Source organism: Roseinatronobacter domitianus (genome assembly GCF_023336755.1).
Taxonomy (GTDB): domain Bacteria; phylum Pseudomonadota; class Alphaproteobacteria; order Rhodobacterales; family Rhodobacteraceae; genus Roseinatronobacter; species Roseinatronobacter domitianus.
In genome coordinates, this window is the sequence record NZ_JALZWP010000015.1 from 1 (window position 1) to 57,671 (window position 57,671).

At 61.3% G+C, this 57,671-nt stretch carries 50 protein-coding genes and 1 tRNA gene (1 of these 51 running past the window's edge); 14 read left to right on the forward strand and 37 right to left on the reverse strand.

Features of this window, described 5'->3' with window-relative positions; translation table 11 throughout:
* Positions 1-136: 136 nt before the first annotated feature.
* The gene (locus M3N55_RS13245; protein WP_249059866.1) at positions 137-1,642 is read left to right on the forward strand and encodes a hypothetical protein; all 1,506 of its coding nucleotides are present in this window, start codon (positions 137-139) and stop codon (positions 1,640-1,642) included.
* 71 nt (positions 1,643-1,713) lie between these two features.
* Here the strand turns inward: M3N55_RS13245 and M3N55_RS13250 are convergent, their stop codons facing one another.
* Together M3N55_RS13250 and M3N55_RS13255 are read right to left on the reverse strand one after the other, a co-directional pair.
* A complete protein-coding gene (locus M3N55_RS13250) occupies positions 1,714-3,585 on the reverse strand; it encodes an ATP-dependent nuclease (RefSeq protein ID WP_249059868.1) in 1,872 nt (623 codons plus the stop codon).
* 260 nt (positions 3,586-3,845) lie between these two features.
* Positions 3,846-6,086, reverse strand: coding sequence for an adenosylcobalamin-dependent ribonucleoside-diphosphate reductase (locus M3N55_RS13255; protein ID WP_249059870.1), 2,241 nt, complete (start codon positions 6,084-6,086; stop codon positions 3,846-3,848).
* A 107-nt stretch (positions 6,087-6,193) separates the two neighbouring features.
* Here M3N55_RS13255 and M3N55_RS13260 point away from each other — a divergent pair, with 107 nt between their 5' ends.
* On the forward strand, positions 6,194-7,390 hold the full coding sequence (locus M3N55_RS13260) for an MFS transporter (protein WP_249059873.1): 1,197 nt from the start codon (positions 6,194-6,196) through the stop codon (positions 7,388-7,390).
* A 40-nt stretch (positions 7,391-7,430) separates the two neighbouring features.
* The gene (locus M3N55_RS13265; RefSeq protein ID WP_249059874.1) at positions 7,431-7,859 is read left to right on the forward strand and encodes a DUF1489 family protein; all 429 of its coding nucleotides are present in this window, start codon (positions 7,431-7,433) and stop codon (positions 7,857-7,859) included.
* A gap of 60 nt (positions 7,860-7,919) precedes the next feature.
* Here the strand turns inward: M3N55_RS13265 and M3N55_RS13270 are convergent, their stop codons facing one another.
* The 7 genes from M3N55_RS13270 to purC form a co-directional block, all read right to left on the reverse strand.
* Complete coding sequence (locus M3N55_RS13270) at positions 7,920-8,669, reverse strand: cytochrome c biogenesis CcdA family protein (RefSeq protein ID WP_249059875.1); 750 nt, start codon at positions 8,667-8,669, stop codon at positions 7,920-7,922.
* Between the two features lie 113 nt (positions 8,670-8,782).
* The gene (locus tag M3N55_RS13275) at positions 8,783-11,611 is read right to left on the reverse strand and encodes an Rne/Rng family ribonuclease (protein ID WP_249059876.1); all 2,829 of its coding nucleotides are present in this window, start codon (positions 11,609-11,611) and stop codon (positions 8,783-8,785) included.
* A 435-nt stretch (positions 11,612-12,046) separates the two neighbouring features.
* Complete coding sequence (locus M3N55_RS13280; RefSeq protein ID WP_249059878.1) at positions 12,047-13,381, reverse strand: sigma-54-dependent transcriptional regulator; 1,335 nt, start codon at positions 13,379-13,381, stop codon at positions 12,047-12,049.
* Positions 13,382-13,457: 76 nt separating this feature from the next.
* On the reverse strand, positions 13,458-15,221 hold the full coding sequence (locus tag M3N55_RS13285) for a sensor histidine kinase (RefSeq protein ID WP_249059968.1): 1,764 nt from the start codon (positions 15,219-15,221) through the stop codon (positions 13,458-13,460).
* 47 nt (positions 15,222-15,268) lie between these two features.
* On the reverse strand, positions 15,269-15,937 hold the full coding sequence (gene purQ, locus M3N55_RS13290; protein WP_249059880.1) for a phosphoribosylformylglycinamidine synthase subunit PurQ: 669 nt from the start codon (positions 15,935-15,937) through the stop codon (positions 15,269-15,271).
* Positions 15,938-15,940: 3 nt separating this feature from the next.
* A complete protein-coding gene (purS, locus tag M3N55_RS13295) occupies positions 15,941-16,186 on the reverse strand; it encodes a phosphoribosylformylglycinamidine synthase subunit PurS (RefSeq protein WP_249059887.1) in 246 nt (81 codons plus the stop codon).
* 15 nt (positions 16,187-16,201) lie between these two features.
* Entirely contained in the window at positions 16,202-16,963 is a 762-nt protein-coding gene (gene purC / locus M3N55_RS13300) for a phosphoribosylaminoimidazolesuccinocarboxamide synthase (protein WP_249059888.1), read from the reverse strand.
* A 179-nt stretch (positions 16,964-17,142) separates the two neighbouring features.
* Here purC and M3N55_RS13305 point away from each other — a divergent pair, with 179 nt between their 5' ends.
* From M3N55_RS13305 to M3N55_RS13315, 3 genes are all read left to right on the forward strand, one after another.
* A complete protein-coding gene (locus M3N55_RS13305; protein WP_249059890.1) occupies positions 17,143-17,454 on the forward strand; it encodes a DUF1476 domain-containing protein in 312 nt (103 codons plus the stop codon).
* 99 nt (positions 17,455-17,553) lie between these two features.
* Positions 17,554-18,576 (forward strand): betaine--homocysteine S-methyltransferase, encoded by a 1,023-nt coding sequence (bmt, locus tag M3N55_RS13310; RefSeq protein WP_249059891.1) that lies wholly within the window; start codon positions 17,554-17,556, stop codon positions 18,574-18,576.
* A gap of 167 nt (positions 18,577-18,743) precedes the next feature.
* Entirely contained in the window at positions 18,744-19,445 is a 702-nt protein-coding gene (locus M3N55_RS13315; RefSeq protein WP_249059892.1) for a corrinoid protein, read from the forward strand.
* Positions 19,446-19,616: 171 nt separating this feature from the next.
* Here the strand turns inward: M3N55_RS13315 and M3N55_RS13320 are convergent, their stop codons facing one another.
* On the reverse strand, positions 19,617-20,267 hold the full coding sequence (locus tag M3N55_RS13320; protein WP_249059971.1) for a pseudouridine synthase: 651 nt from the start codon (positions 20,265-20,267) through the stop codon (positions 19,617-19,619).
* 103 nt (positions 20,268-20,370) lie between these two features.
* Here M3N55_RS13320 and M3N55_RS13325 point away from each other — a divergent pair, with 103 nt between their 5' ends.
* Positions 20,371-20,835, forward strand: a complete 465-nt coding sequence (locus M3N55_RS13325) for a YbjN domain-containing protein (RefSeq protein WP_249059893.1) — start codon at positions 20,371-20,373, stop codon at positions 20,833-20,835.
* A gap of 19 nt (positions 20,836-20,854) precedes the next feature.
* Here the strand turns inward: M3N55_RS13325 and M3N55_RS13330 are convergent, their stop codons facing one another.
* The 4 genes from M3N55_RS13330 to M3N55_RS13345 form a co-directional block, all read right to left on the reverse strand.
* Positions 20,855-21,490, reverse strand: a complete 636-nt coding sequence (locus tag M3N55_RS13330; protein WP_249059894.1) for a hypothetical protein — start codon at positions 21,488-21,490, stop codon at positions 20,855-20,857.
* Between the two features lie 28 nt (positions 21,491-21,518).
* Positions 21,519-21,653 carry an aa3-type cytochrome c oxidase subunit IV gene (locus M3N55_RS13335; RefSeq protein WP_249059895.1) on the reverse strand — a complete coding sequence of 45 codons (135 nt, stop codon included), beginning with the start codon at positions 21,651-21,653 and terminating at the stop codon, positions 21,519-21,521.
* 171 nt (positions 21,654-21,824) lie between these two features.
* Complete coding sequence (locus tag M3N55_RS13340; protein ID WP_249059896.1) at positions 21,825-22,853, reverse strand: MBL fold metallo-hydrolase; 1,029 nt, start codon at positions 22,851-22,853, stop codon at positions 21,825-21,827.
* A complete protein-coding gene (locus M3N55_RS13345; protein ID WP_249059898.1) occupies positions 22,850-24,538 on the reverse strand; it encodes an acyl-CoA dehydrogenase in 1,689 nt (562 codons plus the stop codon). The genes M3N55_RS13340 and M3N55_RS13345 overlap by 4 nt, the downstream gene beginning before the upstream one ends.
* An 85-nt stretch (positions 24,539-24,623) precedes the next feature.
* Between M3N55_RS13345 and M3N55_RS13350 the strand changes: the two genes are divergently transcribed.
* Positions 24,624-25,574, forward strand: a complete 951-nt coding sequence (locus M3N55_RS13350) for an L-threonylcarbamoyladenylate synthase (protein ID WP_249059900.1) — start codon at positions 24,624-24,626, stop codon at positions 25,572-25,574.
* Here the strand turns inward: M3N55_RS13350 and M3N55_RS13355 are convergent.
* Positions 25,571-26,395, reverse strand: coding sequence for an LOG family protein (locus tag M3N55_RS13355; protein ID WP_249059902.1), 825 nt, complete (start codon positions 26,393-26,395; stop codon positions 25,571-25,573). The two genes, M3N55_RS13350 and M3N55_RS13355, sit on opposite strands and share 4 nt — an antisense overlap.
* Positions 26,396-26,487: 92 nt before the next feature.
* On the opposite strand from M3N55_RS13355, the gene dapD reads away from it, so the two are divergent.
* Entirely contained in the window at positions 26,488-27,318 is an 831-nt protein-coding gene (dapD, locus tag M3N55_RS13360; RefSeq protein ID WP_249059904.1) for a 2,3,4,5-tetrahydropyridine-2,6-dicarboxylate N-succinyltransferase, read from the forward strand.
* A gap of 16 nt (positions 27,319-27,334) precedes the next feature.
* Here dapD and M3N55_RS13365 read toward each other — a convergent pair whose 3' ends face one another.
* The 11 genes from M3N55_RS13365 to M3N55_RS13415 form a co-directional block, all read right to left on the reverse strand.
* Positions 27,335-28,531 (reverse strand): glycosyltransferase family 4 protein, encoded by a 1,197-nt coding sequence (locus tag M3N55_RS13365; RefSeq protein WP_249059906.1) that lies wholly within the window; start codon positions 28,529-28,531, stop codon positions 27,335-27,337.
* Positions 28,532-28,554: 23 nt separating this feature from the next.
* Entirely contained in the window at positions 28,555-28,866 is a 312-nt protein-coding gene (locus tag M3N55_RS13370) for an ETC complex I subunit (RefSeq protein WP_249059907.1), read from the reverse strand.
* A gap of 205 nt (positions 28,867-29,071) precedes the next feature.
* The gene (locus tag M3N55_RS13375) at positions 29,072-30,067 is read right to left on the reverse strand and encodes an ABC transporter ATP-binding protein (RefSeq protein WP_249059973.1); all 996 of its coding nucleotides are present in this window, start codon (positions 30,065-30,067) and stop codon (positions 29,072-29,074) included.
* An 11-nt stretch (positions 30,068-30,078) separates the two neighbouring features.
* Positions 30,079-31,056 carry an ABC transporter ATP-binding protein gene (locus M3N55_RS13380; protein ID WP_249059908.1) on the reverse strand — a complete coding sequence of 326 codons (978 nt, stop codon included), beginning with the start codon at positions 31,054-31,056 and terminating at the stop codon, positions 30,079-30,081.
* Positions 31,057-31,070: 14 nt separating this feature from the next.
* Positions 31,071-32,003: an ABC transporter permease gene (locus M3N55_RS13385; RefSeq protein WP_428982660.1), complete on the reverse strand. Its 933-nt coding sequence runs from the start codon at positions 32,001-32,003 to the stop codon at positions 31,071-31,073.
* Positions 32,004-32,009: 6 nt separating this feature from the next.
* Complete coding sequence (locus M3N55_RS13390; RefSeq protein ID WP_249059910.1) at positions 32,010-32,996, reverse strand: ABC transporter permease; 987 nt, start codon at positions 32,994-32,996, stop codon at positions 32,010-32,012.
* Positions 32,997-33,072: 76 nt separating this feature from the next.
* Positions 33,073-34,629: an ABC transporter substrate-binding protein gene (locus M3N55_RS13395; RefSeq protein WP_249059975.1), complete on the reverse strand. Its 1,557-nt coding sequence runs from the start codon at positions 34,627-34,629 to the stop codon at positions 33,073-33,075.
* Positions 34,630-34,816: 187 nt separating this feature from the next.
* On the reverse strand, positions 34,817-35,656 hold the full coding sequence (locus M3N55_RS13400) for a 3-oxoadipate:acetyl-CoA acetyltransferase (protein ID WP_249059911.1): 840 nt from the start codon (positions 35,654-35,656) through the stop codon (positions 34,817-34,819).
* Between the two features lie 53 nt (positions 35,657-35,709).
* Positions 35,710-36,804: a glycosyl transferase family 90 gene (locus M3N55_RS13405; protein WP_249059912.1), complete on the reverse strand. Its 1,095-nt coding sequence runs from the start codon at positions 36,802-36,804 to the stop codon at positions 35,710-35,712.
* Positions 36,805-36,878: 74 nt separating this feature from the next.
* Positions 36,879-36,952 (reverse strand) — tRNA-Gly (locus M3N55_RS13410).
* A gap of 79 nt (positions 36,953-37,031) precedes the next feature.
* Positions 37,032-37,991 carry an acetyl-CoA carboxylase carboxyltransferase subunit alpha gene (locus tag M3N55_RS13415; RefSeq protein ID WP_249059913.1) on the reverse strand — a complete coding sequence of 320 codons (960 nt, stop codon included), beginning with the start codon at positions 37,989-37,991 and terminating at the stop codon, positions 37,032-37,034.
* A gap of 133 nt (positions 37,992-38,124) precedes the next feature.
* On the opposite strand from M3N55_RS13415, the gene M3N55_RS13420 reads away from it, so the two are divergent.
* Positions 38,125-39,603, forward strand: coding sequence for a Y-family DNA polymerase (locus tag M3N55_RS13420; RefSeq protein WP_249059914.1), 1,479 nt, complete (start codon positions 38,125-38,127; stop codon positions 39,601-39,603).
* Here M3N55_RS13420 and M3N55_RS13425 read toward each other — a convergent pair.
* From M3N55_RS13425 to M3N55_RS13450, 6 genes are all read right to left on the reverse strand, one after another.
* Positions 39,585-41,381: an ABC transporter ATP-binding protein gene (locus tag M3N55_RS13425; protein ID WP_249059916.1), complete on the reverse strand. Its 1,797-nt coding sequence runs from the start codon at positions 41,379-41,381 to the stop codon at positions 39,585-39,587. The two genes, M3N55_RS13420 and M3N55_RS13425, sit on opposite strands and share 19 nt — an antisense overlap.
* 70 nt (positions 41,382-41,451) lie before the next feature.
* Entirely contained in the window at positions 41,452-41,853 is a 402-nt protein-coding gene (locus M3N55_RS13430) for a hypothetical protein (RefSeq protein WP_249059918.1), read from the reverse strand.
* A 25-nt stretch (positions 41,854-41,878) separates the two neighbouring features.
* Entirely contained in the window at positions 41,879-42,259 is a 381-nt protein-coding gene (csgH, locus tag M3N55_RS13435) for a curli-like amyloid fiber formation chaperone CsgH (RefSeq protein ID WP_249059920.1), read from the reverse strand.
* 60 nt (positions 42,260-42,319) lie between these two features.
* Entirely contained in the window at positions 42,320-42,754 is a 435-nt protein-coding gene (locus tag M3N55_RS13440; protein ID WP_249059922.1) for a hypothetical protein, read from the reverse strand.
* Between the two features lie 188 nt (positions 42,755-42,942).
* Entirely contained in the window at positions 42,943-46,383 is a 3,441-nt protein-coding gene (gene mfd / locus M3N55_RS13445) for a transcription-repair coupling factor (RefSeq protein ID WP_249059924.1), read from the reverse strand.
* Between the two features lie 70 nt (positions 46,384-46,453).
* On the reverse strand, positions 46,454-47,080 hold the full coding sequence (locus tag M3N55_RS13450) for a component of SufBCD complex (protein ID WP_249059927.1): 627 nt from the start codon (positions 47,078-47,080) through the stop codon (positions 46,454-46,456).
* A 128-nt stretch (positions 47,081-47,208) separates the two neighbouring features.
* Between M3N55_RS13450 and gap the strand changes: the two genes are divergently transcribed.
* Complete coding sequence (gene gap, locus M3N55_RS13455; RefSeq protein WP_249059929.1) at positions 47,209-48,213, forward strand: type I glyceraldehyde-3-phosphate dehydrogenase; 1,005 nt, start codon at positions 47,209-47,211, stop codon at positions 48,211-48,213.
* Positions 48,214-48,391: 178 nt separating this feature from the next.
* Here the strand turns inward: gap and M3N55_RS13460 are convergent, their stop codons facing one another.
* Positions 48,392-50,044 carry a thiamine pyrophosphate-binding protein gene (locus M3N55_RS13460; protein ID WP_249059930.1) on the reverse strand — a complete coding sequence of 551 codons (1,653 nt, stop codon included), beginning with the start codon at positions 50,042-50,044 and terminating at the stop codon, positions 48,392-48,394.
* Between the two features lie 112 nt (positions 50,045-50,156).
* Between M3N55_RS13460 and M3N55_RS13465 the strand changes: the two genes are divergently transcribed.
* The gene (locus tag M3N55_RS13465; protein ID WP_249059938.1) at positions 50,157-50,699 is read left to right on the forward strand and encodes an NADPH-dependent FMN reductase; all 543 of its coding nucleotides are present in this window, start codon (positions 50,157-50,159) and stop codon (positions 50,697-50,699) included.
* Here the strand turns inward: M3N55_RS13465 and olsA are convergent.
* The 3 genes from olsA to M3N55_RS13480 all read right to left on the reverse strand — a co-directional run bounded on the left by olsA (position 50,696) and on the right by M3N55_RS13480 (position 52,600).
* The gene (gene olsA / locus M3N55_RS13470) at positions 50,696-51,514 is read right to left on the reverse strand and encodes a lyso-ornithine lipid O-acyltransferase (protein WP_249059940.1); all 819 of its coding nucleotides are present in this window, start codon (positions 51,512-51,514) and stop codon (positions 50,696-50,698) included. The two genes, M3N55_RS13465 and olsA, sit on opposite strands and share 4 nt — an antisense overlap.
* Positions 51,511-52,299 (reverse strand): GNAT family N-acetyltransferase, encoded by a 789-nt coding sequence (locus M3N55_RS13475; protein ID WP_249059943.1) that lies wholly within the window; start codon positions 52,297-52,299, stop codon positions 51,511-51,513. The genes olsA and M3N55_RS13475 overlap by 4 nt, the downstream gene beginning before the upstream one ends.
* Before the next feature lie 112 nt (positions 52,300-52,411).
* A complete protein-coding gene (locus M3N55_RS13480; protein ID WP_283163977.1) occupies positions 52,412-52,600 on the reverse strand; it encodes a DUF3553 domain-containing protein in 189 nt (62 codons plus the stop codon).
* On the opposite strand from M3N55_RS13480, the gene M3N55_RS13485 reads away from it, so the two are divergent.
* Together M3N55_RS13485 and M3N55_RS13490 are read left to right on the forward strand one after the other, a co-directional pair.
* Positions 52,589-53,245: a histidine phosphotransferase family protein gene (locus M3N55_RS13485; RefSeq protein ID WP_249059944.1), complete on the forward strand. Its 657-nt coding sequence runs from the start codon at positions 52,589-52,591 to the stop codon at positions 53,243-53,245. The genes M3N55_RS13480 and M3N55_RS13485 overlap by 12 nt on opposite strands.
* A gap of 103 nt (positions 53,246-53,348) precedes the next feature.
* On the forward strand, positions 53,349-53,621 hold the full coding sequence (locus M3N55_RS13490) for a YMGG-like glycine zipper-containing protein (protein WP_249059946.1): 273 nt from the start codon (positions 53,349-53,351) through the stop codon (positions 53,619-53,621).
* A 74-nt stretch (positions 53,622-53,695) separates the two neighbouring features.
* Here M3N55_RS13490 and gltB read toward each other — a convergent pair whose 3' ends face one another.
* Positions 53,696-57,671, reverse strand: the 3' portion of a protein-coding gene (gltB, locus tag M3N55_RS13495) for a glutamate synthase large subunit (protein ID WP_249059948.1). The gene runs 563 nt beyond the window's last position; the window shows 3,976 of its 4,539 coding nt (coding positions 564-4,539); its start codon lies off the right edge, out of view — the gene reads right to left on this strand; its stop codon occupies positions 53,696-53,698.

Here is a 57,671-nt window from a genome sequence, read left to right on the forward strand (position 1 = left end):
CAACGCCCACTTCCGAATAATCCTCAAAAATCCCATGTCTATCACTCCTGACGCCCCCGACTGCTTTGCGCAGGGGCAAGGTTGCACATGGGTCAATTCTCAATGACAATTTCTGCTGTTGCCGGGTCAGTTCTCAGTGACAATCAACACCATGGGCATCCGGGGACACTGGAGTGTTCCTCATGTCGCAACCTGTGCCCGGCATGAACATCCTCTGATCGTCCTTTACCGCGATCCTCACGCAACCGCGCGATACGACAATGCGCAGCATCTGTCGGCTGTCACAAAGTCGATTCTTGGCGGGGAACTTGATCGGCCCCGAGAAACCCCAGCTTCCTTTGAGGACTGGCTGGAAGATCGTCTTTTGTCCGGCCCGGGGCCGGACTGGCTGTCGGGTCACCCACTCCACGCTGCGTCGGTTTTCTGTCGCCTTCTGGGGATCGCCCTGTTGCGGCTTGACGGCCTCAGGCTCGATCATATCGCTGATGAGTCCCGGCACTCCCTATATGCCCTGGGGTTTGAAGTCGCCCAGGGCGGCGAAGATGCCGTCCGCCGCGCCCTCATCCGACTTCAAGAGTTGGTCGACACGCTGCAGGACGGCCCAAAGAAGACCTACCCTGCTCTTTATGACCGTTTGTCACATGATTACGCCGAGAACCCGGACTACGCCCCGTTCCGGCGCATACTTCGGGATCACATGGCGGCGACCTGGCCACTCGGCCCGGGCGATGAACTGCTTGGTGAACCGGTTCACGAGCGACGCCTGCATTCCGTCACCACGGCGTCCCGAGAGACAGGAGTCGATCCCCGTCGGTTACGGAAGCAACTGTCTGCTGCAGGCCTTCTGGTGGAAGATTCTGTTCTGCCAGACTCTTGGGCGGTATTCGACGCCGCGGCGGCGGCACCTATCCTCCGCGATCTGATAGTTCTGGTTGCCGCGACGGAGTTCCGCGAAATCATCGGCGCGACCCGGTCACAGTTCGACCTTCTGGTCGCCGACGGGGTTCTCAAGCCCTCGCTTGAAACGTCGGAAACCAAATCAGTGTGGGATCCCAGGGCTGGAACCGCGTTTCTGACAGGACTGTTGCGGGGCGCAGTCCAGCTCCGCCAACCCCAACACAGCTGGGAACATATCTCGAAATCCGCGCAGCGACTCAAGATCGGACCCGGTGTAATCATCCGCGCCATCATGGATGGACAGTTACGCCGGATCGGAAACCTTGAGGGCCGGACCGGATACTCTGCCGTATATGTCGATCATGACGAAGTCGCCCGGTTGTTGGGAAGTGAAGCCCCCCCGGGGCACACGATCGAGACCTTCGCTAAATCTGTTGGTGCCGGTCCGCCGGTAGGCCTGCGCCGGCTCATCTTGGACGGACACACGCCCGCGACCCGGGCGATCAACCCCCGGACGAACGCGGAACAGTTCTATATCACGACCGCTGACGCGGAGGCGTTTCATGCCAAGTATTTCACGCCCAGGACGATGGCTAACGCCTATCGCAGGAGCTGGCAGAGCCTGCGTATTGAACTGCAGCAATACGGCACGGGACAGTTTAGACGTGACGATTGCGACTACGGGCGCATCTTCCTGCGCGACATGGTAGAGTGTTGTTTGGGTAAACCTCAACTCCATCGCTGAAAGGTCACCGAAAGGGACGAACTCGTGGATGTGGTCAAATTTGTCACGAGAACGGCCCAGACTGGACATGCTTAATGCTCTAGCCCATCTTCCAATGGGTCTTGCCTGCCACCCAGCACCTGAACTTCATCGCCATTCGGAAACAAGTAGCCGACAAGGTCAGCGATCAGTGGTTCCATAAAGGGCATGCGAGCGCGGAAATCATCTGCGGTTTTGTTTGCGTAGTGCCTGGCCATCGGCCCCTTGCCTTCCTGTTCGAACTCCTTTTTTACGAAGATCGCCCAGTCCTGGTGAAGGTGCTGATCCAAAGTTGTTTCAGCATTCACGATCTGGTTATTTAGGTCCTTCGAGATAACGCTAGGAACGTTCCTTGTTTTCAGATAGCCGCGATCGTCAGCCCAAACCCACGCGTCCTTGTCATAGAGACACTCAAGGACAACTGGAACCCGGAACCCAGCCTGAAGCGCTGGGAATAGGTGTGGTGGCGTAGGCAGTTTAAAGCACTTCGCCGACTTTATATTATCGGGGACAGCATTCCAATTCTGAAGGGCGACCTTAGCTTCGGGGTCTAAATCCAGCAGGCCCACTGCCTTGGGCAGTTCCGGATGATGCTTCGCCCGGCTCCGCCATGATAGGAGCATGTCGATTACGTAGTTGATCCCAGCCCCAGCTTTGGTCTCTACATCGATATCGTCGGCCCTTTCAGTCGCAAATACTCTCAGGGCCTTACTGATGATCAGTTTATCGGATTCGCCCTCGACGAAGATTTTCCGGCGGTTGGCCTGGCCAATTCGCTCAACCTCGGCTCGGGCTTGTTCTTGACGCCGCACCCTGTCCTCTATTTCAGTAACCAGGGGTGCAAACAGAGCGGTGGTTCCCATCCGAACATCTAGATCCCCAAGTTCGGTGGCTTGTTTGGTTCCCTCTTCAACTCCCTCACGGAAAATATGGTGACAGGTAATCAGTCTCCCGTCCTCCTGCTTCTTTCGGTGCAGATTGTAGAAGACTGGGGAATGTGTGGTGAGGAATATTTGGGAGACCCCATGGCCTATGAAACTCCAAAACTGGTCGGCAAGTTGCACGCAACTGGAAAGTTCCAGATTGTTCTCAGGCTCTTCATATCCCCAGATGAACGTATGGGGTTGAGCGCCCCGCACCTGCAGGCTGCGTTTTTTGTCCGCCATGAATTTCAGAATCAGCGGGATGTGTCTGGCCTTTATCCCGTCGCCCCGCTCGTTGAGCGAAATGTCCTGGCCCTCGCTAAGGAAATCGAGGCTTTCGAAAATGTGGCTCAAGTCCTTGGGCAGAGCCAAGCGGGAACGGAAACCGAGGGACGCCGTGATTTGCGTTGTCAGATCTTCTAGCTGATGGGATATTGACTGCTCGAACTCTTGGCTTGAATCACGGAATGCCCTGTCTGCAACTTCGGCAATGATGTCGTATATGCTGGCCCTGAGTTCAGAGAAATATTCTACGTCTTTGATCGCAGGCACATAAACAAAATTGATGTTCCGAAGCAGTCCGTGAGCGTTTGACTGTCTTGGAATTTCAACCGTTTCGATATTTGCCCCACCACGTGGACCGGCCACGTGCCGCCGTCCGGAGTATTCGCTATGAACCAGCCCCTCGGAACGCCATCGTCGCTCCCAGACCACGAAATCGCCGTTTGTAGCTCGATAAGCCTCTGGTAACTCAATTTCAAGCTTGATGGAGATTTCCTTGGCCCGTCGGTTCGGGTTGTTAAAAACGTTGTGATCGACTTCAAAGTTGAGATCATCGCCAGGCATTGTCCGGCCGTTGAAGAACAGGTTCAGGGCTCTGAGGACGTTGGACTTCCCCGAGTCGTTCTTGCCGACCAGAACGGCCAGTTTACCCGGCGAAAACGACAGACTGCGCGCCGACCGGAAATTTCGTATTTCGATGTTGATGATGTGGAGGCTCATGAACTCTCTGAAATAATATATTATTAATCCGGTGCACGTTGGCAGACACATGGACCGCGCGCAATCTTAAGCTGTTCTAAATCTTTGCTACTGCTACGGGGCGGGCGCCCAAACAATTTGAAACAAGTTAATTTGGAAGACCCGACCGCTGATCACTGCTGCGGTTTTTGATCGCCCGAAAAAACTCTTGACAGCCTATGCGCAGGCTTTTGGTTTCGCCTGCGCACGGTTATGGTTTTTCTCGGTCCTCGCGCAAAACATCAGCCGCATTTGCTATGCCCGCAGGCACGGCAGGTCATGCAGCCTTCGATCATCACCATTTCATACGCGCCGCAAGACGGACAGCCAGAGGGTCGCGCACCGGTTTGCGCCGCCGGGTCCGATACCAGCCCCAGCCCTGCCCCGTCGATAAACCCGATCCGCACCAAGTGCTGTTCAATCACCCCACCAATGGCCGCGAGAATAGAGGGGATATACTGCCCCTGCACCCAAGCCCCACCGCGCGGGTCGAACACGGCTTTCAGTTCTTCCACCACGAAAGACACATCGCCCCCGCGCCGGAACACCGCAGAGATCATTCGTGTCAATGCCACGGTCCAAGCGTAATGTTCCATATTCTTGGAGTTAATGAAAATCTCGAACGGGCGGCGGTGGCCTGCGATCACTGTGTCGTTGATGGTGACATAGATCGCATGTTCCGAGCCGGGCCATTTCAGCTTGTAGGTGTGGCCTTCCAACGCTTCGGGCCGGTCGAACGGGTCAGACAGGTAGACGACATCGCCACCGGCCTTGGGGGCGGGTTGGGCCTCTGACACCGACAGGACGGACCCCGTCACGTCATTCGGGCGGTAGGTGGTACAGCCTTTGCAGCCCATGTCCCACGCCGCCAGATAGACATCCTTGAAGGCATCGAAGGAAATATCCTCGGGGCAGTTGATGGTTTTTGAAATACTGCTATCGACCCATTTCTGCGCCGCTGCCTGCATTTTCACATGGTCCATGGGGGCAAGCGTCTGGGCCGTCACCACATGATCGGGCAAGGGCGCATCCCCGTGCATCTGACGCCAAAGGGCAACGGCATAATCCTCGACCACCTCTTCCGTGCGCGAGCCGTCCTTTTGCAAAACCTTGCGGGTGTAGCTTGTGGCGAAGATCGGCTCAATGCCAGAGCTGACATTGCCCGCATACAGGCTGATCGTCCCAGTGGGCGCGATAGAGGTCAAAAGCGCGTTGCGAATACCGTGCTCGGCCACCGCCGCGCGCACATCCGCATCCATCGTCTGCATGGTGCCCGACGCCAGGTAGGCGTCCCGCTCGAACAGCGGAAACGCCCCCTTCTCGCGCGCCAATTCGACACTGGCCAGATAGGCGGCGCGGGCCACCGCGCGCATCCAGGCATCGGTCTGGGCCACAGCTTCATCAGACCCGTATCGAAGGCCAGTCAGAACCAAGGCATCGGCCAAACCCGTCACGCCCAGCCCGATGCGGCGTTTGGCTTGAGCTTCCTGCGCCTGCGCATCCAGCGGGAAGCGAGACACGTCCACAACATTATCCATCATCCGCACGGCCACACGCACAAGGTCGTCCAGCGCGGTCACATCCAGTTTCGCGGCCTCGGTGAACGGTTCCGCAACCAGCCGCGCCAAATTGATCGACCCCAGCAAACACGCGCCATAAGGCGGCAGGGGTTGTTCGCCGCACGGGTTGGTCGCGGCAATGGTTTCGCAATAGGCGAGGTTGTTGGCGGCGTTGATCCGGTCGATGAAAATCACCCCCGGCTCGGCATAGTCATAGGTCGCACGCATGATCTTGTTCCACAGGTCACGCGCCTGCACCGTGCGATACACCTTGCCGTTAAACACCAGATCCCAAGAGCCGTCGGCCTTGACCGCATCCATGAACGGGTCTGTCACCAGAACCGACAGGTTGAACATGCGCAGCCGTGCGGCGTCCTGCTTGGCGGTGATGAAATCTTCAATGTCGGGGTGGTCGCACCGCATGGTGGCCATCATTGCGCCGCGACGGCTACCCGCCGACATGATGGTGCGGCACATCGCATCCCACACATCCATGAACGAGAGCGGGCCAGAGGCATCTGCCGCCACGCCATGCACCGCCGCCCCCTTAGGACGGATGGTGCTGAAATCATAGCCAATCCCACCGCCTTGCTGCATGGTCAGCGCGGCCTCTTTCAGCATATCGAAAATACCGCCCATGCTGTCGGGAACGGTGCCCATAACAAAGCAGTTGAACAGCGTCACGCTGCGCCCCGTTCCAGCCCCTGCGGTAATGCGGCCCGCAGGCAGGAACTTGAAATCCTCCAGCGCGTTATAGAACTGATCTTCCCATGCGGCAGGGTCAGCTTCGGCCTGCGCCAAAGCCCGCGCGATCCGGCGCCAGCTTTCCTCGACCGTCTGGTCCAGAGCGGTGCCATCAGCTCCCTTCAAACGATATTTCATGTCCCAGATTTGTTCGGCAATCGGGGCAGAGAAGCGGCTCATGGTGGCATCCTTTGGGGTTGGCGCAAGGGAGATGACAAATAGGGCTTGCAAAGACATCGGTCAACGCTGTCATGACACTGTTATCCCCGCGACACACAAGGACTAGCATGAGCGAGCTTTCAAAAGGATGGGCCGGTGTGGTCGCAGCACTTGGGGCCACGACCATCCTTGGCTATGGCGCGATCTTCTACGCCTTCCCAATTCTCGTGCCTTTCGTGGCGGCAGAATTCGGCGTCTCTCCGGCAACCCTGTTCGGGATGTTTTCTGTCGGCCTGTTCCTTGGCGGCGTCTTGTCCAGCCGGTTCGGGGGCTGGCTGGACCGCTTCGGTGCGCCGCGCGTCATGACCTTGGCAAGCGCGGCGGTCGCCGGTCTGTTCGCGGGCTTGGCAGCCGCACCGAATATCTGGGTCTATGGCGCGTTGATCGTCACGCTGGAAGCCATCAGCTTTCTGGTGCTTTATGATGCGGCCTTTGCTGCATTGGCGCTGCGTGTGCCGCGTGGCACGCGGCAAGCCATCACGCGGCTGACGCTGATCGGCGGCTTTGCCTCGACGCTCTTCTGGCCACTGACCGGCTGGATGGTCGAATCCATCGGCTGGCGCGGCTGCTACATGGTATTCGCCGGGCTGCACCTGATGGTCGCCTTGCCTTTGCATGGCTGGATCGCGGCGTTGGGCCGCAAAATGAACCTAGCGGCCCAAAGCGAAGCTGCGCCAGCCCCCGACAGGGCGGCCGTTCCCCAGCACCACTCCAAGCGCGCATTTTGGCTTTTGGGCGTCAGTTTCGCGCTGACCGGCATCGCGATAGCAGCCTTTGGCGTGCATCTGGTGCCGGTGCTGCTGGAGCGGGGTCTGGGCCAGACGGCTTATTTGGTCGGCATGGCCATGGGGCCGACCCAAGTTCTGGTGCGGGTGGTCGATGCGACGCTGTGGCGTGGGTTTCACCCGCTAAGCGTGGCGCTGATTTCCGGCAGCGCAGTGGCCCTGGCTGTGGCCGTTCTGTTGGTGCCCAGCAGTGACATGGGGCTTGCCTTGGCCTTCGCGGTGCTCTTTGGCGCCGGGCAAGGGCTGGCCAGTATCGTGCGCGGGGCGGTGCCGCTGGCCTTGTTCGGACCGGCCGGCCTGGGCCAACGCTTGGGACAACTTGCAGGCTTGCGCAATGTCAGCGCGGCGGCAGCCCCGGTGCTGTTTGCGGTGGCGCAACAAACGATTGGGCTGTCAGCAACGCTGTGGCTGTGTCTGGTGATCGCTCTGGCGGGGCTGGCTTTGCTGATCCCCTTGCGCAAACTGGCGCTGGCGCATTGATCTGGCTTGCCCACAGGCGCCACCACGTTAATTAGGGGGCATGGCAAAGCTCAATCTGATTAAAATATGCGTCGGCGCGGAAACCGTCGAAGACCTGCTGGGCTGGCAGCGCCACCCGCGCGCGAAAGGGCCGGATGGCATGCCCCGCCACGTCACGCGCATGTGGCCCAAACGGGCCGAGGAACTGCTGGCCGGGGGCTCGCTTTACTGGGTGTTCAAAGGCTCCATCCTCGCACGGCAACGCATTTTGCGGCTGGACGAGGTGACAGGGGCTGACGGCATCACCCGGTGTGGCATCGTGCTGGACCCAGCTGTTGTGCGCACCACCGCCGCCACGCGCCGCCCATTTCAGGGCTGGCGCTACCTGAAACCTGAAGACGCCCCCGCAGACCTGCCCAAGGCCCGCAAAGGCGATGACAGTTTACCGCCGGACCTTGACGCAATGCTGGCCGAGATCGGGTTGCGCTGAAACATGCCAGCCACAAGCTGAAACCTGTTTTTGGCTTGTAGGCGCAGCGCGCCAGAAACCTCAGCCGATCTGCGACAGCGCCGGAAAGGTTTCCAGCAGCCACCAGCTAAATCGGGTAAACGCACCCGTGACCATGGCAAGGCCGACCAGCAACAACAGCCCGCCCATGACCTTCTCTATCATTCCCATATGTCGCTTCAGATGGGTCATCAGCGTCATGGATCGTTGCACAAAGATCGCCGCCAACAGAAACGGCAGCCCCAGCCCCAGGGCATAGACCCCCAGCATCAGCGTGCCACGGGCCGAATCGGCCTGTGTTGCGGCCATGGAAAGGATCGCCCCCAGAACCGGGCCGATGCATGGCGTCCAGCCAAAGGCAAAGGCCAGCCCCAGCACATAGGCACCAAAAGCAGAGCCGCCCTTGTCACCCGCATCAATCCGGGCCTCGCGCATCAGGAACGGAATGCGGAACACGCCCAGGAAATGCAGCCCGAACACGATGACCACAGCCCCCGCGATCTGGCCGAACAATTCGGCGTTTCGCAAGAACAAGTTGCCCATAGTCGAGGCGGTGAACCCCAGGATCAGGAATACCGTAGACAGCCCCATCACGAAGAACAGCGCGGGCACGATCGTGCGCCGCCGCTGCGCGCCCGATGTCATTTCCTGCATCGACACGCCCCCCATATAGGCAAGGTAAGGCGGCACAATAGGCAGCACGCAGGGCGATAGAAAAGACAACACACCGCCGGCAAAGGCGATGAGCAGCGCGGGCATCAGGGCTGCATCAAATAAGTCAATTCCGAACATCGGGAGCCTTTGGTAACTGTCGTGTCGAACCTAATCCAACCGCAGGCAAAGATCACGCGCCTGCGCCGTCACTTTCCCGTGGCTTAGGAGGGTGACGGCGCAGAGCGCAGGGCTTAACGCGACCACCAGCCACGCCGACGCGGCTTTTCTGCCACTGGCGCAGGCGCTTCGGAGGACGCGGGTTCTGGTGTTGCCGCCTCGGTCGCCTCAGCCTCTGGCGCCTCAGCCTCTGGCGCCTCAGGTTCGGATGTATCCGCTACGGTGTCTACCGTGGCAGGTATGGGCGCATCTTCGACCGCAACGGGCGCTGGCACAGGTTCCTTGGACGCGGGCGTGGTCTCTGCCGCAGGCTCTGCAACTGGCGCGTCTTGCACTGTGTCAGATGCCGACGCTTCAGCGGCCTCCGGCGCAAGCCCGGGCGTGGTCTCTGCCGGTTGGTCGGTGGCAGGCTCGGCGCTGCTCTCGACAGGCGCATCTGCTGCGGCCACCGGCTTGCGACGGCTGCGACTACGGCGCGCAGGCTTCTTTTCCGCCACAGCTTCGCTGCCATCTGCGGCCGGGGCTTCGACACCCTCGGCCTCGACTGCGGCTTCTGCCACGGGTTTCTTGGCCCGCGAGGCGCGCTTGCGCTTGGGCTTCTCGGCGGGGGCCGCCTCGGGTGCAGCCGCCTCGATGGCATCGGGCTCTGCTGCTGCATCGGCCTCGGTCGCAGTGCCGGAATCCGTTACGGATTCCGGACCGGATTCCGAATCGGAATCCGGTGTTGCGTCCTCAGACCCGGTTTCGCCATCCTTACCGCCGCGCCGACGCCGACGACGCCGACGCTTCTTGCGTGGCTGGTCGTCGGTGTCGTTCTTGGGCTCGCTCGTGGCCTCCGCGTCCTCTTCGGGCGCTTCGGGTTCCTCCAGCTCTTCTTCCAACTCCGGCATCAGCTTGCTGTCCATAGACACCACCGCCGCTTGCGGGGTCGGCACACGGGTCGCTGTCTTGAACTTCTCGATCACAAAATCAGGGCTGATCATGGACGGATCGGCCTCTAACCGCACCGCCATACCGAACCGCGCCTCAATCTGCGCCAGATGTTCCCGCTTGTAGTTGAACAGGAAGTTGATCACGGCGGCAGGCGCGCGCACCAGAACCTCAAGCGATTTGCCGCGCGTGCCCTCTTCCTCGATCTGGCGCAGCACGGTCAGCGCCATACTGTCATCAGACCGGATCAGCCCGGTGCCGTGGCAATGTGCACAAGGCTGCGTGGTTGCTTCCAACATGCCGGGGCGCAGGCGCTGGCGGCTCATCTCCAGCAGGCCAAATCCTGAGATGCGGCCAACCTGAATTCGCGCGCGATCAGATTTCAACTTATCTTTCAGCATCTTCTCGACAGCGGCGTTATTCTTGCGCTCTTCCATGTCGATGAAGTCGATCACGATCAGCCCGGCCAGGTCGCGCAAGCGCAACTGGCGTGCAATTTCTGCCGCCGCTTCCAGATTTGTCTTGACCGCCGTATCCTCGATCGACCCCTCACGCGTGGCGCGCCCAGAGTTGATGTCGATCGCCACCAACGCCTCGGTAATCCCGATCACGATATACCCACCCGAAGGCAGTTGCACCGTGGGGTTGAACATGCCGGTTAACGTGGTTTCAACCTGGTAGCGCGCGAAAAGCGGCAGGCCTTCATCATACAGCTTCACGTTCTTGGCGTGGGACGGCATGATCATCTTCATGAAGTCCTTGGCCACGCGATACCCGGCTTCACCTTCGACCAGAACCTCTTCGATATTCTTGCTATACAGGTCGCGGATGGACCGCTTGATCAGGTTGCCTTCTTCATAAATCGGGGTGGGCGCGATGGATTTCAGCGTCAGATCGCGGATCTGCTCCCACAGGCGTAGCAGGTATTCATAGTCGCGCTTAATCTCTGCCCTGGTACGGTTCGCGCCTGCGGTGCGAATAATCAGCCCCGCCCCTTCCGGCACAATGATCTCACCCGCGATGGCTTTCAGCTTTTGGCGGTCGGCGGCATTGGTAATCTTGCGGCTAATCCCGCCTCCGCGCGCGGTGTTGGGCATAAGCACGCAATACCGGCCCGCCAGCGACAGGTAGGTGGTCAGCGCCGCGCCCTTGTTGCCGCGCTCTTCCTTGACGACCTGCACCAGCATGATCTGGCGCACCTTGATGACTTCCTGAATTTTGTAGCGGCGCATGCGCGGCTTGCGGCGCGGGCGCGCCTCTTCGATCGGGTCGCCGTCAGAGACGGATTCGATCCGGTCATCGAGGTCGCTTGCATGTTCGGCCGCGACATAGGCCTCTTCTGCCGCTTCCGCGTCAGAATCGTCTTCGGCAAATGTAGTGTCAACTTCTGTCGCGGCGGATTCTACCGTGCCGACGGCGCTGTCAGACGCTGCCGCGTTATCGGCATCATCCTCAGAACCTTGCTGCTCTGCAACGGTGGCCGACGCGTCGTCACCTTCAGGGCTGCGCACATCGCCGTCGCCCGACGGCTCGACAATGTCCATCCCGGCAATCGCGCCAGTCTGCACCTGATCGTCAGCCTCGACCGTTTCGGCCTTGGCAGATTTGCGTCGATTGCTGGAGCGGCGTGGCTTGCGGGCCGGTTTCTCGGCCTTGGGGGCGTCGTCATCTTCGGCATCGGCGGCAAGCGCGCGCTCTTCTTCCAGAAGTGCCGCGCGGTCGGCGGCGGGGATCTGGTAGTAATCTGGGTGAATCTCGTTAAAGGCTAGAAAGCCATGACGGTTGCCCCCGTAATCGACAAAAGCCGCCTGAAGCGACGGTTCGACCCGTGTAACCTTGGCTAGATAGATGTTGCCGGCAAGTTGACGGCGGCTGGCGGTTTCAAAATCGAATTCCTCGACCTTGTTACCATCCACCACGACAACGCGGGTTTCCTCCGCGTGGGTGGCATCGATGAGCATTTTCTGTGACATTGTGTTCCGTTGCATCCGGGGTCACGCGGGCGCACGGGCACAATGCCGGGCGGCGCATTTGGCGTGATGGGATGGCTTGTCAGAGCGCCAAACGAAACCATATTCACACATCTGTCTATCAGCACCGCGGCAGACGCACTGCTGCGGGATAGATTCGGGATGCGCTTCGGTCCGTTCATCGCGGTTCCAAAAGTGCCACGTCAACGTGGCTGTTCAGGTTACGCCCGATCATTCGTGAAAACGAGGCGGGCTGTTCAAGCCTTGCGGCCTATCCATCTGCCAAGGGGACGCGGCGAATTCAGCGCGACCATCCACCAGAGCAGCGAAATCTGTCGGGGTTTGCAATTGGTTTGCAGACCTTAACTCCGGTAGCATAGACCTCTAGTGCGATAAATGACAATGGCAATTCAACGTCCTGCGGAAAAACGCAGGACATCAGACATAGTCAGACCGGACGAGCCCGTATTTCGCCATCTTTTCGTTCAGCGTTCGGCGTGGCAGGCGCAACTCTTCCATCACAGCCGCAATAGCACCCTTGTGTCGCCGCATCGTGTTGTCGATCAGGATACGCTCAAACGCTTCCACATGCTCTTTCAGAGGCTTGCCATCGGTGGTCAGCGCTTCGCCAGACGCCTCGTTATCGGCCATGACCAACGACATGAGCGCGCCATCCTCGCGACGGCTTTGCAATACGCAACGCTCGGCGATGGTCACAAGCTGGCGCACATTGCCGGGCCAGGGGGCCTGCAACAATTGCGCCGCGTCCGGCATGGACAATTCCGGCGCCGGGCAACCGTATTCCTCCGCGAAACGGGCCAGATATTCGTTGAACAGCGCGATGATGTCCTCACCCCGCGCGCGCAGAGGCGGCAGCACGATCTGATGCGCGCCAAGACGGAAAAACAGGTCCGGGCGCAAGGCGTCCTCCAGCGTCTGGTCCTGCTTGTGCCCATTGCAAACAGCTATGATACGGGTTTCAGGCGGGCTGCCCTGCGCATCGACATAAGCCAGCAACCGGGCCTGAACCGGCTCTGACACCGCCTCGATATCTTCCAAAACCAATGTGCCGCCGCGCGCGATGTCGGCCAATGGGCGCTCGGCGCTGTCCGTGGCGGCGGGACCAAAGAGCCGCGCGATCAGGGTCGCGTCTTCAAGGCCCGCGCAATTAAGCGATACCAGCTTGCGGCCCGACCGGCTGCCCACCGCGTGCAGAGCATGGGCGACCAGCGTCTTGCCAGTGCCGGTTTCGCCGTCAATCAGCACATGCCCATCGGCCTGCCCGATATCCAGAATATCCTCACGCAGCCGCTGCATAAGCGCCGAGTCCCCGATCAGACGTTTCATCATTGTCGGGCCGTCGGCCAGTTCGGTGCGCAAGGCGCGCGCTTCCATCGCCTGCGCGCGCGCTTTCGCCGCGCGTTCGGCCAATGCCATCATCTTTTCTGGATTGAATGGCTTTTCCAGGAAATCATAGGCCCCCAGACGCATCGCTTCGACCGCCATAGGCACATCACCATGCCCGGTTATCAGGATGACCGGGATCGTGCTGTCCACGGCAATCAACCGCTTCAGCAAAGCCATACCATCCAGCCCCGGCATACGGATATCGGTAATGACCACGCCGGGAAAATCGCTGTTGATGGCTGCGATTGCCTCTGCCCCATCGGCATAGGTTTCGGTCGTGAACCCGGACAATGCCAACCATTGGCTGATGGATTGGCGCATATCCTGTTCATCATCGACAATGGCAACATGCATGGCGCGGCTCATGGGCGCGATCCTTTCATTTTCCGCCAGATGGCCCAAGCCCGACATGACAGGCAAGCGGTTTCAGGGCACATTCGCGTTACGCCCCTTTCTGAGTGGGGGCAATGTGGCGCGGAAATTCAACCTCGAACACAGCGCCGCCCTCGCCGGGGTTCAGGGCCGTCAGGCGCCCACCATGATCCTTGACGATCCCCGAGGAAATAGCCAGCCCAAGGCCCACCCCCTGCCCGGCGGGTTTGGTGGTATAGAAGGGTTCAAACAGGCTATCGATATCAGCAATCCCCACGCCATTGTCGCGCACCGTCAACTTGGCAGTATCGCCTTGGCTAAGGATGATGTCGATCTGCGGGGCATTGGTGCCCTTGGTCGCATCCACAGCGTTGCGCACAAGGTTCAGGATAACCTGTTCGACCCGGACGCTGTCACCAAGGATCATGACCGGATCAGGCGGCACGGTGCGCACCAGCAAAACCCGGCTGTCGCGCAAAAGCGGCTCCATCATGGTGAGGGCATCAGCGATGCAGGTGCGCAAGTCGATCGGGGCGAAGGCTTCGCCGCCCTTGCGGGCAAAGGATTTCAATGTCCGTGCAATCGCGCCCATACGGTCGATCAGGTCATCAATCCGTTGAAAAGAGGCCAGTGCTTCTTCGGTGCGCTTGCGCCGCAACAGCAGGCGCGCCCCGGCAAGATAGGTCTTCATGGCCGCAAGGGGCTGGTTCAGCTCATGGCTGACAGACGCCGACATTTCGCCCAAAGACGCCAGTTTCGAGGATTGCGCCAAGGTTTGTTCGGCCACGGCCAGATCTTTTTGCATCCGCACCCGTGCCGCGATCTCGCGTTGCAGACGGGCGTTAAGCGCGCGCAATTCCTCAGATTCACGCTGGAACACGGCCGATTGCGTGTAAGCGCGGCGGCTGAGGATGTAGAAGGTCAGCGCAAGAAGCAGCGCAAAGCCTGTCAAAACCAGCGCCAGCGCCGCGTTTACCTGCTCGCGCACCGAATCATATCGGGTAAAGCTGACCAAACGCCAGCCCCGGAATGGCACTCGCACTTCTGACCGCAACACGGCCTCGCCGCGCAGGAATGCATCGGGCGACGGTTGCGTCCAGTCCGTGGTCGCACGAAAAGCGCGGGCGATTGCGGATGGCGCATCGCGGATCGCAAGCGCCTCCTCCACCGACCGCCCACGCCAGCGCGGTTCGGTGGCCAGCACGATTCGCCCAGAGGATTCCAGAAGCGCCACAGCATCGGCAAAGCCGGCCCAACTGCGCTCGAATTTGGACAGGTCAGCAGAGACGACGACCACCCCCAGCACATCGCGCCCGTCACGCACAGCGCGCGAAAAAGTAAAACTAAACCCGCCGCTATCCAACTCGCGTGTCTGGAAGATAGTCTCGGGGGTGCGGCGCGCCTCGACAAACGCCGCGTCAGAGGACCGCAGCGTGCCCAGAATGTTGCGATCGGTCGCCCCTACGGTGCGCCCGTTCTGGTCCAGCAATTCGATAGAGGCCGCCCCGATCTCGTCTTGCAAGTCGATCAGGCGTTGCGAAATGGTCGCGAAATTCGCGTCGCGTAACGCATCCGCGATGACAGGGTCACGCGCCAACAGCAGCGGCACAACCGAGTTGCGTTGCAATTCGGACTGGATGTTGCCGGAATACAGAACCAGCCGCAATTCCGCGCGGTTACGGGTCGCATCGGTAAAGCTGGTGGATAACCAGTCGTTCAGAAACCAAGTGCTGCCCGCCGCGATCAGCAACAACGCCAAAACAGCCGCCCGCCCCCAAAGCGGTATGCCAAGGATGCTGGCACGGCGGTTGTCCAGGTCGGGTGGGCTAATCATGGCCGCAAGGATATTGCGATTAGCCCGACCGCTCAAGCGAGGCGTTTTCAGCCGGGCACGAAAGCGCCGATTAACCCGGCGAAAACCGCACGGCCATCGGCGCTACCCTGCGCGGCGTCCAATGCGCGTTCAGGATGAGGCATCATCCCAAGCACGCGACGGTTATCAGACAAGATGCCCGCAATATCGCCATCCGACCCGTTAGGGTTCTGTGCATAGGTAAAGGCCACACGCCCCTCGCCTTGCAGCCGCGCGACGGTGTTTGCATCTGCGGTGAAATTGCCGTCATGATGCGCCACAGGAATGTTGATCTGCGCGCCCTCGGAATAGCCCGAAGTAAAGGCGCTATCCGTCGTCACCACGTTCAGGCCGACCGGTTTGCAGACGAATTTAAGCCCGGCATTGCGCAGCAAAGCCCCCGGCAAAAGCCCCATTTCCAAAAGCACCTGAAAGCCGTTGCAGATGCCCAGAACGTAGCCCCCGGCCTGTGCATGGGCCGCGATGGCGGTGCCGATGGGCGACCGCGCGGCAATCGCACCGCAGCGCAGGTAATCACCATAGGAAAACCCGCCGGGCAAACCGACCACGTCCACGCCAGCTGGCAGGGCGGTGTCCTTGTGCCATACGCGCACGACCTCTGCGCCCGATTGCTCAAAAGCAACGGCCAGGTCGCGGTCGCAGTTCGACCCCGGAAATGTAATGACAGCGGCTTTCATCCGTTACCCTTCCAGAGGTTCCAGCGCATAGCTTTCGATGACAGTATTCGCCAGCAGCTTTTCACACATGGCGCGGGCCTGTTCTTCGGCACGGACCGGATCTGTTTCGGCAAGATCGAGTTCGATCATCTTGCCTTGGCGAACCTTGTTGACCCCCTCAAAGCCAAGCGAGCCAAGCGCATGGCGCACGGCCTCGCCCTGTGGGTCCAGAACGCCGGGTTTAAGGGTGACGATGACACGCATTTTCATGGAACAAACTACCTTTTAATTCATCAACTTGGGTTTGGGCATGGGCGTCGCGTTGCGCGGCATCACACCAAGGCGGCGCGCGACTTCGGAATAGGCGTCGGTCAGGCTGCCCAGATCGCGGCGGAACACGTCCTTGTCCAGTTTCTGCCCGGTCTTGATATCCCACAACCGGCAGGAATCAGGGCTGATCTCATCGGCAATGACAAGGCGCTGCATGTCACCCTCGAACTGGCGGCCAATTTCGATTTTGAAATCGACCAGCGTGATACCCACGGCCAGCATGATCCCCGACAGGAAATCATTCACACGAACGGCCAAGGCGACCATGTCGTCCAGGTCCTGATGGCTGGCCCAGTTGAAGGCGAGGATCTGATCCTCGCTCACCAGCGGGTCGCCCAGTTTGTCGTCCTTGTAATAGAATTCGATGATCGGGCGCGGCAGGCGCGTGCCTTCCTCTATTCCAAGACGCTTCGACATGGACCCGGCGGCAATGTTGCGGATCACCACTTCCAGCGGGATGATCTCTACCGCGCGGATCAATTGCTCGCGCATGTTGATACGCTTGATGAAATGCGTCGGCACCCCGATCTGGTTCAACCCGGACATAACGAATTCCGACAGCATGTTGTTCAACACGCCTTTACCGTCGATCACGTCGCGCTTTTCGGCGTTGAAGGCGGTCGCGTCGTCTTTGAAATACTGCACCAGCGTGCCGGGCTCCGGCCCTTCATAGAGAATCTTGGCCTTACCTTCATAGACTTTGGTGCGGCGTGCCATCGGCAATCTCCAATAGGGGAAGCACCGCGAAACGCGGTGTTGTCTGGGGTGCCTATACTCTAGCACTGGCGCGGTCGCAAGCTAAGCCGTTCGCGTCATTTACCCCGGTTTGACCTTGCAGCAAAGCCGCCCAATGGGCATATGTTATCTAACATTACACAAACTGACGAGGGCCAGTCATGACCACTTTCAACGACCGCGAACGCGCCTTTGAAAACAAATACGCCCATGACGCGGAAATGCAGTTCAAGGCCGTTGCGCGCCGCAACAAAAAGCTGGGTATTTGGGCAGCGGGCATGCTGGGCAAGACCGGCGATGCGGTCGAGGCATATGCGATGGAAGTCATCCGCGCCGATTTCGAAGAAGAAGGCCATGAGGACGTGTTCCGCAAGGTCGCCGCTGACCTGGATGGGAAGGCCGACGAAACCACGATCCGCGCCAGGATGGCTGAACTGCTGGCAGAGGCGAAAGCCGAACTCGCCGAGGGTTGAGTCCCGCGCGCAGTTTACATTTGATCTGCTCCCCTGCTTTGCGCTAAGCGCGCCCTGACACCGGGGCGAGCCTGTCCCGTATTGAGTGGGACCATGCACATGACCGACGCGCTGACAGAGCTTCTTGCAACCCGTGACTGGCTTCTGGCCGATGGCGCGACCGGCACCAACCTGTTCAACATGGGTTTGCAATCGGGCGATGCGCCCGAATTGTGGAATGCCGACGAACCCGAGAAGATTCGCGCGCTCTATCGTGGCGCTGTAGATGCCGGGTCGGATCTGTTCCTGACAAACACATTCGGCGGCAATGCCAGCCGGATGAAACTGCACGCAGCCGAATCGCGCGTGCATGAATTGAACCGCCTTGGTGCAGAGCTTGGCCGCGAGGTGGCGGATGCCAGCGGGCGCCGCGTGATCGTCGCAGGGTCCATGGGGCCAACGGGTGAAATCATGGCGCCGATGGGCAGCCTGACCCACGCGCTGGCGGTTGAGATGTTCCACGAACAGGCCGAAGGCCTGAAAGCGGGCGGGGCCGATGTGCTCTGGGTCGAAACCATTTCCGCCCCAGAGGAATACAAAGCCGCCGCAGAGGCCGCCGCGCTGGCCAACATGCCATGGTGTGGCACCATGAGCTTTGACACCGCCGGGCGCACCATGATGGGGCTGACCTCTGCTGCGATGGTGCAAATGGTGGACAAACTGGCGCATAAACCGCTGGCATTTGGCGCAAATTGCGGTGTTGGTGCGTCTGACCTGCTGCGCACGGCACTTGGCTTTGTCGAAGCGGGCGCCAGCCTGCCGATTATCGCCAAGGGCAACGCGGGCATCCCGAAATATGTCGACGGGCATATCCATTACGATGGCACGCCTGACCTGATGGCCGACTACGCCGTGTTGGCCCGCGATTGCGGCGCACGAATTATCGGTGGGTGCTGCGGCACGATGCCCGAGCACCTGCGCGCCATGCGTGCGGCGCTGGAAACCCGCGCCCCTGGACCGCGCCCGGACCTGGACACGATCAAAACCCGGATCGGTGGCTTTTCCTCTGCCGTGGACGGAACAGAGGCCGACAGCGCCGATGCGCCAACGCGCCGTGGCAATCGCCGCCGCCGCGAAACCTGACGGGCTATAGCGCGCGATACACCTGGCCCAGCTTTGGCGGGGCGCAGGTCGCCAAGTCCCGCACCAAGGTCGCAAATGGACGTGTCCGCCGCGACAAAATGCCCGACACCCTGACCAACATTCCAGTTCACGCGCCCGAAAGCGCGTTCTTTCGAGAGGTGTCTCCCATGTCTGATGAAGAAGAAATCATCCTCGCCAATCTGTCCGACGACGAACTGGTCGAGCAGATGATGGACGACCTTTATGATGGGTTGCGCGAAGAGATCGAGGAATCTGTCCGCATCCTGCTGGCGCGAGGTTGGACCCCCTATGACATCCTGACCAAGGCGCTGGTTGCGGGCATGACGATTGTCGGTCACGATTTCCGGGATGGCATTCTGTTCGTGCCCGAAGTGCTGCTGGCCGCCAATGCGATGAAGGGCGGTATGGCCATCCTGAAACCATTGCTGGTCGAAACCGGCGCGCCGCGCATGGGCAAGATGGTGATCGGCACCGTCAAGGGTGACATCCACGACATCGGCAAGAACCTTGTCGCCATGATGATGGAAGGCGCCGGGTTCGAGGTGGTCGACATGGGGATCAACAACGCGGTCGAAGCCTATCTGGAGGCGCTGGAACGCGAACAACCAGATATTCTGGGCATGTCAGCCCTGCTGACCACCACGATGCCTTATATGAAGGTTGTCATTGACACGCTGGTCGCCAAAGGGCTGCGCGACGATTACATCGTGTTGGTGGGGGGTGCGCCCCTGAATGAAGAATTTGGGCGCGCCATCGGCGCTGATGCCTATTGCCGCGATGCCGCGGTTGCGGTCGAAACCGCGAAAACGCTGGTTGCGCGCAAGCATAACCAGATGACGGCCGGCTGACGCCCACCGAGAGATTGCGCCTTGCCCGTGCCGGGCAAGCGCGCCACGGGGGCGCGGGGCCATTCGACCCCGCGCCCGTCTTTATTGCGATGCCGCGCATCAAGATCAGGGCCTTGCAAGCTGATATGTCGCGTCATGAGTATTTTTGGCAAGATGAAGCGCAAGCCTCAGTCAGAACGGCACCGGGGCCGAAACGGTCAACCCGCGCCCACCATCGGGATGCCGCAGCCGCAATTCGCGCGCGTGTAACATAAGGCGCGGAAAGGTCGCTGCGGTGTCGGTCGCGTAGAATGGATCACCAAGGATCGGGTGGCCCATCGCCAGCATATGCACACGCAACTGGTGGCTGCGCCCTGTCACAGGACTGAGACGAAGGCGCGAGCCATGCTCCTCGTGCCGCAAGAGCGCCCAGTCGGTTTGCGCCGGACGGCCGGTTTCATGGCATACCATCTGGCGCGGGCGGTTCGGCCAATCAACGGTCAGCGGAAGGTCAACCCGCCCCGCCTTTTCCGCCACCTGCCCCCAGACCCGCGCAATATATTGCTTGCGGGTCTGGCGCTTCTCGAACTGTAACCCAAGGTGACGCTGCGCCATTGGACTGCGCGCAAAGACAATCACGCCCGATGTGTCCATATCCAGCCGGTGCACCAGCAACGCTTCGGGAAACACGGCCTGCACACGGGCCAGCAGGCAATCGGCCAGATGCGCGCCACGCCCCGGCACTGACAAAACCCCGGCTGGCTTGTCGATGAAGACAAGTTCATGATCTTCATGCAGGATCACCAAGTCATCCTGCGGCGGCTGGTAAATGAAATCCGTCATGGGCCGGGTGTGCCGGAAATGGCAGGGTCGCGCAAGTTCCCGCGCTGCGTGATTGCCAGAGACCACCATTGCGGTATGCTGGCGGTCTGCAAGGGAGGGCCGCATGATAATTCACCGCACAATCCTGGCCATAGCAACCGTGGCGCTTGCGCCGGGTAGCTTGGGCGCTCAGACTCTGATCGACGCGACCGATCCAGCCCGAATTGCCGAGATCGCGCGCGGCTATGGCGCGGTTGAGGTCACGACCGATGCCGTTGGCGACCCGATGCTACGCGGGCGTATGGACGGCACACAATACGCTGTGCTGTTCTATGGCTGCCAAAGCGGGCGGGACTGCACCAACATCCAGTTTCAAGCGGCCTGGGTAAATACCGGGACAGCCACCGAAGGCAGAATGCAGGCGTGGAATGCGGCAAACCGGTTCGGCAAAGCCATGCTGGATGCAGAAAACGACCCTATGATCCAATGGGACGTGAACCTGTTTGGCGGGGTAAGCCGGACCAATCTGGACGACACATTCGACTGGTGGCGAATCGTTCTGGAAAATTTCGAAAACTACCTGGACTAACCTGCCGGACCTGGACCGGTCAGAGGCGGGATTGTATCGCGTAAACTTCGGCGTTGATGCTGGGCGCGTCGTAATGCAGTTCGCGCGTTATGACATCGGGCTTGGCTGCGATCTGTTCCATAAGCCGGTGCGGATAGTAGCCTGATTGCAAATCCTCGAAGCCGGGCAATTCGCGCAGGATAGCAATGGTCGAGATCGCGCAATGCGCAGGGGGCACCGGCCCGGCTTCGCTGGCAAGTTGCTTGGCGCGTAACGCCGTTTCCATCGAAACCGGGATGCGCTGCACCACGGTGTAATGCGTCTCGCGTGTATGGCTAAGGTAGAAGGAGGCGCCGATCCGCGGCGTGATCCCGTAGTGCAGATCGTTGCGCTCTGGCACGTTCGGGAGCGTCCAGCTGCCGGCCGGATCGAACAGCACGCGTTCATCCGCATTGATGAACAGCGCCGTGTGATCCCCGCGCTTGGTGCGGTAATTGATGACCGTTACGATGGTTAATTCCGCCTGCCCGCCGTGAATATAGCGCGCCGCCTGAACATCGGCATCCGGGGCCCAGACCCGCTCACCCGCACAAGCTGAAAGCGCCACGAAGGCCAGCACCATGAGTGTGAGCGCGCGAATCTGCGTCACAACCCGCCCAGAGATGATAGCCTGCATGATGATGCCGCCTTAAGCTCCGACAGAATCAGCCGTTTACCAGCCCGATGAAGATTAGCACGCCAATGCTGATCACCGTTCCCCAAGTGACCATACGAATGAAGCCATCAAAGGTCTTTTCCTGCGTGGTGGTGTCCATCTTGCCATGTTCATGCTCGGCCATGTCGCATACTCCGTATTCGCGTTGTCGCTTTGCTGATTATCGCATTGCCGCGAAGCTGTCATCCCTTTTGCGCATTGGTGGCACCAGTGCGGCGGACTGCGCGCGGATTCTTTGGTGTCGCCGCCTGCGGCCTTGCCGGAATGGCCGACAGGCGTGAAAGCTGACGCCGGATCACACCTTTTGCCAAAGCCATGCGCCACATTCGGACTTTGAGCGCCGGACGCGGCCCAGCCGTTCCAAATGGTTCAGATGCGCCACGGCCTCGACCAGAGCCAGCCCGTAAGTGCCTTCGGTGATCTGCCGTTTGAAAAGCGGCGCAAAACATGCGCTGGCGATGCGTGGTTCGGTCAGATGCTCCATCAGCCGTGCCAATGCGCCTTGGTGGTTGTCGATCTTCTGGCGCAGCCGCATGGGCAGGCCGGTGAAGGGAAGTTTGTGACCGGGCAGGACAAGGTGATCGTTGCGCGCCACGGTTTGGAACCGCGCGCAGCTTTCCAGCCATTCCGCCACCGGGTCAGCATTTGGTTCGGTCGCATAAACCCCCAGATTGGGCGAGATCGAGGGCAAAAGCTGATCCGCCCCCAGCACAAGGTTGCAATCGCGGCTCCAGAGCGTGACCTGATCGGGGGCATGGCCTTGACCCAGCCGCACATCCCAATCGCGCCCGGCGGCACGCAGTGTATCGCCTTCGGACAGACGGTCAAACCCAAGCGGCATGGGCGCGACCACATCGGCAAAGTTGAACGGGCGCTCAGCGGCCCGCTTGGCCAGTATGTCCGGGTCCATCCCCGCACTGCGCCAGAATTCCAGCGTTTCCGGTGGCGGGCGATCCTGATTGTCCAGCGTCAACATACGCGCAAACAGCCATGCTGTGCGCGAGGTCGCAAGCTTGGCGCCCCTGGCCTGAAACCAGCCCGCCAGCCCGATATGGTCGGGGTGGTGGTGGCTTACGATCACACGGGTCACGGGCTTTCCGCTGAGCGGCCCCGCAAGCAGCTTCACCCACGCGCCACGCGTGCGTTTGGTGTCGAAGCCGGTGTCGAACACAGTCCATCCTTCGCCATCATCCAGCGCGTAGACATTGACATGGTCCAAGGCCATCGGCAGCGGCATGCGCGCCCAGAACACACCGGGGGCTATTTCTACTGCGGTGCCTTCGTCGGGCGGCATCTCAAACGGGTAGCGAATGCCAGATGTCACGCAGTCATATCCTCTGGCGTCAGGTCCATATAGGCGGCGGGGTCGGCCCGCATGGCAGCCAGATGCGCAGCATATTCCGGGAGCATCTGGTCAAGATAAACGCGGGCCAAGGCCACGCGCGCGCCCTCTCCCGACGCGGCAGCCCGCAGGTGCATATCCGCACCCAACACCCGCGCGAAGGCGCGCAGATAGGCGGTTGCACCGGCGGCACGCGCTTCCATCCCTTGCCCCAGCATCCATTCTGTCGCTGCGCGCAAGGCTTGCACGGCCTCTGTCACGGGCGCGCCCATGCCAGACGCGCGGGCCGCTTTCGCCATCTCATCCAACACCGCAAAAACCGCCGCGCCACCATCGCTCAGCTTACGACCCACAAGATCCAGCGCCTGAATAGCGTTGGTCCCTTCGTAAATCGACGTCACACGCACATCGCGCAGGAATTGCGCGGCCCCCGTTTCCTCGACAAACCCCATGCCACCATGAATCTGGATGCCCATATCGGACACGGCAATCCCGGTTTCGGTGCCATATACTTTGGTGATCGGCGTCAGCCAGCCTGCCCGCGCGGCCCAGTCTGCGCCACCGGTCGCGGTCGCCATATCGATCGCCACGCAATTGGCCATCGCTATCGCGCGCGCCGCGAATATCTCTGCCCGCATAATGGCCAGTTGGCGGCGAATATCCGGGTGGTCGATAATCGCGGTTGCGCCCTTTGCCGTTGGCCCTTGCTTGCGGTCCCGCGCATAGGCAAGCGCGTGCTGATAGGCGCCTTCCGCCACGCCAATGCCCTGCACACCGACACCGACACGGGCGTTGTTCATCATGGTGAACATCGCGGCCAAGCCCCTATGCGGCGCGCCGACAAGCCAGCCTGTGGCCCCGTCATATTCCATGACGCAAGTTGGCGAGCCGTGGATGCCCAGCTTATGTTCAAGGCTTACCACGCGCAGGCTGTTGGGCTGTCCAAGGCTGCCATCGGCATTGGGGATGATTTTCGGCACCAGAAACAGGCTGATCCCTTTGGACCCAGGTGCTGCATCTGGCAGACGTGCCAGAACCAGATGACAAACATTCTGCGTGAAATCACAATCCCCCCAAGAGATATAGATCTTCTGCCCGGTTACGCGGTAACTGCCGTCTGCCTGCGGTTCGGCCTTGCTGCGCAGCGCGCCCACATCGGTGCCGGCTTGCGGCTCGGTCAGGTTCATCGTGCCCGACCATTCGCCCGAAATCAGCTTCGGCAGATACAGCGCCTTGAGTGCATCGGAAGCGTGATGCTCCAGTGCCTCTATCTGGCCTTGGGTCAGAAGCGGGTTCATCTGCAACGACAGGCACGCCGCCGCCATCATTTCATAAAACGCAGTAGAGACGGTTTGCGGCATCCCCATGCCGCCAAATTCCGGGGCGGCGGAAATCCCGATCCAACCGCCATCGGCCAGCGCGCGAAATCCCTCGGCATAGCCCGGTGGGCTGACGACCTCGCCGTTTTCCAGACGGGAAGGCGTCACGTCACCGGGACGGCGCAGGGGCGCGATCACCTCGGCATTCAAGCGCCCGCCTTCGGACAGGATGGCCTGCACGGTGTCCGCCGTCGCCTCTGCGAAACGGTCGGTGTCGCGCACCTGTTGGAACCCCACCACATGGTCGAGGATGAAGGCAAAATCGCGCAAAGGGGGCGTGTAAGGCATGGGCCGCTCCATCAGGCTGGACAGGATGTTGCGCTACTGATAGCGGGTTGCACGCCCTTGCAGAACCCCAACGCAGCGTCAGCGCATGGAAAACCCGACAGAAACGGCAGTTTTAGGTCCGCAGGATGTGGGTCGCGCGGCACAACTCTTGCGTGCAGGGCGGATCGTCGCGATCCCAACGGAAACCGTCTACGGCCTTGCGGGCGATGCGCGCAATGCTCAAGCGGTTGCCGCGATCTTTGCCGCCAAGGGACGGCCCGCGCATAACCCGCTGATCGTGCATCTGGCCAGTCTGGACGCGGCGGATCGCTTTGCCGATCTGCCTGCCCCCGCGCGCAAGCTCGCGCACGCCTTCTGGCCCGGTGCGCTGACGCTGGTCGCGCCCTTGCGCAGCGATCACGGGCTGGCGCAGGCGGTCACGGCGGGCTTGCCCACGGTCGCGCTGCGCGTGCCCGCGCATCCGCTTGCCCGCGCGCTTCTGGCCGAATTCGGCGGGCCTGTGGCGGCCCCTTCGGCCAACCCGTCAGGACGGATCAGCCCGACCAATGCGGCGCATGTCATGGCGGGGCTTGGCGGGCGCATTGCAGCGGTTCTGGATGGTGGGCCCTGCCCTGTTGGCGTGGAATCGACCATTCTGGGCTTCGAAGGCGATAAGGCCGTCATGCTGCGCGAAGGCGGCATCAGCGCAGAACAGATCGCCGCCGTTCTGGGCCAGCCGCCCCGCCAACGCGACAACGCCAGGATCACGGCACCCGGCCAAATGCTGTCGCATTACGCACCCCAGGCGCGCGTGCGGTTGAACGTGTCCAAGCCCGACACGAACGAGGTTTGGATCGGCTTTGGTCCCAACTGCGCGGGCGCTACCTTCTCGCTCTCCCCTTCGGGCGATTTGGGGGAAGCTGCGGCAAATCTCTTTTCAACGTTGCACAAAGCCGATGCAATGGGGCGCCCCATTGCCATCGCACCGGTCCCTGACCATGACATCGGCGCGGCGATCAATGACCGCTTGCGCCGCGCCGCAGCCCCACGCGTCTAGGGCGTTTCCGCCTCGAATGCGTCGATCACGTCAATCGCCTCTTCGGCAGTGTCAACCATGTGAAACAGGTTCAGGTCATCCCGGCTGATCGTGCCTGCATCCGCCAACATTTCCCAGTTCACGACCTTTGACCAGAAATCGCGCCCGAACAGGATGAACGGCAGCTTCGCCATGCGCTTGGTCTGGATCAGGGTGAGTGCCTCGAATGTTTCATCCAGCGTGCCAAACCCGCCCGGAAAGATTGCGATTGCCTTGGCACGCATCAAAAAATGCATCTTGCGAATGGCGAAATAGTGAAAGTTGAAGCACAGGTCGGGCGTTACATGCGCATTCGGCGCCTGTTCATGCGGCAGCACAATATTCAACCCCATGGAAACACCGCCCGCCTGCTCGGCCCCCAGATTGCCCGCTTCCATCACGCCCGGTCCACCGCCCGTGACAATGACATTCTCGCGGCCATAAGCCTGCACCGAGCGCAGGGTCATCGCATATGCGAATTTGCGCGCCTCTTCGTAAAAGCGGGACAACTCGCCCAAAGCGGGCGTGCTGGCTTTCGCCGCATCCTCTGGCCGGGGAATGCGCGCGCCGCCGAACAAAACAATGGTCGACTGAATACCGCGTTCAGCCATCAGCAATTCGGGTTTCAGCAATTCCAGTTGCAACCGAACGGGGCGCAATTCGTCGCGCAAAAGGAAATCCGGGTCGCCAAATGCCAGCCGATACGCCGGGTGCCGCGTTTGCGCGGTATCTGGCACATCATCCCATCGGTCGATATCTTGTTTCGCGTCGGGAAAAATGCGTTGAGTGTCGCGGTCTTTCAAAAGGCTCTCCGGGGGCTATGCGGGAATTGCGGTCAGCAGGTTGTAACGCTATAGGCGTTACATGCTGATGACCAGAGCCATGGAGTGCCCCAATGACCGACAACGCCGCCCTAGAGTCCGCGATTGAAGCCGCGTGGGACGCCCGCGACACCATCACACCCGACACCAAGGGTAAGGCCCGCGACGCAATCGAGGATACGCTGAACGCGCTCGACAGCGGCAAGCTGCGCGTGGCAGAGCGGCAGGAGAATGGCGACTGGCATGTGAACCAATGGGCCAAGAAAGCCGTGCTGCTGGGCTTTCGCCTGAAGGACATGGAAAAGCATGAGGGCGGCCCGCAAGGCGGCACCTGGTGGGACAAGGTCGACAGCAAGTTCGCCGACTGGAAGAAGAAGGAATGGAAAGACGCGGGCTTTCGTGCCGTTCCCAACTGCATCGTGCGCAAATCGGCCTATATCGCGCCGGGCGTGGTGCTGATGCCGTCCTTCGTAAACCTTGGCGCCTATGTCGATAGCGGCACGATGGTCGACACTTGGGCCACCGTGGGGTCATGCGCCCAGATCGGCAAAAACGTGCACCTGTCCGGCGGCGTGGGCATTGGCGGCGTGCTGGAACCGATGCAGGCCGGGCCGACCATTATTGAAGACAACTGCTTCATCGGCGCGCGCTCGGAAGTGGTCGAAGGCTGCATCGTGCGCGAAGGGTCGGTGCTGGGCATGGGTGTGTTCATCGGCAAATCCACCAAGATCGTCGACCGCGAAACCGGCAGCGTGACCTATGGCGAAGTGCCGCCCTATTCGGTGGTCGTGGCCGGGTCGATGCCGTCGAAAAACGGGATCAACCTGTATTGCGCAGTGATCGTGAAACGGGTGGATGCGCAGACCCGTTCGAAAACCGGGATTAACGAATTGCTGCGCGACTGATCGCAAAACGGGGCGACTACCCGGTCGCCCCCTCGAACAACGCTTTCAACCGTTTGGCGCTGACATCCAGATCGTGCCGTTGCTCTATTCGGGCGCGGGCGGTCTGACCCATAAGCGCCAAACGCTCTGGCGGCGTTGCCAGACATTTGCGCAAGCTCTCGGCAAGGGCCGAAATATCGCCTGCCGGGACCAGCCATCCGGCCTCGCGGTCGACCAGTTCCGGAATACCCGCGATATAGGTCGAAATGACGGGTCGCCCCAGCGCGAAGGCTTCCATGATAACAATGGGCAGACCTTCGGCAAAACTGGGCAGCACCATCGCACGCCCACTGGCAAGCGCCGCTTTGACCGCGGCACCATCGGCCCAACCGCGCAACTCCACGCTGTCCTGCAATCCGTGCTGCGCGATCAGCGCCTCAATCTGAGGTCGGGTTTCGCCGTCGCCAATCAACACAAGCCGCGCTTTCGGATGGGTTTGCACCAGCTCTGCCATGGCTTGCACCAACAAAACCTGCGCCTTTTGCGGACATAGCCGACCCACGCACACAAACGGCGCATCAGAAGGTGCTGGCGGGGCCGGCGTCATGTCAGTCAGGTCCACCCCGCAATGCACGACATGCAGCTTGTCCCAAATGCCCGCCCCCCCAGCCAGCGCCAAACGGGTGCGGGCGAATTGCGTAATGGCAACGGCAAAGCGCGCACCGGCCAGCTTCAGCGCCAGCGACGACGCCTTGGGGTCGTCAAATTCATCCGGGCCATGCGCGGTAAAGGAAAACCCCGGCCCGCCAAGCCGATGGCACAGCAAGGCCACCGCAGCGGTGTTCGTGGTGAAATGCGCATGGATATGGTCGCAGCCTCTGGACGCGCGCTTTAGGTGCACCGCTTCCAGCAGATAGGCCACATGGCGCACCAAGGCCCCATGACCCGCCGCGCGCGCCATGGTCCACATGGCACCCAAAGCGCGCAGAACGCCAGTTGGATTGCGCAACGCTTCCGTCAGGAAGAACCCCAGCAGACGTAAAGCACCGGGGGCTAACAGGTAATGGGTGCGCGCGGCTTCGTCCTTGTCAGCGGATTCGACCAAGGCCTCGCCCCAAGGCCGGATCGCAAAACGCGCAATGCCGACGCCCAACGCGTCCAGCGCGCCAATTTCGCGGCGGATGAACGTGGCGCTCGTCACCGGGTAAGTGTTCATCAGATACCCGATGCGCATGGCCACCCCTTCCGGTCAGACTGTCAGTGCGTCCAGACCTGACGGCGCGATGTTGCGAAATTCTCGGCGTAGCCGGTAGGGCGAATGTTCGGCCGGCGTGTTTTGGGTTCGACCACGGTGTAGTCGATGCCGTGGGCCTTGGCATAAGCCTCGGCACTGTCGCGGTTGTCGAAACGCAGCGTAACCTGACTGTCCATATCGCCCGAACTGGTCCACCCCATCAATGGATCAATCTTGCGCGCCTGCGACGGGGCAAAGGACAAGACCCATTGCTTTGTCTTGGCCGTGCCAGATTGCATGGCATTACGGGCGGGGCGGTAAATTCGTGCGCGCATGGTATGGACCCTATTCCGAACTTGGCCTGTTATCGTGCCAAAGCCTCGTATTTGCAAGCCTGTGCGATGGTACAGACAGGAAGGTCCCGCTGAAAGGAGGGAACGAGGAGTAAGTCTTCCGAGACGGGGTGATCCCCCTGCCTGCATGACACAAGCTAGAGGCACACAGCGCCTTGGGCAACAAAAATGTAAACAGGATACATGTTTAGGCCATCTCGCCAACTTGTCCGGCAAAGTGGCAAGCAGCCTCTCCTGTCGGTGTGGCGCGGGGCATCGGCGTCTGGGCCTTGCAGATATCCTGCGCCAGCGGGCAGCGCGGATTAAACGCACAACCAGAGGGCGGGTCGATGGGGTTGGGGATTTCGCCCAGGACCGGCTTGCGCCTCCGCCCAGACAGCGCAAGGTCTGGCACGGCATCAAGCAACATGCGCGTATAGGGATGCTGCGGTTCGACAAACAGGCGCTTGGCGTCCGCCACCTCGACCAGACGGCCCAGGTAGAGCACCCCGATTCGGTTCGCCATGTGGCGCACGACGGACAGATCATGGCTGATTAGAAGATAGGTCAGGCCAAATTCATCCTGCAAATCACGCATCAGATTCAGGATTTGCGCCTGCACCGACACATCCAACGCCGACGTGGGCTCGTCACAAACAATGAACTCTGGCTTCGAGGACAGCGCCCGCGCAATCGCAATGCGCTGACGTTGCCCGCCGGAAAACTCATGTGGGAATTTGGCGGCATCGGCGGCGGACAGGCCCACCACGTCCAGCAAGCGATCAACCTCTCGAGTGATCTCTGGCCCTTTGAGCAGGCCAAACGTCACAATGGGCTCGGCCACGATATCGCGCACCCGCCAGCGCGGGTTCAGGCTGGCAAACGGGTCTTGAAAGATCATCTGGAAACGACGACGCAGCGCGCGCATATCGGCCCCGCTGGCAAAATCCATTTCTTCCCCATCAAAACGAATATGCCCGGCAGACGGTGCCAGCAGCCCCACGATCATCTTGGCGATGGTCGATTTTCCAGACCCCGATTCGCCGACCAGAGCAAAGGTTTCGCCCTTGTTGATCTGGAAACTGACATCGGCATTCGCGGTCAGGAATTGCTTGCCCTCACGCTCTAGCACGCGGTTCAACCACGGTTTGGAAATGTCGAAACGCCGCGTCAGGCCGTCGACCTGCACCAGCGGACCGGTCATCTGTAAGTCAGTCATGCCCCGCCCTCCTCTGTCAGCCAGCAGGCAACTTCGTGCTGTGGGGCCGCCTGACGCAACACCGGCCGCTCGCGGTAGCAATGATCGAACACATGCGCGCAGCGCGGATTGAACGCGCAGCCCGTCGGAATCGAGTTCAGGCGCGGCATGGCACCGGGGATTTGCACCAAGCGGTCGCTTGTCTGTTCCAGCGTCGGAATCGCGCCCATCAGCCCCGCCGTGTAGGGGTGGCGGGCGTGCTGGATCACGTCTCGGACTGGCCCAATCTCGGCCACGCGGCCCGCATAAAGCACCGCGACGCGATCAGCGGTTTCCGCAATCACGCCCATATCATGTGTAATCAGCATGACAGACGCGCCACGTTCGGCGCAAATTTCCTTTAAAACATCGATGATCTGCGCTTGGACCGACACATCCAAAGCTGTGGTCGGTTCATCTGCGATCACCAGTTCGGGTTCTGCCGCCAAGGCCAGCGCAATGACCACGCGCTGCCGCATCCCGCCAGAGAAATGGTGCGGGTAGTCATCTATCCGGCGCGCGGCGGCGGGGATGCCAACACGGTCCAGCAGCGCCACGGCACGTTTGCGGGCGTCCGCCTCTGACACGTCCATATGTGTGCGGATGGTCTGGATCAGTTGCTGCGCCACCGTGTAAAGCGGGTTCAGGCTGGTCAGCGGGTCTTGGAACACCATGCCAATGCGGCGACCGCGAATGCGGCGCATCTGCTCATAAGACAGGTTGTCGATCCGCGCGCCCCGCAGCCGAATTTCACCGCCCGCAATGCGCCCCGGCGGTTCCAGCAGGCCAATGATCGCGGCCCCGGTCAGCGACTTGCCGGCACCCGATTCGCCGACCATGCCCAGCACCTCGCCCGGCCCGATGTCGAAGGACACTTGGTCCAGCGCGCGCAGGGTGCCATGGCGCGTGGGGAATTCCACGACCAGATCACGAACGGACAGAAGTGGTTCTTTCATTTTGTCCCCGGTCATTAGCGCAGCCTCGGGTTCAGCGCGTCGCGCAGCCAGTCGCCCAGCAGGTTGACCGACAAGGCCAGCGCCAGCAGGGCAATGGACGGAAACAGCAAGATCCACCACTCGCCCGAAAACAGATATTGCTGGCCAATGCGGATCAGCGTGCCAAGCGAGGGTTGCGTGGGTGGAACGCCGACACCAAGGAAGGACAGCGTGGCTTCCGCGATGATCGCCAGCGCCAGCCCAATCGTGCCGATGACCAGCACCGGTCCCATCACGTTGGGCAGGATATGCCGGATCAGTATTTTCGCCGGATGCGCGCCGACCACGCGGGCGGCCTGCACATATTCCTTCGATTTCTCGACCATGGTCGCGCCGCGCACAACGCGCGCGAATTGCACCCAGTCGGACAGACCAATCGCCACGATCAGCACCCAGATCGCCATGGTTTCACGGTAGGCAGGCGGGATCAGCCCGCGCGCCACCCCGAAAATCAGCAGCGCGATCAGGATGGACGGGAAGGATAATTGCACATCAGCAATGCGCATCAGCAGCCCATCGACCCAGCCGCCGCGATAGCCCGCGATCAGCCCCAGCGTAATGCCCAGAACCATGGCGAACAGAACCGCCGACAGCCCGACGAAGAGCGAAATCCGGGTGCCATACAGGATGGTCGACAGCACATCGCGGCCTTGGTTGTCGGTGCCAAGGATATAGCTGTTGCCGGTAAAAGCATTAGGTTCCATCGGCGCTGTGAACCCGTCCATCAGGTTCAGTTGCGATGGATCATAGGGATTGGTCGGCGCCAACCACGGGGCGAACACAGCCGCCAGCGCGATCAGCGCCACCACAAACCCCGCGACAATCGCTACGGGCGAATGGCGGAAAGACCACATGATGTCGCTGTCCCAGATTCGGGCGAAGCGGGATTGGGTATCGGTTGTCATCATGCCCCCTTAATGCCCGGCGCCCGCGCGTTCCACGCGCAAGCGCGGGTCCACCGCGTAATACAGAAGGTCTACGATCAGGTTGATGACCACGAAGATAACCGCGATCAACATAAGGTAAGCGGCCATGACCGGCACGTCGACAAAGCGGACAGAGTTGATGAACAACGCCCCCACCCCCGGCCACTGGAACACGGTTTCGGTAATGATGGCAAAGGCGATGATCGCGCCAAGCTGAAGCCCGGTGATGGTGATAACCGGCACCATGGTGTTCTTCAACGCATGGCCGAAATGGATCGCGCGGTTCGACAAGCCCCGCGCACGCGCGAATTTGATGTAATCGGTGCGCAGAACTTCCAGCATCTCGGCCCGGACCAGCCGCATGATGAGCGTCATCTGGTACAGCCCCAGCGTGATCGCGGGCAGAATAAGCGACGCGCGGCCGGAGGGTGTCAGGAACCCCGTGCTCCACCAACTGCCAAGGTCCACGACCTCTCCCCGCCCGAAACTGGGCAGCCATTGCAGTTCCACGGCGAATAACCAGATCAACAGCACCCCGATCAGGAAGGTCGGCAAAGACACGCCGATCAGCGAAACGCTCATGATCGTGGTCGACAGCCAGCCCCGACGGTTGAGCGCGGTATAGACGCCAAACCCGACACCGAACACGAAAGCCAGCACGCCCGACACCAGTGCCAGCTCCAGCGTGGCAGGCAGGCGCGACAGGATCAGTTCCATCACCGGCTGTTGCAGGCGATAGGATATGCCGAAATCACCCTGCACGGCGCGGCTGACGAAATCGAAAAACTGCACGATGAAAGGGTCGTTAAGGCCCAGCCGTTCGCGCAAAGCCTCGCGGTCGGCAATGGTGGCTTCCTGCCCCATCATGGTCGAAATCGGGTCGCCGACATAGCGAAACAGCGCAAAGGACACCAGTGCCACGACCAACATGACGACCAAAGATTGCAAAATCCGGCGAAGGATGAAGGCCAGCATAATGTGCCCCTATACGCGAAAAAGGAAACGCGCGCGGGGCCATTCAAGCACCGCGCGCGCATAGACTGTTCAAAGGTCAGTCAAAGGTGACATCGCTCATGGCAGGCTGGTTTTCCGGGTGGACGGCCAAGTTGATCCCCTCACGCATCGCATAAGCGAGCGTCTGGTTATGGATCGGCAGGAACACACGATCTTCCTGCAACTGCGCCCAGACATCTGCGATCATGGCATCACGCGCGTCCAGGTCGGTTTCAACGGCCATCGCCTGAATCAGAGCATCCACTTCCGGGTTGGAATAGCGAGAGCCGTTCCAGCCGCCGCGCGCGCCTTCGGTCGAATGCACAAGGAAATCGAACACATACTGGCTGTCGAATGTCGGAACACCCCAGCCCAGCAGGTAGAAATCGGTTTCCCGGTTCTGGATCAGGGGGAAGTGCATGGAACGGGTCTGCGACACAAGGTTCACATTGATCCCGATCCGCGCCAGCATCCCGACCAGCGCCTGAGAGATCGCCTCGTCGTTCAGGTAGCGGTCATTGGGCGTGTGCAGATCGACAGAGAAGCCATCCGCATAGCCCGCTTCCGCCATCAGCGCCTGCGCGCGCTCAATATCTGGGGCGCTGTAGGCGTCCAGCTCTTCGGTCCAGCCATTCACGAACGGAGGCATGGTAACACCCGTCGGCAGCGACTGACCGCGCATCACGACCTGACGGATCGCATCACGGTCAACCGCCATATGCATCGCTTCGCGCACCAGTGGGTTGGCAAAGGGGTTGCCATCGACGCTGGCGGTTAGCAGGTCTTCCGACCCCATGTCATAGGCAAAGAAGATGGTGCGGTTTTCCGGGCCGAATTCCACCTTCAGACCATCGGTCTGTTCCAGACGGGCAATATCCTGCACCGGCACGTCCTGCACGATGTCCACTTCGCCCGACAGCAGTGCCGCGACACGCGTCGCAGCCTCGGCGATGGGGGTGTAGATAATCTCGGTCACTTGTGGGGCGTCGTCCCAGTGGCCCTCGAACACCTGCAACACGGTGCGCACTTCGGGGTCACGCTCGACCAGCGTGTAGGGGCCGGTGCCGTTGGCGTTGCGCACGGCGAAATTCTCTTCGCCAGCAGCAAAATCCTGCGCGGTCAGCGCGTCATTCGCTTCGGCCCAAGCCTTGGACATGATGAACGTGTTGGTCAGGTTCTGCACATAAAGCGGTGCCGGACCTTCGGTCTTGATATGCACCGTCATCGCATCGGGTGCCGTCACATCGACCACACCGGCATGAAGACCCTTCATATCCGACGTCTCGCCCCGCGCGCGGTTTAGCGAAAACACGACATCTTCGGCAGTCAGCGCGCTGCCGTCGTGGAACGTCACGCCATCACGCAGGGTAAAGACCCAGACCGTGCTGTCATCGGGGTGGATGCCCCATTCCACTGCCAGGCGTGGAGTCAGCGAGCCATCGGTGGCGCGACCCACCAGCGTCTCATAAATATGATGCGCCAGCGTATGCGTTGGGCCTTCGTTCTGGCTGTGCGGGTCCAGCGTCAGGGCGTCGCCAACGCGCGCCCAGCGAATGGTTTCAGCACTGGCCGCAGCCAGCCCAAGGCCCAGCGCAAGCGCCGAGACAGAGGCCATACGCAACGCGCCACCAAGGCCGGTGCGGAAGGAAATGGCAGTCATGTTCATTCTCCCATGTCGTTTTTCTTTGTTGGTCCCTGCATGGCAAAGCGGTGCCCGGCCACACGGAATAAGCACAGGTTGCCAGCACATATGCCGCAAGTCGAGAGGGAAAGCCGCTTTCGCAGCGTAAACCCCTGATCGCTTAACGGTTACGCGCGGGGCGCAGCCCAAGCATCTGGCGCGCCTGCGCAGGTGTGGCAACGGGGCGGTCATATTTCGCACATAGATCAACCGTGCGCACGACCAGCGCGGCGTTTGACGGGGCCAACATAGTCCGGTCCAGCCGGACGTTATCCTCCAGCCCGGTGCGGGTATGCCCGCCGCGCGCAATAGCCCATTCATTGACCACAATCTGCCCCGCGCCAATGCCGGCAGCACACCACAGCGCATCGGGGGCATAGCGGTTCAGGGTTTCGATGTAGAAATCGAGCACCCGTTCATCGACCGGCATGGCGTTTTTCACACCCATCACGAATTGCACATAAAGCGGCCGCGCCAAACGCCCATCATCGGCCATGCGCGCTGCCTGGATGATATGCGACAGGTCGAACGCCTCTATTTCCGGGATCACGTCATACATGCGCATTTCCGATGCCAGCCAATCGACCAGATCTGGCGGGTTCTCATATACGCGCGTGGGAAAGTTGTTCGAGCCGACAGAAAGCGAGGCCATGTCGGGTCGCAACGGCAACATGCCACCGCGCGCGACCCCTGCCCCCGACCGCCCACCGGTCGAAAGCTGCACGATCATGCCGGGGCAATGCTGTTCAATCCCGCCCATCAACGCTGCAAAGCGGTCCGGGTCGGATGTCGGCGCGCCATCATCGTCACGCACATGGCAATGTGCGATGGCCGCCCCGGCTTCGAACGCGGCATGGGTGCTTTCGATCTGCTCTGCCACTGTGATTGGCACGGCCGGGTTGTCGGCCTTGGTCGGGACAGAGCCGGTGATCGCCACGGCGATGATGCAAGGTGTCGTCATGTCAGAAACTTCCGTTTAGCTTGCCGCACACTGGCTCGGAATACCATTCCGTTTCAAGCTCGGCGCGCGATGTCGGCATAATGAGCATGGACCGCGCGCAGGTGCAAGTCACGCAACCGCGCGTCCCCCAAAAGCGCGCAGAGCGCCCGCGCCCGCGCGGCAATCGCCCTGCATTCGGCAGGGTTGGCGCGGGCCCAGTCCAGCTTCTCGTCCAGATCGGTCAACAATGGGGCCAGCGGGATATAATGCTCCCATGGGCGAATGACGGCGGAATAAAACAGCTCCCACCCGTCTTCTTCGCGCAGCACAACCGAATTGCTGTCCAGCGCCGGGATGAAATTCGACCCGGTGTCATTGCCCCGGACACTCAGGATATAGCGAAACTGCCGTTGCCATGACATTGGCCGCGAAGGCTTTACCACATAGCCAACGCCGTGGCGGGCAAGACTGGCCGCGATACGGTCGTCACAGGTCAGGCCAAGGTCGAAATCCGGGGCGGTCGCGCGATCGAACACCATCCCGAAGCGCAGGTTTTTGCGCAATTCCGCAAGAATTGGCGCACCGTCCCTGGTCGTTGGGGCGGTTTCCAGCGCGGCAATCAGGTGCATGCAATTCCGCCCGCCGGGACGTGTAGGGCGGGTTCGCCCCGACAGCGCACCGCGCCAGACGACAGCATCGCGCTTGTCGTCGAATGTCAGCATATCGGGCGGGGTCTTGCCCAAAAAGCGTTGCGTGTCAAGGTCGTGATAGCGCGGCAGGGGCCAAAGCACGACATTCCGGGCGCCTGGCCTGCGGCAATAGCACAACACCGGGGCAGGCAGGGGGCGCGCTTCGGTGCCGAGCACGCGCGCATCCTGGAAATCCATATGGACGATGCCGCGCGCGCCGATGCCTTGCAGCGCGGTTAAAGCGCCAAGGCTGCGCAGGGGTTTATGCGCCGTGCCGATTTCTGCCCATTTGCCCCACCTACGGCCAAACGGGCCGGGCGCGCCGGTGCGGTCTTGGGTGGTGCCGCTATCAAAATCGGCGCTCAGAAACATGACAGAGCATGTGTCGAACCCGCCCTGCCCGAACGGCCCGACGCGCGCAACAGAGCCCTGCACCAGACGGTCCAGAACCGCGTTTTCGCTGTCGGATAGCCGCATCATGCATTGCCTGTTGACGTGATCCCAAAGGCCACAATGCCCCAACACAGCAAGAACAGAAAGCACGGAATAAAAGCTGGAGCGGGTAGCGGGAATCGAACCCGCACTTCAGGCTTGGGAAGCCGGCGCGCTACCACTACACCATACCCGCTCTGGCGTGCGATCTAGCATTATTCCCCACAGTGCCACAAGCCGATTCTGCGGGGCTATGGGCCAAAAGACTACAACCGTTAAGCCGCCAGCCCTTTGCTGCCCATGTCCAGAAACTTGCGGCGGCGGTCGCGGCGCAGCTTGTCGGGGCTTTTGCCTTCCATCTCTGCGAGCATGGCGGAAATGGCGCTGCCCACGGCGCGGATGGTCACGTCCGGGTCACGCTGCGCGCCCCCCATCGGTTCCGGGATGACCCGGTCAATGATCGCCAGTTTCAGCAGGTCTTGCGCGGTCAGGCGCAGGGCTTCGGCGGCCTCGCGCATTTTCTCGGCGTCTTTCCACAGGATCGACGCGCAGCCTTCGGGGCTGATGACCGAATAAACCGAATGTTCCAGCATGGCGATACGGTTCGCCGTGGCCAGTGCCACAGCACCACCAGAGCCACCCTCTCCAATGATGACCGACACCATCGGCACGCCCAGCGACAGGCATTTCTGCGTGCAACGCGCGATAGCTTCGGCCTGCCCGCGTTCTTCCGCGCCCTTGCCGGGGTAGGCGCCGGGTGTGTCAACCAACGCAATCACAGGCAGCCGGAACCGGTCGGCCATATCCATAAGCCGGATCGCCTTGCGATAGCCTTCGGGCCGGGCCATGCCGAAATTGCGGCGCAGACGGCTTTGCGTGTCATGCCCCTTTTCCTGCCCGATCACCATGACGGGGCGGTCGTTCATCCGTGCAAGCCCGCCGATGATAGCCTCATCCTCTGCAAAGCCACGGTCGCCCGCAAGCGGCGTGAATTCATCAAACAACGCCTCGATATAGCGTTTGCAATGCGGCCGGTCGGGATGGCGCGCGACCTGGCATTTGCGCCAAGGCGACAGCGATTTATACATGTCCACCAGCATTTTCTGCGCTTTCGCGTCCAATGCTGCGGCTTCTTTCTCGATCTGCACATCAGGGTTGGCGGCGGCCATGGCGCGCAGCTCTGTGGCTTTGCCTTCGATCTCGGCCAAGGGCTTTTCGAATTCGAGATAGTTCATCGACCCACTCCAACGCAGTTTGACAGGATATGCGGTATCGGGACGCAATTTGCAATGCACCTGACGCTCGACCGTTTTATGAGAATCGTTTAGAACAAACAAAGAACATTTGGAATCACACAGTCCCTCTGTCATGCCAGCACAACGCCGTATCATCGTGATCTGGCTGCCCCGCCTGCAATCAGACCTGGCCTTGCGCCGGTTGGCGCTGGATGCGCCCTTCGCGGTGATCGAGCGGCAGCGCGGTGCCGAACGGCTGGTTTGCATCAGCGCGCAGGCGCAAACGCTGGGGCTGGCGCGCGGCATGGGGCTGGCCGATGCGCGCGCGCTCTGCCCCGACCTTCTGACCCGCCCCGCAGACCCGCACCGCACCGCGCAGGCGTTGGAAACCCTGCGCCGCTGGGCGCTGCGCTACTGCCCTTGGGCAGCATGTGACGGCACGGATGGGCTGGCGCTGGACATCACCGGCGCGGCGCATCTGATGGGCGGCGAGGAGGCGCTGCTGGATGACCTGTTGGCGCGGCTGGCGCGTATGGGGTTCACCGCGCGCGCCGGGCTGGCCGATACACGCGGCGCGGCTTGGGCCATGGCGCATGTCGCGCGCGGCGGAATTGTCCCCACCGGCGGCACGCGCGCGGCACTTGGGCCGCTGCCCCTGGCGGCGCTGAGGTTGGATTCCAAAACGCTCACAGCTTTGGAACGGCTGGGCCTGCGCCGGGTGCGTGATCTGGCGCAGATGCCGCGCGCACCTCTGGCCCGGCGGTTTGGCGCAGGGCTGCTGGGGCGGATGGATCAGGCGATGGGCGACCTGCCCGAACCCATAGCCCCCCCGCCCACGCCGCCGGTCATGGCGGTGCGCATGTCCTTGCCAGACCCCATTGGCTTTCTGGGCGATCTGCAAGCGGGGCTGGCGCGGTTGCTGGAACGGCTTTGCCAGCATCTGCACCGCGCCGAGCTTGGTGCGCGGCGACTGGTGCTGGACCTGTCACGCGTCGATGGGCAGTCCGTTCGGCTGGAAATCCGGCTGGCCCGCCCGATGCGCGACGCATCCGCCATCGCGCCGCTGTTCGACCGCGCGCTGGACGGGGTGGATGCGGGTTTCGGGATTGACGGGATGCGGCTAAGCGCGCCAGAGTTGGACGCGCTTCCCTTGCAACAAGTCACCACCGGCGGCGCACAGACGCAAGACGCTCTGTCCGATCTGATCTCGCGGTTGAGCAATCGGCTGGGGTTTGACCATGTGCAGCGATTGCTGCCCGCCGACAGCCACATTCCCGAAAAGGCGTTCACTGTGGCCGCAGCCGCCTACAGCACCCCCGCCCCGAACTGGCCGCGCACAACGCCGCCCCGCCCACTGACCCTGTTTCCCCCCGAACCCATCGCGGGCAGCGGGCGCGCAGTGCCGCGCCGGTTCAGGTGGCGGGGGCAGGCATGGCAGGTCGTCGCGGCCAGCGGTCCCGAACGCATCACCCCCGAATGGTGGCTGGACGACCCGAACTGGCGCTCTGGCATGCGCGACTACTGGAAGGTGCAGACCGACCGCGGCGCGCGTTTGTGGCTGTTTCACACGCCACAGCGCGACGGTTGGTGCGTTCAGGGCGAATTCGCCTGATCCGCTTCTCCGAACTGGATCGCATAAAGCCGCGCATAAGCGCCGCCCTTGTCCAGCAATTCGCCATGCGTGCCTTGCTCCACCACACGGCCCCGGTCCATGACCACGATCTTGTCAGCACCGCGCACGGTGGACAGACGATGCGCGATCACAAGCGTCGTGCGGCCCTGTGCAAGCCGGTCCAGCGCATCCTGAACCAGCAACTCGGATTTGGCATCGAGCGCGCTGGTCGCTTCGTCCAGCAGCAGGATCGGCGCATTGCGTAACAGCGCCCGCGCAATCGCCACACGCTGGCGCTGCCCGCCAGACAGCGACGACCCGCGCGGCCCTGCCAGCGTGTCCAGACCCTGCGGCAGGTTGGGCAGGAAATCGGCAACATGCGCGTCCTGCAAGGCGGCTTGCAAAGCGGCCTCGGACACCTCGCCCGCACCCAAGGTCACATTGTCGCGGATGGTTTCATCGAACAGCGCAGAGTCCTGGCTGACCACGGAAAACAGCCCCCGCAAGGCCGCCAGATCATAATCACGCACATCCTGCCCGCCGATCAAAACCTTGCCGGATTGCCCATCGGCAAGCCGCGTCAGAAGCGTGAAAATGGTTGTCTTCCCCGCCCCCGACGGCCCGACAATGGCGGTCGTCTGCCCGGCCTCTGCCACCAGCGACAGGTTGCGTAGCACAGGCGTCTCATCATACCCGAAGCTGACATCACGCAGTTCAACCCCTGCGGTGTCGCGCGCGGGCAATATTGCATGCGGAGGCGGTGGGCTGACCACCTTGGGCGCAACCTGCAAGAGTGCATGCGTGCGATCCAGCGAAGCAAGGATATTCTGCCATTCAGCCGACAAGGCCGACAATCGGCGCATCGGGTCGAAAAGCAGACCCAAGGCGGTGAAGAAGGACATGAACTCCCCCACCGTGCGCGTACCGTCAATGATCTGGAAGCCACCGACCACCAGCACTAAAGCAAAGCCAATCGCCGCGCCGAAATCCATTACCGTGCTGACAGAGGCCTGCCCGATGGCCGCGCGCGTTGCCATACGCGCGAAGCGATCCATGATCTTGCGGAAGCGGCCCAATTCCTGCGCCTCTGTGCCAGTCAACTGGATAGTGGCAATCCCGTGAAACGCCTCGTCAAGCCGGTTGGAACTGTCCGCCGCCGCCAGCCGCGCCTCGCGTGAGCGGCGGCGGATCAGCCGTTGAATCGCCAGAATCGGCACCACAATCAGCGGAATGGCAATGATGGCGGCCAAGGTCCATTGCCAAGCCGTCCACAGCGCGACCCCCAGCAATACCACCACAGCGGCACCATCACGCCCCAGCCCGGTGATAAACCCTTTGAACAGGCGGCGCATGGCTTCTGAATCGCCGCGCACCCGCTCTATCAGAACACCGGGCGCATTGCGCTTGAAAAACGCCTGATCCAGCGTCGCCAGATGCGCAAGCAACACGCCTTGCAGTTCCGCCGTGGCCTTTTCCGACAGTCCGGCCATGATGGATTTATGCGCAAGCCGCGCCAAGCCGCGCCCGAAGAACACCAAGGCCATGGCAAGCGCCACGAAAACAACCCGCGCCCTGTCGCCCGCGACCAAGACATCGTCGAACATGGGCTGCACCAGGTAGCTGAAGGCCCCTAGCATTGCAGCTTCCAGCACCATGAACACCACGGCAAGCCCGATCAGCGGCAACCGTTTGCGGATGAACCTGTCCCACAGCCAATGTGCGACGACACGGTCCATAAGCGACTGGGCTTTGCGACTGGGGGCGGGGTTGTCGGACAAGGGACACTCGGCTTGGACTGCAATGCGCGTAGCCTTATCGGGTTTATACCCTTGGAAACAAGCCCGCTTGTCATTGGCTGAATTGTAGCAAAATTCCCGCCTGCCCACCATTCTGGGCAACATTCGCATGGGCACCCTTGCCGAATTGCAAAATGACCTGCCCGTTATGGCCGCCGCTCTGCGTCAGATTGGCCGTATGGTTGCGCCCCCGCTGGTGGATGATCGCGCGGTTGTTCCCGCCCGATTGAGAGAGGCCTGCCGCATGGTTGCGCCCAACCTGGCGTATATCCGCACCAGACTTTATATCGCGGTGCAGCGCATATAACGCGATGGCGGTATTTAGCGCGCGGGCCTCTTCTGCATTGCGGGCATTCAGCGACAGCGACAAGCTGCCCGCCTGCGCCGATATGGGCGCGAAAGCGGTCAGGCCGGCAACAAGTGCAAGTGCGACTTTGGCAGATGAAGTCTTCATGGGTTTCGTCCTTTCATGCAATTCGTCACAGGGTCAGGGCAGAGCATGTCGTGCTCTGTCCATTGGCATTCAGGGTCAACTCGGCGCTCAGGTCGCGGGCACGGGCTGCAAAGCTGGCTTGGCTCAACACGCCGCGCTCTCCGGCTTTCAGATCAAACGCGCCGCCTTGGCGCATGGTGGATCGCCCGCCCGCGCTACGATGGTCCACCGTCAGGCTATAGACGCCGCGTGTGGCATGAGGCGCCTGGGCTTCAGCGGTCAGGGTCACGGTGCCGCGATGCTCTGACAGGTGCAATTCACACACCAAAGCATCGGGTGCCGGATGCGCTTGCAGCGTTGCAAGACCCGCCGCGCATGTGGTCCCGGTGATGACAAGCGCCGCGACAGTGTAGGGAATGGCAGACATGGTTGGTCTCCTTTCAAGGGAAAGCAGCCCGCGCCGAAGATCGCCCCGGCGCGGTGCGGATCATTCCTGAATGACAAGCACAACGTTGCCGCTGCCATGTTGTGTCGTGTTGGCGGTGTTGCCGGTCCCGGTCTGGATAACACCCACGGCGTTGCGGTTGCCCGACTGGGTGACCGTCGCGTCATTGTAGCGGCCCATCTGCGCGATTCCGACAATGTTGCGCCGCCCGTTCTGCAAGGTATCGGCCACGTTGTTGCGCCCAGACTGCCCCACCACAACCCGGTTGCGCGCGCCGTCCTGCGTGTGCAGCGACAGGTTGCCGCGCCCGCTCTGCGTGATGGTCACGCGCTGATGACGCCCGGTTTGCGCAATGGCGCCGGAATTATCGCGGCCCCATTGGTCGATCAGAACGCGGTTGGACCCGGCGCTTGCGGGCAAGCTGGACAGCGCGACAACAAGTGTGCAGGCAGCGGTAGAGAGTTTGAATAGGGTCATTGCGGATACTCCGTCTGGAAAGGGTCTGAACTGGCCCGGAGTTGGGCTGCGATCTGGTCGCAAACCCAATCTGGGGTCAGACGTGACTGACGGGCAATATCACTGCGCTGCCATGCCATTGCAGCTGCCTGCTATCGAATAGCAGCGCCACAACAGATTGATATAAATATACTTTCCGGCCAGATCGCCTAGCCGCCAGCCTTCACCGCCAGATCGCGCGCAATGGCGAAAGCCCCACGCACGCGCTCTTTCTCGGTGGACCAGTCGCGCTTGACCACGATCTTGTTGTCGCGGATATGCGCCAGCCCCTTTTGGTCCTGCATGAATTCCACCAATCCAGCGGGATTCGGGAACTTGTCATTGTGGAACTGGATGGTGGCGCCCTTCGGCCCGCAATCGAATTTGGCTATGCCCGCGCGCTTGCATTCCGCTTTGATGCGCATGACTGCCAGAAGCGTGTTCACCTCGCGCGGCAGTTTGCCGAACCGGTCAATCAGCTCGGCGGCGAAGCCTTCCAATTCGACCTTGCTGGTCAGGTTAGAGAGGCGACGGTAAAGACCAAGACGCACGTCCAGGTCAGGCACATAGGGTTCGGGGATCAACACCGGCACGCCCAGATTGATCTGCGGCGCCCATTGCCCTTCCAGATCATCGACAGAGGCAATCTCGCCAGAGCGGATCTTGGCGATCGTTTCTTCCAGCATCTGCTGATAGAGTTCGTAGCCAACTTCCTTGATATGGCCCGATTGTTCCTCGCCCAGAATATTGCCCGCGCCGCGCTGGTCCATATCATGGCTGGCCAGGTTGAACCCGGCCCCAAGGCTGTCAAGCGACGCCAGCAGCTTTAGCCGCCGCTCGGCCTGCGGCGTCAGCGGCAGGCGCGGCTTGGTGGTCAGGAAACAATAGGCGCGGGTTTTTGAGCGGCCCACGCGACCGCGTATCTGGTAAAGCTGCGCCAGCCCGAACATGTCGGCCCGGTAGACGATCATGGTGTTGGCGCGCGGAATATCCAGACCGGACTCGACAATGCTGGTGGCCAGAAGCACGTCATATTTGCCATCGTAAAAAGCGTTCATCCGCTCGTCCAGATCGCCTGCCGACATCTGGCCATTGGCAGTGACGAAGCTGACCTCTGGCACATGTGTGCGCAAAAACTCCTCAATTTCCGGCAGGTCGGAAATGCGCGGCGCGACAAAGAAGCTCTGCCCGCCACGGTAATGTTCGCGCAGCAGCGCTTCTCGCAATGTCAGCGTGTCGAATTCGCTGACATAGGTGCGGATTGCCAACCGATCCACAGGCGGGGTCTGGATGATGGACAGGTCGCGCACACCCGTCAGCGACAGTTGCAAGGTGCGCGGAATGGGCGTGGCGGTCAGCGTCAGCACATGGATGTCGCTGCGCAATTCTTTCAGCCGTTCTTTGTGGCTGACGCCGAAATGCTGTTCCTCGTCGATCACCAACAGGCCCAGATTGGCGAATTTCACCGATTTTGCCAGCAGCGCATGAGTGCCGATAACAATATCAACCGTGCCCTTGCTGATCCCGTCGCGCGTGGCGGTCGCGTCCTTGGCGGACACAAACCGCGACAAGGGCCGCACATTGATCGGGAAGCCCCGGAACCGGTCGGCGAAGGTCTTGAAATGTTGCCGCGCCAGCAGCGTGGTGGGCGCGATAACCGCGACCTGCACTCCCGACATGGCGGCGATAAAGGCCGCGCGCATGGCGACTTCGGTCTTGCCAAAGCCCACATCGCCGACCACCAGCCGGTCCATCGGGCGGCCAGATTCAAAATCGGCCACCACATCGGCGATGGCGTTCAACTGGTCGTCGGTTTCAGCATAGGGGAAACGGGCAAGAAATTCGTCCCACAACCCTTCTGGCGCGGTGAATTCGGGGGCGCGGCGCAACTGGCGCTCGGCGGCAATGCGGATCAGCTTGTCGGCAATCTCGCGGATACGCTGTTTCAGCCGCGCTTTCTTGGCCTGCCACGCGCCGCCGCCCAGCTTGTCAAGCAAGCCTTCTTCATGCCCATAGCGCGACAGCAGCTCGATATTCTCGACCGGCAGGAACAGACGGTCGCCGCCCGCGTATTCCAGCGCAATGCATTCATGCGGCGCGCCCATGGCGGTGATGGTTTCCAGCCCTTTGTAGCGGCCCACGCCATGGTCAACATGCACGATCAGATCGCCGGGGCTAAGCGTCTGCGCTTCGGTCAGAAAATTCTCGGGGCGTTTGCGGCGTGACTTGCGGCTGACAAGCCGGTCGCCCAGCACATCCTGCTCGGAAATCACCGTCAGGTCAGGCGCCTCGAACCCGGCTTCCAGCGGCCAGATGGTCAGGAACAGCCCATCTTTGCCCGCGCCCATGTCACGCGCTGTGGCAATGTCTTGCGCCGCACCTGCGCCGTGATCCTCCAGCAGGCCGCGCAAACGCTCGCGCGCGCCTTCGGAATGGCTGGCGACGATCACCCGCCCAGTTTTGCGGCGCGCGGTGATATGGGCGGCCAGCGCGTCGAACACATTGGCCCCCGACTGGCGTTCCGGCGCGAAGCTGCGCCCCATGCGCCCACCCGCATCCAACACACCCGGCCCCGGTGCTGCCGGCGCAACTTGCAGCCGGATCACGCGGCGTGGGGCAAGAGCCGCGTCCCAAGCCGGCATGTCGAGATACAGCAATTCCGGCGGGCAGGGCTTGTAGACCGTATCCATCCGCCCCTTTGCGCTCATAGCCTCGCGGCGCGCGTCATACTGGTCGGCAATACTGTCCCAGCGCGCGGCACACAGGCCGTCAAGCCCGTCATCCAACACCAAAGACGCCTTGGGCAGGTAATCAAACAGGGTCGCCATCTGCGTGTGGAAGAATGGCAACCAATGTTCCATGCCCTGATGCTTGCGCCCGGCACTGACGGCTTCATACAAAGGATCATCATTGCCCACTGCGCCGAATTCCACACGGTAATTCTGCCGGAACCGGGTGATCGCGGCCTGATCGAGGATGATCTCTGAGACAGGCGCGAACTCCACCCTTTGCAGCTTTTCAAGACTGCGCTGCGTGGCCGGGTCAAAGCGCCGCGCGCCGTCCAGAACATCGCCGAACAGGTCCAGCCGCACGGGGCCGGATTCGCCCGGGGGGTAGATGTCGAAAATACCGCCGCGAATGGCGTAATCGCCCGGCTCTGATACGGTAGGCGCTTGAGAGAAACCCATCCGCACAAGCCAGTCGCGCAAGGCGCTCTCATTCAGCCGGTGGCCGACCGTGGCCTGAAACGACGCGCCTTCCAAGACCTCTGGGGTGGGCACATATTGCATGGCCGCAGACAGCGTTGTCAGCACAACGAACTGCCCCGGAACCCCATGCGCCAAGGCCGCGAGCGTGGCCATGCGTGCTGCCGATATATCGGGATTGGGCGACACCCGGTCAAAGGGCAGGCAATCCCATGCCGGAAAGCGCAACACCGTGACATCCGGCGCGGCAAAGGCAAGCGCTTGCACCATGGCCTCGGCGCGCTTGTCATCGCGTGCAACATGGATCAGCGCGTCATCGCCGCGCGCCAGTTCGCGTTGCAACAAGGTTGCATCATAACCTTCGGGCGCGCCGCCCATGATGATCCGGGAAGTGGCATTCGTCATTGGTCTGGAAGATGTCCTTGGTAGAAGGTCAGGGCGAGCGCAGCAGCCGGGGTCCGAAGTCGGAGCGCTGTCAAACCCCTAGAACCGAGGTGGTTATGACATGTAACATGCCCCAGACCGCAGTCACGAAGATCGCAAGGACGCCGATAAGTTGCAACCAAAGCCTGTGGCGCAACAAGGCCCGCTGCAAAAGGGCGTCCCGCATGTTGTCATGCTCTATCCGAAAGGCAAGCCGCACGTTCAGGAACTGCGTCAGCGTCAGGGGCAGGAACAGCAAGAATAGCGCCTGAGCGAATTCCATCCCATGCCAGAAGGCCGTGATGAAGACAGCCGTCAGCAACATCGTCTGAAAGCCAAGCACCCAATGCCCGGCCCGCCGAACCACTGTCAGGCGACGCCGCACAAAAATACCGACCAGAATGTTCAGATCCTCGGCCGCTTGCCCGCCCTTGCGACGCGCCTTGACGATCAGATCATAGGGTGCCCCCATCACGTTCTGAGACACCGAGGACCACGCCAGCGCCAGCACGATCCAGAACCAGACCGATGAGAACGATCTCATGTCGATCAGTTCGAATATGTTTTCCAGAATGGGCAAGGCGCGATACTCTAACAGCTCTCTGCCATTCCGGTTAGCGGCTGTCCGGGTGTTTTGCAATGCCGCCTCTGGTTGCAGCTTTATTCTGGCGTCCAGCATGGTCTGGCCGAATGATTGCGCTATCACCCCAAGATTGCGCTAACGCCTGACAAACACACGGTTTTCGCCCTTTTTTCGCCTTTACCCCCTAGCTATACCAGCCGCAACCAGATTGCGGAGAGATGACCATGACCATCACCATCGGGATTAACGGCTTCGGACGCATTGGGCGGTGCACCCTGGCGCATATCGCCGAAAGCGCGCGCAACGATGTCGAGGTCGTCAAGATCAATGCCACCGGCCCGATTGAAACAAATGCGCATCTGCTGAAATATGACAGCGTGCATGGCCGCTTCCCCGGCAACATCCGGGTTGAAGGCGACACGCTGGATCTGGGCCGTGGCCCGATCAAGGTGATGTCCACCTACGACCCGCAGGAACTGGACTGGGCCGGCGTCGATGTGGTGCTGGAATGCACCGGCCAATTCAACGACCGTGACCGCGCCGCCGTGCATCTGGGCCGTGGCGCCAGTCGCGTGCTGGTCTCGGCCCCCGCCAAGAACGCCGATGCGACCATCGTCTACGGCGTGAACCACCGCAGCTTGCTTAGCGAGCATTTGGTCGTGTCGAACGGGTCATGCACCACGAACTGCCTGGCCCCACTGGCGAAGGTTCTGAATGACGCCATCGGCATTGAAGCAGGCATCATGACCACGGTTCACAGCTATACAGGCGACCAGCCAACCTTGGACCGCCGCCACAAGGACCTGTATCGCGCCCGTGCGGCTGCAATGGCCATGATCCCCACCTCGACCGGCGCGGCCAAAGCCTTGGGCGAAGTGCTGCCCGAACTGGCGGGTAAACTGGATGGCACAGCTTTGCGCGTGCCCACCCCGAATGTCAGCGCCGTGGACCTGACCTTTCAGGCAGGCCGCGATGTAACCGTGGCAGAGGTGAATGAAATCGTGCGCAAAGCGGCCGAAGGCTCGATGGGTGCTGTGCTGTCCTATGACCCGGAACCCAAAGTCTCGATCGACTTCAACCACACCCCGCATTCGTCCATCTTCGCACCGGACCAAACCAAGGTCGTGGGCGGCCGCACCGTGCGCGTGCTGGCATGGTATGACAACGAATGGGGCTTTTCTTGCCGCATGGCCGATGTCGCCGCCGCGATGGGGCGCTTGATCCACTGATCTGATTGATTGCTTTCAGCGCGGAACAAGGACGTAGCCCGCCGCGCAATCGGCGGGCAGTCCCGCGGCCTGCCAATTGGTTGCTGCAAGCGCTCAGATCAGATGCCCGCCGAACACGGCCACCATAAAGCGCCGTAGATCATCGAGCGGGTCGGCAGTCCCCGGCCCGCCGATTGCGCTACCCTGTCGCCAAAGCCCGCGCCCCCTCTATCGTCAGCCCCGGCGCCAGCGCATCCGGGTCCAGTACCAGCTCTATCACCGCAGGCACTCCCGCGTTCAAAGCACGGTCCAGCGCGGGCGCGAAATCCTCTGTCGCGATCACGGTTTCGCCATGCCCGCCATAGGCGCGCACCAGCGCCGCGTAATCGGGGTTGAATAGTTGGGTGCCACTGACCCGCCCGGGATAGGTCTTTTCCTGATGCATCCGAATTGTGCCGTATTGCCCGTTATTGCAGACCAAAACGACCACATTGGCCCCATATTGGCGCGCGGTGGACATCTCGTTCAGCGTCATCTGGAAATCCCCGTCCCCGGCCACGCAGACCACGGCGCGGTCGGGGTATTCCAGCTTCGCGGCAATTGCCGCCGGAAAGCCGTATCCCATCGACCCGGAGGTCGGCGCCAGATGGCCGGGGAACGCCCGCGCGCGGAAATAGCGGTGCAGGAAGGCCGCGAAGTTTCCGGCCCCGTTGGTGACAATGGCATTGTCGGGCAACAGATCCGACAGGCCACACAGCACCTGTTCCAGCTTAACCGCACCCGGTGTTTCACGCGGAGTGATCCAGTCAAGGTAATCAGCGCGGGCAGCCTTCGTCCAGTCCGACCAGTCTGGCAGCAATGGCGGGTCGCGCCGCGCAAGCCGCGCAAGCACATCCACCGCAGGCGCAGCCAAACCCAGATCGGGGCGGAACACGCGGCCCAATTCGTCGGGGTCGGGATGGACATGGATGATGGTTTTGCCGGGGCTGGCGGGGTCGACATGCGCGTAACTGCCCGTTGCAATATCGCCAAGGCGCGCGCCGATGACCAACAAACAATCTGCTTCCCGCAACCGCTGGCCCAGCTTGGGGTTCATCCCCACCGACAGATCGCCCGCATAGTTGGGGTGGCGATTGTCGATCCGGTCCATCCGCCGAAACGTGGCGCAGACCGGCAGGCCGAAACTTTCGGCAAAACGTGCCAAGTCCTGCGCGGCGTCTGTGGACCAGACAGACCCACCTGCGATGACCAAGGGGCGTTCGGCCCGGCAAACCATGTCTAGAACAGCGTCGATTTGTTCGCCACAGACCGAAGGCGGCATGGGCGCGACCGGGGCGATGTCGGGCACATCGGCGTGGGCTGACAACATGTTTTCCGGCAAGGCCAACACCACGGGTCCGGGGCGACCCGACTGCGCCACATGGAAGGCGCGGCTGATATATTCGGGCAGTCGGTCGGTCTGATCCACCTCTGCCGCCCATTTCGCCAGAGGGCCGAACACGGCGCGGTAATCAACTTCCTGAAATGCTTCGCGGTCGCGGTGCCGCGTGTCAATCTGGCCCACGAACAGGATAAGCGGCGTCGAATCCTGTTTTGCCACATGGATACCGCTCGACCCGTTGGTGGCCCCCGGCCCGCGCGTGACAAAGGCGACACCGGGCCGCCCCGTTAACTTGGCGTGCGCTTCGGCCATCATCACAGCGCCGCCTTCGTGGCGGCAGACAATGTTCTCTATGCCGGACTCGTGCAGCCCGTCCAGCGCAGCCAGAAAACTCTCGCCCGGTACGGAAAACACGCGCCGCACGCCCTGCGCTTTCAACTGGTCTACCAGAATTTGCCCACCATGGCGCATTGTCATCTCCCGTATGTTGCGTGGCAAACCTGCGTCAAACCCCGCGCGGGCGCAAGCCAGTTGCCTTTGGTGCATGCCCTGTTAGCTAAGGGGAAATGAGGAAAGGAAAACCATGAGAGACTTGACCCTGCTGGGCCTGTGCGGTTCGCTTCGCACCGAGAGCTTCAATCGCAAACTGATGCACGTCGCCGCCAAATCCTTCGGGCCAGCGCAATTTACCGAGGGCGATCTGAACCTGCCGCTGTTCAACGAGGACGTGGAGGCGCAGGGCATGCCGCAGGCCGTGACGCGCCTGAAAGAGCAGGTCAAGGCCGCCGATGCCGTGGTCATCGCCTGCCCCGAATACAACAAGGCGCCGCCGGGTGTGCTGAAGAATGCGCTCGACTGGCTTAGTCGGGGCGGTCAGCCTTGGACCGACAAGCCGGTGGCGCTGGTGACGGCTGCTGCGGGTCGCGCGGGTGGTGAACGCACGCAATTCGCTCTGCGGCTGATGATGGTGACATTCCGCCCTTATCTGCTGCAAGGGCCAGAGGTTCTGGTCTCTGGCCCCAAAGATCATTTTGACGAGCATGGCGCGCTTGTAACCGAAAGCTACCAAGGCTTGTTGACCGATCTGATGGCCGCATTGCGCAGCGCCGCAGAGGCCCGCAGTTAACCCGCGTCGAACCCGCGTCGCACAGCCGCCTCTGCCGAGGCGGCGAGCGCCTTGCGGGTCTGCCCCTTTGCGCATGGAATCGGGGCATGGCACATTACTGACACCCCCCCTTGCCGCGCTTGCCCAAGCACACGCAGGAAATGGCTTGCAAACTCCATCCCGCCCCACCAGCCATAGAAACGCGGGTCGGTCCCTTCGGGTGCCGTATAGCGCAAACTGACAGGTTGCACCGTCATGTCACGCGGCATGTCTGGGGCGAGGAATGCTTGAAACAATGTTGGTTTGAACGGCAAGACCAATGTGCTGTCCGTGCTTGTTCCTTCGGGGAAAAACACAAGTTTGTGCCCACGCCGGAATTCTGCGGCCAGAAGATGTGTCTGCGCCGTAGCATCGCGGCGGTCGCGCCGGATAAAGACGGTGCCCGCCATCCGGGCCAAAATTCCGATTGCGGGCCAGCCCGCAACCTCTGCCTTGGCCACGAACTGCACCGGCGCGGTGGCCCCCAGAACAAAGATATCCAGCCAAGAGGCATGATTGGCCACAAGTGCGCCTTGGCCATCCATGACCGCACCGCGAAAATTGGGTCGCAGCCCGATCACCCATAGCAGAAAACGGCAATAAACCTGCACAACACGGGGCGAAACCCGCCGCGCCCCAGCATGGGTGATAATTTCCAGCCCACGCGCCAGAACAAGAGCAAAGAGAGCAAGCGCCAGCCCGAAGACCAGCAGACATAAGCGCCAAACGGCACGACGTCGCACCGTGGAGGAAAGTGCCACGTCAGGTGGCGCAACGGTCGAATCCCATGTCGTCATAGCGCCCGCCGAACCAAAGTCTGAGCTTGGTCGCTCAGACGCGCCGCATCAAGGATGATGCAAACATCGGTCGTGTTGAAAGCCCGGTCAACAAAAGCGCCTTCCCCAATAGTGGCCCCAAGCCGCAAATAGCTGCGGATCAATGGCGGAATGACGCGCTTTGCCGCGCGCACATCCACATCCCGCGGGGCAACAAGATAGTCCAATTTGCAAGGCTTTGCCCGGACCCGCAATTCCTGCGGGGCCAGATGATTGTGGTGCAGCCAACTGAGCGGCTGCGCCAAACCCGACAAGTCTGCGCCGGGAAAACTGGCCGCCCCGAAGAGGATCTGGGCGTCGCGGTCCAGCGCGTAATTGGCAAGTGCCTGCCACATAAGCATCATCGCCAGACCGCCGCGATAGGCCGGGTCCACGCACGACCGCCCCAGTTCCAGCAAACGCTGCCCCGAGCGGCGCAGCGGCGTCAGGTCAAACTCAGCATCGCTATAGAATTGCCCATCCGGCCCCAGGCGATCCCCCGGCAGCAGACGATAGACGCCGACCACCTGCCCGCCGCGACCATTGTCGATCAGTAGCAGATGGTCGAAATATGGGTCGAAGGTATCCTGCTCCAGCCCGGCATCATGGTCCACGCATGGACCATCACCGCCCAACTCGCTCACGAAAACCCGGTAGCGCAACGCTTGCGCGGCGCGCAAATCGGACGGGCTAACGGCAAGGCGCGTCGACAGGCCACCCGACCTTGGCTGAGCCGACCTTGGCTGAGAATGTGACGCTGGCGCCATGACACTGGCTTCCTGTTTTGACCAACTCGGCTGCGCTTACTGCAAAGCGCCCGACGGCTTCAAGCGAAACAGTTTGTTTCGCATCGCGCGCTTGAGAACACGCATGGGTTGTTTATTGTTCATTATCAATATCCCACACGACGTCCAAGGGAACCGCTGCTGCATTAATGACCTGTTTTCCGGTCTCTGCAAAATTGACCGTGACCATATCACCCACCCGTGACTGCACTTGCCCAACGCCCCATGCGGGATGGGCAGGGCATCTTACAAACATGCCGGGCTCTAAAATATGATGCGACATGGCTATCCGTCTCCAAGCGGCAAAGATGCTGGGCTTTCGCCCGCCAAACCCGATTTGTCCGCGCTTATCGCAGCCCGAATCTGCCACGACCTTATCAGCCCGCTGGGGGCCATAGGCAATGGGGTGGAACTGCTGGAATTGTCCAAAACTGCGGCCGGGCCGGAACTTGCCCTGGTCCATGACAGCGTGCAACAGGCACAAGCGCGGATTAGACTGTTCCGAATTGCCTTTGGCTCGGTGAGCGCGGATCAGGCAATCGGGGCAGAAGAACTGCGCGGCATCTTGCGCGACTACAGTGCGCAACTTCGCTTCGATCTGGACTGGACCCCTCTCCAAAGCCAGCCCAAGCCCATGGTGAAACTGGGACTGCTGGCGCTGCTTTGCTTGGAAACCGTATTGCCCCACGGCGGGGTCGCGCAATGCAGCCTGTCACAGGACGGGCTGCATTTCATCGCCCGCACCGAGCGCCCCAAGCTATATGATGCGCTTTGGCAAGCGTTAGATGGGGGGGCGCCCTGGCCGGACGATCTGCGCGCGGCGCATGTGCAATTTCCGGCGCTGGCACAGGCGGTTACGGCAGAGGGCATGGCGCTTCGGGTCAGGACCGGGACGGACGGCGTCGATTTGCAAATAACCGCCGATTGAGCGTGCTTTGAACCCATACAAGCCTGTAAACGGATGACAGACGCACAAAAACTGATAGGCTGGCGCGACCAGAAATTCGGGTAACTCCCGGAAAGGAGACCAGATGACGAAATTCGCAAGCATGGCTATTCTTGCAGCCGGTATTGCCCTGGCAGGATGCCAGATGACCTCGAACGAACGCTCAGTGGCCGGCGGCCTGATGGGCGCCGCGGGCGGTTTGGCCGTGGCCAACCTGTTGGGTGCGAACACCAACTGGGCCATTATCGGGACCGTCGCGGGCGCGGCTGCCGGCACGCTTCTGGCGCGCAACACGCAGACCGGCACCTGTGCTTATGCGCGCGGCGACGGCACCTATTACGAGGCGCCCTGCCCGTAAGGTTTTGCGGCCGATACCGAATGCAAAAGGCCCCGACAAAGCGGGGCCTTTTGGGTTCATGCGTTTGGCAAAGGTTACTCTGCCGGGATCGCCGCCTGATCGTGGCTTATCGGGTGCGGCAGATGAACCAGCATTTCTTTCGGGCAGACCTGCACGAAATTGGCCTTCTCCCGGTCCCAGTTGCGCAAGATATCCTCGGAGCGCGACGACCCGGTTTCCTCGGCATGGCGCGCGATCAGGCCGCGCAGCTCGGCTTCCCAATGCTCGACCGTCACCGGGCAGGTCGCAAGCGATTCCATGTTGATGAGATCGGCCACTTCGCCCGCCGGATCGTAAAGGTAGGCCATGCCCCCTGTCATCCCCGCGCCGAAATTGGCACCGATGCTACCAAGGATTACCGCGACACCGCCGGTCATGTATTCGCAGCCATTCGACCCACAGCCCTCAATCACGACCTTCGCGCCAGAGTTCCGCACCGCGAACCGCTCCCCCGCGCGGCCTGCCGCGAACAAATAGCCATCTGTTGCGCCATACAGAACCGTGTTGCCGATGATCGTGTTCTCATGCGTCACCAGCGGCGACGACATGCGCGGGCGCACCACGATCAGACCACCGGACAGACCTTTGCCAACATAGTCATTGGCATCGCCGAACACTTCGATCTTCAAACCCGGCGCGGCAAATGCCCCCAGGGACTGCCCCGCGCTGCCGGTCAACTTGACCGTCAGGTGGTCGGGTTGCAAGCTGTTGCGCATCCCGAACCGCTTCACGATGTGGCTAGAGGCGCGCGTGCCCACGGTGCGATGGGTATTTTCCACCGCATAGGACAGTTGCATCTTCTCGCCTTCCTCAAAGAAGCGCGCGGCGTCGCGAATGATCTCTGCATCCAGCGTATCCGGCACCGCGTTGCGCGGCTTCTCGCGGTCGTAGCGGATCTGGTCCGCACCATCGACGGTCAGCAGCAGCGGGTTCAGGTCCAGATCGTCCAGATGCGCTGCCCCCCGGCTGACCTGCGTCAGCAAGTCGGCGCGGCCGATCACCTCATCCAGTGACCGCGCACCGATTTCGGCCAGAATTTCGCGCACTTCCTGCGCGTAGAAGGTGATCAGGTTCACCACCTTGTCGGCATTGCCGGTAAACTTGGCGCGCAGGGATTCGTCCTGCGTGCAAACGCCCACCGGGCAGGTGTTCGACTGGCACTGACGCACCATGATGCAGCCCATCGCGATTAGCGCGGCGGTGCCGATGCCGTATTCCTCGGCCCCCATCATCGCGGCCATGACAATGTCACGCCCCGTGCGCAGACCCCCATCGGTGCGCAGGGTCACACGCTCGCGCAGCTTGTTCATGGCAAGCACCTGATGCGCTTCGGTCAGCCCCATTTCCCACGGCAGGCCTGCGTATTTGATGGACGTGCCCGGGCTGGCCCCGGTGCCGCCATTATGGCCCGAAATCAGGATCACATCGGCCTTGGCCTTGGCCACACCAGCGGCAATCGTGCCCACGCCCGACTGGGCCACCAGCTTGACCGTGACCTTCACACGCGGGTTGATCTGCTTCAGATCGTAGATCAGTTGCGCCAAGTCTTCGATCGAATAGATGTCATGGTGCGGCGGCGGTGAAATGAGCGTCACACCCGGCGTCGAATGGCGCAGACGGGCGATCAGCTTCGTGACCTTCATGCCCGGAAGCTGGCCACCTTCGCCGGGCTTGGCACCTTGGGCGACCTTGATTTCCAGCTCTTCGCAGGCGTTCAGGTATTCCGCTGTCACGCCAAAGCGGCCAGAGGCCACCTGCTTGATTTTGGCGCAGGGATTGTCGCCATTGGGCAGCGGGTGCGCGTGGGCCGGGTCCTCGCCCCCCTCGCCGCTGTCGGATTTCGCACCGATGCGGTTCATGGCGATGTTCAGCGTCATATGCGCTTCGGGCGACAGCGCCCCCAACGACATGCCCGGCGTCACGAAACGCTTGCGGATAGAGGTGATGCTCTCCACCTCTTCCAAGGGAATCGCACGGCCCAAAGGCTTGATGTCCAGCAGGTCGCGCAGATGGATTGGATCACGCGAGCTTGTGGCTTTGGAATACTGCTTCCACAGCGCATAGCTGGAATTGTTGCAGGCCTGTTGCAGCAAGTGCATGTTCGTGGCTTCCCACGCATGCTTTTCGCCCGAGCGGCGCAGTTTGTAAAAACCGCCAATGGGCAGCACATCCTGCCCGCCGCGCCAACCCTTGGCGTGGACCTCTTCCAGCTTCATCTGAATGCCGTGCAGACCGATGCCGGAAATACGGCTGGGCATGCCGGGGAAATATTCGGCAACCATGGCGCGGCTTAGGCCCACCGCTTCGAAATTCAGCCCACCGCGATAGGACGAGATGACCGAAATCCCCATCTTCGACATGATCTTCAATAGCCCAAGGTCGATGGCCGCGCGGTAGCGGCGCATCGCGTCAATCAGCGGACCGTCGATCAGCCCACGGTCAATGCGGTCGGCAATGGTTTCCTGTGCCAGATAGGCGTTTACCGTCGTGGCCCCCGACCCAATCAGCACCGCGAAGTAATGCGGGTCAATGCATTCCGCCGCGCGCACATTGATGGAACAGAAGGTCCGCAAACCCTTGCGCGTCAGCCAGCTATGCACCGCGCTGGTGGCCAAGATCATCGGCATTGCGACCTTGTCGGCGCTTTGGTGTTCATCCGTCAGCACCAGATGGCCCGCGCCCGAACGCACGGCATCCTCTGCCTCTGCCCGGATACGCTCAAGCCCAGCGCGCAAAGCGTCCTCGCCACCACCTGCGGGAAAGCTGCAATCAATGAAAGACACCTGATCGCCGAACTCGCGCACCATTTCCGCGAATTCGCCATTGGCGACAAACGGGCTGTCCAGCACCAGAATTTCGGTCTGGCTGCTTTCTTCATCCAGCACGTTCTTGAGGTTGCCAAAACGGGTCTTCAGGCTCATGACCCGGTATTCGCGCAAGCTGTCGATGGCCGGGTTCGTCACCTGGCTGAAGTTTTGGCGGAAGAAATGCGACAGCGGGCGATAGACCTTGGACAACACCGCCGAAGGCGTGTCATCACCCATAGAGGCAATCATTTCCTTGCCGTCTTCGGCCATGGGGGCCAGAACCTGCTCGATCTCTTCAATCGAATACCCAGCCGCCACCTGACGGCGGCGCAGATCGGCGCCATCCATGGCGCGCGATTCGGGCACGTCATGCAGCTTTTCGTTCAGTTCGACGATCTTGTCATTCCAGTCGCCAAAGGGCTGAGCGGCTGCCAGCTTATCCTTCAATTCGACATCGTGATAGAGCTTGCCGTCGGTCATATCGACCGCGATCATCTGGCCTGGCCCAAGCGCACCTTTTTCACGCACGTTCAATTCATCGACCACGACCATGCCAATCTCGGACCCGGCAATCAGCATATTGTCGCCGGTCACAACATAGCGCATGGGGCGCAGGCCGTTTCGGTCCAGACCCGCGCAGACCCAGCGGCCATCGGTCATGGCAAGGGCTGCGGGGCCGTCCCACGGTTCCATCACAGAATTGCAATAGGAATACATGTCGCGCCACGCTTCGGGCATCTCAACGGCGGTCTTGGACCACGCTTCGGGCACCAGCATGGTTTTCGCCATGGGCGCATTACGGCCTGCCCGCACCAGCACTTCAAACACCGAATCCAGTGCTGCAGAGTCGGACGCGCCAGAGGCGACGATGGGCTTGATGTCCTCGGCCATGTCGCCGAAAGCGCCCGATGCCATGCGAATTTCATGGCTTCTCAACCAGTTCAGGTTGCCTTTCAGCGTATTGATTTCGCCGTTATGGGCCAACATGCGGAACGGCTGCGCCAGCCACCATTGCGGGAAGGTGTTGGTCGAATAGCGCTGGTGATAAATCGCAAAGGCAGACTCGAATTTCTCATCCGCCAGATCGGGATAGAATTCGGCGACCTGCTCGGCCAGCATCATCCCTTTGTAGATGATGGACCGGCAGGACAGCGAACACATGTAGAAACCCGCGATCCCGGCGGCCGTGACCGCTTTCTCAATC

Bases quoted from the DNA above. Each gene is read 5' to 3' on its own strand.
- M3N55_RS13260 (WP_249059873.1), top strand. From the start codon at position 6,194: ATGAGCGAGCTTTCAAAAGGATGGGCCGGTGTGGTCGCAGCACTTGGG.
- M3N55_RS13325 (WP_249059893.1), top strand. From the start codon at position 20,371: ATGATAATTCACCGCACAATCCTGGCCATAGCAACCGTGGCGCTTGCG.
- M3N55_RS13275 (WP_249059876.1), bottom strand. From the start codon at position 11,611: ATGTCACAGAAAATGCTCATCGATGCCACCCACGCGGAGGAAACCCGC.
- purS (WP_249059887.1), bottom strand. From the start codon at position 16,186: ATGAAAATGCGTGTCATCGTCACCCTTAAACCCGGCGTTCTGGACCCA.
- M3N55_RS13315 (WP_249059892.1), top strand. From the start codon at position 18,744: ATGTCTGATGAAGAAGAAATCATCCTCGCCAATCTGTCCGACGACGAA.
- bmt (WP_249059891.1), top strand. From the start codon at position 17,554: ATGACCGACGCGCTGACAGAGCTTCTTGCAACCCGTGACTGGCTTCTG.
- M3N55_RS13370 (WP_249059907.1), bottom strand. From the start codon at position 28,866: ATGCGCGCACGAATTTACCGCCCCGCCCGTAATGCCATGCAATCTGGC.
- M3N55_RS13390 (WP_249059910.1), bottom strand. From the start codon at position 32,996: ATGCTGGCCTTCATCCTTCGCCGGATTTTGCAATCTTTGGTCGTCATG.
- M3N55_RS13265 (WP_249059874.1), top strand. From the start codon at position 7,431: ATGGCAAAGCTCAATCTGATTAAAATATGCGTCGGCGCGGAAACCGTC.
- csgH (WP_249059920.1), bottom strand. From the start codon at position 42,259: ATGTCTGCCATTCCCTACACTGTCGCGGCGCTTGTCATCACCGGGACC.
- M3N55_RS13255 (WP_249059870.1), bottom strand. From the start codon at position 6,086: ATGAGCCGCTTCTCTGCCCCGATTGCCGAACAAATCTGGGACATGAAA.
- dapD (WP_249059904.1), top strand. From the start codon at position 26,488: ATGACCGACAACGCCGCCCTAGAGTCCGCGATTGAAGCCGCGTGGGAC.
- purC (WP_249059888.1), bottom strand. From the start codon at position 16,963: ATGGCACGCCGCACCAAAGTCTATGAAGGTAAGGCCAAGATTCTCTAT.
- purQ (WP_249059880.1), bottom strand. From the start codon at position 15,937: ATGAAAGCCGCTGTCATTACATTTCCGGGGTCGAACTGCGACCGCGAC.
- M3N55_RS13460 (WP_249059930.1), bottom strand. From the start codon at position 50,044: ATGCGCCATGGTGGGCAAATTCTGGTAGACCAGTTGAAAGCGCAGGGC.
- M3N55_RS13335 (WP_249059895.1), bottom strand. From the start codon at position 21,653: ATGGCCGAGCATGAACATGGCAAGATGGACACCACCACGCAGGAAAAG.
- M3N55_RS13490 (WP_249059946.1), top strand. From the start codon at position 53,349: ATGACGAAATTCGCAAGCATGGCTATTCTTGCAGCCGGTATTGCCCTG.
- M3N55_RS13350 (WP_249059900.1), top strand. From the start codon at position 24,624: ATGGAAAACCCGACAGAAACGGCAGTTTTAGGTCCGCAGGATGTGGGT.
- M3N55_RS13320 (WP_249059971.1), bottom strand. From the start codon at position 20,267: ATGACGGATTTCATTTACCAGCCGCCGCAGGATGACTTGGTGATCCTG.
- M3N55_RS13440 (WP_249059922.1), bottom strand. From the start codon at position 42,754: ATGACCCTATTCAAACTCTCTACCGCTGCCTGCACACTTGTTGTCGCG.
- M3N55_RS13415 (WP_249059913.1), bottom strand. From the start codon at position 37,991: ATGAACTATCTCGAATTCGAAAAGCCCTTGGCCGAGATCGAAGGCAAA.
- M3N55_RS13475 (WP_249059943.1), bottom strand. From the start codon at position 52,299: ATGGCGCCAGCGTCACATTCTCAGCCAAGGTCGGCTCAGCCAAGGTCG.
- M3N55_RS13330 (WP_249059894.1), bottom strand. From the start codon at position 21,490: ATGCAGGCTATCATCTCTGGGCGGGTTGTGACGCAGATTCGCGCGCTC.
- M3N55_RS13250 (WP_249059868.1), bottom strand. From the start codon at position 3,585: ATGAGCCTCCACATCATCAACATCGAAATACGAAATTTCCGGTCGGCG.
- M3N55_RS13450 (WP_249059927.1), bottom strand. From the start codon at position 47,080: ATGCTGGACGCCAGAATAAAGCTGCAACCAGAGGCGGCATTGCAAAAC.
- M3N55_RS13430 (WP_249059918.1), bottom strand. From the start codon at position 41,853: ATGAAGACTTCATCTGCCAAAGTCGCACTTGCACTTGTTGCCGGCCTG.
- M3N55_RS13420 (WP_249059914.1), top strand. From the start codon at position 38,125: ATGCCAGCACAACGCCGTATCATCGTGATCTGGCTGCCCCGCCTGCAA.
- M3N55_RS13465 (WP_249059938.1), top strand. From the start codon at position 50,157: ATGAGAGACTTGACCCTGCTGGGCCTGTGCGGTTCGCTTCGCACCGAG.
- M3N55_RS13485 (WP_249059944.1), top strand. From the start codon at position 52,589: ATGATGCGACATGGCTATCCGTCTCCAAGCGGCAAAGATGCTGGGCTT.
- M3N55_RS13305 (WP_249059890.1), top strand. From the start codon at position 17,143: ATGACCACTTTCAACGACCGCGAACGCGCCTTTGAAAACAAATACGCC.
- mfd (WP_249059924.1), bottom strand. From the start codon at position 46,383: ATGACGAATGCCACTTCCCGGATCATCATGGGCGGCGCGCCCGAAGGT.
- M3N55_RS13375 (WP_249059973.1), bottom strand. From the start codon at position 30,067: ATGACCGGTCCGCTGGTGCAGGTCGACGGCCTGACGCGGCGTTTCGAC.
- M3N55_RS13270 (WP_249059875.1), bottom strand. From the start codon at position 8,669: ATGTTCGGAATTGACTTATTTGATGCAGCCCTGATGCCCGCGCTGCTC.
- M3N55_RS13480 (WP_283163977.1), bottom strand. From the start codon at position 52,600: ATGTCGCATCATATTTTAGAGCCCGGCATGTTTGTAAGATGCCCTGCC.
- M3N55_RS13385 (WP_428982660.1), bottom strand. From the start codon at position 32,003: ATGATGACAACCGATACCCAATCCCGCTTCGCCCGAATCTGGGACAGC.
- M3N55_RS13400 (WP_249059911.1), bottom strand. From the start codon at position 35,656: ATGACGACACCTTGCATCATCGCCGTGGCGATCACCGGCTCTGTCCCG.
- olsA (WP_249059940.1), bottom strand. From the start codon at position 51,514: ATGACGACATGGGATTCGACCGTTGCGCCACCTGACGTGGCACTTTCC.
- M3N55_RS13405 (WP_249059912.1), bottom strand. From the start codon at position 36,804: ATGATGCGGCTATCCGACAGCGAAAACGCGGTTCTGGACCGTCTGGTG.
- M3N55_RS13345 (WP_249059898.1), bottom strand. From the start codon at position 24,538: ATGCCTTACACGCCCCCTTTGCGCGATTTTGCCTTCATCCTCGACCAT.
- M3N55_RS13380 (WP_249059908.1), bottom strand. From the start codon at position 31,056: ATGAAAGAACCACTTCTGTCCGTTCGTGATCTGGTCGTGGAATTCCCC.
- M3N55_RS13365 (WP_249059906.1), bottom strand. From the start codon at position 28,531: ATGCGCATCGGGTATCTGATGAACACTTACCCGGTGACGAGCGCCACG.
- M3N55_RS13280 (WP_249059878.1), bottom strand. From the start codon at position 13,381: ATGAGCCGCGCCATGCATGTTGCCATTGTCGATGATGAACAGGATATG.
- gap (WP_249059929.1), top strand. From the start codon at position 47,209: ATGACCATCACCATCGGGATTAACGGCTTCGGACGCATTGGGCGGTGC.
- M3N55_RS13285 (WP_249059968.1), bottom strand. From the start codon at position 15,221: ATGATTAGCCCACCCGACCTGGACAACCGCCGTGCCAGCATCCTTGGC.
- M3N55_RS13395 (WP_249059975.1), bottom strand. From the start codon at position 34,629: ATGGCCTCTGTCTCGGCGCTTGCGCTGGGCCTTGGGCTGGCTGCGGCC.